The sequence below is a fragment of the uncultured Bradyrhizobium sp. genome (genome assembly GCF_947648125.1).
In the GTDB taxonomy this organism is placed as follows: domain Bacteria; phylum Pseudomonadota; class Alphaproteobacteria; order Rhizobiales; family Xanthobacteraceae; genus Bradyrhizobium.
In genome coordinates this window covers 110,593-166,103 of the sequence record NZ_CANSMR010000016.1, presented here as the reverse complement: position 1 = coordinate 166,103, position 55,511 = coordinate 110,593, and the positions used below count along the sequence as shown (strand labels likewise).

General features: G+C 63.5%; 52 protein-coding genes, 1 tRNA gene, 3 pseudogenes and 2 riboswitches (1 of these 58 running past the window's edge). Of the genes and pseudogenes, 27 read left to right on the top strand and 29 right to left on the bottom strand.

What is annotated here, in order from left to right; translation table 11 throughout:
* From Q0030_RS26010 to Q0030_RS25965, 10 genes are all read right to left on the bottom strand, one after another.
* Positions 1-607 carry the 5' portion of a crotonase/enoyl-CoA hydratase family protein gene (locus tag Q0030_RS26010; protein ID WP_298373370.1) on the bottom strand. The gene continues 284 nt to the left of window position 1, outside the view, so the window shows 607 of its 891 coding nt (coding positions 1-607); its start codon is at positions 605-607; the stop codon falls past the left edge of the window.
* Positions 608-742: 135 nt separating this feature from the next.
* Positions 743-2,161 (bottom strand): amidase, encoded by a 1,419-nt coding sequence (locus tag Q0030_RS26005; protein ID WP_298373368.1) that lies wholly within the window; start codon positions 2,159-2,161, stop codon positions 743-745.
* Positions 2,154-3,326, bottom strand: coding sequence for a M20 aminoacylase family protein (locus Q0030_RS26000; RefSeq protein WP_298373366.1), 1,173 nt, complete (start codon positions 3,324-3,326; stop codon positions 2,154-2,156). The genes Q0030_RS26005 and Q0030_RS26000 overlap by 8 nt, the downstream gene beginning before the upstream one ends.
* 7 nt (positions 3,327-3,333) lie before the next feature.
* Positions 3,334-4,854 (bottom strand): M81 family metallopeptidase, encoded by a 1,521-nt coding sequence (locus tag Q0030_RS25995; protein ID WP_298373364.1) that lies wholly within the window; start codon positions 4,852-4,854, stop codon positions 3,334-3,336.
* A 287-nt stretch (positions 4,855-5,141) separates the two neighbouring features.
* Positions 5,142-6,791: an ABC transporter ATP-binding protein gene (locus Q0030_RS25990; RefSeq protein ID WP_298373362.1), complete on the bottom strand. Its 1,650-nt coding sequence runs from the start codon at positions 6,789-6,791 to the stop codon at positions 5,142-5,144.
* Between the two features lie 150 nt (positions 6,792-6,941).
* Positions 6,942-7,829, bottom strand: coding sequence for an ABC transporter permease (locus tag Q0030_RS25985; RefSeq protein WP_298373360.1), 888 nt, complete (start codon positions 7,827-7,829; stop codon positions 6,942-6,944).
* A 3-nt stretch (positions 7,830-7,832) separates the two neighbouring features.
* Positions 7,833-8,774, bottom strand: a complete 942-nt coding sequence (locus Q0030_RS25980; RefSeq protein ID WP_298373358.1) for an ABC transporter permease — start codon at positions 8,772-8,774, stop codon at positions 7,833-7,835.
* A gap of 263 nt (positions 8,775-9,037) precedes the next feature.
* The gene (locus Q0030_RS25975; protein WP_298373357.1) at positions 9,038-10,354 is read right to left on the bottom strand and encodes an ArgE/DapE family deacylase; all 1,317 of its coding nucleotides are present in this window, start codon (positions 10,352-10,354) and stop codon (positions 9,038-9,040) included.
* A gap of 126 nt (positions 10,355-10,480) precedes the next feature.
* A complete protein-coding gene (locus tag Q0030_RS25970) occupies positions 10,481-11,788 on the bottom strand; it encodes a D-amino acid dehydrogenase (protein ID WP_298373356.1) in 1,308 nt (435 codons plus the stop codon).
* 68 nt (positions 11,789-11,856) lie between these two features.
* Positions 11,857-11,971, bottom strand: a riboswitch (glycine riboswitch).
* A 3-nt stretch (positions 11,972-11,974) separates the two neighbouring features.
* Positions 11,975-12,080, bottom strand: a riboswitch (glycine riboswitch).
* A 91-nt stretch (positions 12,081-12,171) separates the two neighbouring features.
* Entirely contained in the window at positions 12,172-13,302 is a 1,131-nt protein-coding gene (locus Q0030_RS25965; protein ID WP_298373354.1) for a M20/M25/M40 family metallo-hydrolase, read from the bottom strand.
* 269 nt (positions 13,303-13,571) lie between these two features.
* Between Q0030_RS25965 and Q0030_RS25960 the strand changes: the two genes are divergently transcribed.
* Positions 13,572-15,191, top strand: coding sequence for an ABC transporter substrate-binding protein (locus Q0030_RS25960; RefSeq protein ID WP_298373352.1), 1,620 nt, complete (start codon positions 13,572-13,574; stop codon positions 15,189-15,191).
* Positions 15,192-15,273: 82 nt separating this feature from the next.
* Here the strand turns inward: Q0030_RS25960 and Q0030_RS25955 are convergent, their stop codons facing one another.
* Entirely contained in the window at positions 15,274-15,594 is a 321-nt protein-coding gene (locus Q0030_RS25955) for a hypothetical protein (protein WP_298373350.1), read from the bottom strand.
* A 274-nt stretch (positions 15,595-15,868) separates the two neighbouring features.
* On the opposite strand from Q0030_RS25955, the gene Q0030_RS25950 reads away from it, so the two are divergent.
* Positions 15,869-16,156 carry a PilZ domain-containing protein gene (locus Q0030_RS25950; protein ID WP_298373348.1) on the top strand — a complete coding sequence of 96 codons (288 nt, stop codon included), beginning with the start codon at positions 15,869-15,871 and terminating at the stop codon, positions 16,154-16,156.
* A 124-nt stretch (positions 16,157-16,280) separates the two neighbouring features.
* Positions 16,281-18,179, top strand: a complete 1,899-nt coding sequence (locus tag Q0030_RS25945) for a phospholipase D-like domain-containing protein (protein ID WP_298373347.1) — start codon at positions 16,281-16,283, stop codon at positions 18,177-18,179.
* Positions 18,180-18,198: 19 nt separating this feature from the next.
* Here the strand turns inward: Q0030_RS25945 and Q0030_RS25940 are convergent.
* Positions 18,199-18,285, bottom strand: a tRNA-Leu gene (locus Q0030_RS25940).
* A gap of 165 nt (positions 18,286-18,450) precedes the next feature.
* Positions 18,451-18,897, bottom strand: a complete 447-nt coding sequence (locus tag Q0030_RS25935) for a MarR family transcriptional regulator (RefSeq protein ID WP_298373457.1) — start codon at positions 18,895-18,897, stop codon at positions 18,451-18,453.
* A 206-nt stretch (positions 18,898-19,103) separates the two neighbouring features.
* Here Q0030_RS25935 and Q0030_RS25930 point away from each other — a divergent pair, with 206 nt between their 5' ends.
* Together Q0030_RS25930 and Q0030_RS25925 are read left to right on the top strand one after the other, a co-directional pair.
* Entirely contained in the window at positions 19,104-19,826 is a 723-nt protein-coding gene (locus Q0030_RS25930; RefSeq protein WP_298373455.1) for an alpha/beta hydrolase, read from the top strand.
* Positions 19,827-20,412: 586 nt separating this feature from the next.
* On the top strand, positions 20,413-20,847 hold the full coding sequence (locus tag Q0030_RS25925) for a twin-arginine translocation pathway signal (RefSeq protein WP_298373346.1): 435 nt from the start codon (positions 20,413-20,415) through the stop codon (positions 20,845-20,847).
* Between the two features lie 52 nt (positions 20,848-20,899).
* Here the strand turns inward: Q0030_RS25925 and Q0030_RS25920 are convergent, their stop codons facing one another.
* Positions 20,900-22,102 (bottom strand): FAD-dependent monooxygenase, encoded by a 1,203-nt coding sequence (locus Q0030_RS25920; RefSeq protein WP_298373344.1) that lies wholly within the window; start codon positions 22,100-22,102, stop codon positions 20,900-20,902.
* Positions 22,103-22,109: 7 nt separating this feature from the next.
* Complete coding sequence (locus Q0030_RS25915; protein ID WP_298373342.1) at positions 22,110-22,355, bottom strand: zinc-finger domain-containing protein; 246 nt, start codon at positions 22,353-22,355, stop codon at positions 22,110-22,112.
* A gap of 248 nt (positions 22,356-22,603) precedes the next feature.
* Between Q0030_RS25915 and Q0030_RS25910 the strand changes: the two genes are divergently transcribed.
* Together Q0030_RS25910 and Q0030_RS25905 are read left to right on the top strand one after the other, a co-directional pair.
* Positions 22,604-23,737 (top strand): hypothetical protein, encoded by a 1,134-nt coding sequence (locus Q0030_RS25910; RefSeq protein ID WP_298373339.1) that lies wholly within the window; start codon positions 22,604-22,606, stop codon positions 23,735-23,737.
* Between the two features lie 71 nt (positions 23,738-23,808).
* Positions 23,809-24,561, top strand: a complete 753-nt coding sequence (locus Q0030_RS25905; protein ID WP_298373337.1) for an alpha/beta fold hydrolase — start codon at positions 23,809-23,811, stop codon at positions 24,559-24,561.
* Between the two features lie 39 nt (positions 24,562-24,600).
* On the opposite strand, the pseudogene Q0030_RS25900 reads toward Q0030_RS25905, so the two are convergent.
* Positions 24,601-25,923 (bottom strand): annotated as a pseudogene (locus Q0030_RS25900) (hypothetical protein); the annotation flags it as partial.
* 227 nt (positions 25,924-26,150) lie between these two features.
* On the opposite strand from Q0030_RS25900, the gene cysE reads away from it, so the two are divergent.
* Positions 26,151-26,978 carry a serine O-acetyltransferase gene (gene cysE / locus Q0030_RS25895; RefSeq protein WP_212309873.1) on the top strand — a complete coding sequence of 276 codons (828 nt, stop codon included), beginning with the start codon at positions 26,151-26,153 and terminating at the stop codon, positions 26,976-26,978.
* Positions 26,979-27,116: 138 nt separating this feature from the next.
* Positions 27,117-27,335, top strand: coding sequence for a DUF3126 family protein (locus tag Q0030_RS25890; protein WP_050406403.1), 219 nt, complete (start codon positions 27,117-27,119; stop codon positions 27,333-27,335).
* A gap of 64 nt (positions 27,336-27,399) precedes the next feature.
* On the opposite strand, the gene Q0030_RS25885 is transcribed toward Q0030_RS25890, so the two are convergent.
* Positions 27,400-28,110: a hypothetical protein gene (locus Q0030_RS25885; RefSeq protein WP_298373331.1), complete on the bottom strand. Its 711-nt coding sequence runs from the start codon at positions 28,108-28,110 to the stop codon at positions 27,400-27,402.
* Between the two features lie 219 nt (positions 28,111-28,329).
* Between Q0030_RS25885 and Q0030_RS25880 the strand changes: the two genes are divergently transcribed.
* Positions 28,330-28,659, top strand: a complete 330-nt coding sequence (locus tag Q0030_RS25880; protein WP_092115175.1) for a hypothetical protein — start codon at positions 28,330-28,332, stop codon at positions 28,657-28,659.
* A 154-nt stretch (positions 28,660-28,813) separates the two neighbouring features.
* A complete protein-coding gene (locus Q0030_RS25875) occupies positions 28,814-29,344 on the top strand; it encodes a gamma carbonic anhydrase family protein (protein ID WP_092115174.1) in 531 nt (176 codons plus the stop codon).
* Between the two features lie 4 nt (positions 29,345-29,348).
* Here the strand turns inward: Q0030_RS25875 and Q0030_RS25870 are convergent, their stop codons facing one another.
* Positions 29,349-29,603, bottom strand: a complete 255-nt coding sequence (locus Q0030_RS25870) for a hypothetical protein (protein WP_298373322.1) — start codon at positions 29,601-29,603, stop codon at positions 29,349-29,351.
* 87 nt (positions 29,604-29,690) lie between these two features.
* On the opposite strand from Q0030_RS25870, the gene Q0030_RS25865 reads away from it, so the two are divergent.
* From Q0030_RS25865 to Q0030_RS25855, 3 genes are all read left to right on the top strand, one after another.
* On the top strand, positions 29,691-29,981 hold the full coding sequence (locus Q0030_RS25865) for a hypothetical protein (RefSeq protein ID WP_298373319.1): 291 nt from the start codon (positions 29,691-29,693) through the stop codon (positions 29,979-29,981).
* 155 nt (positions 29,982-30,136) lie between these two features.
* Positions 30,137-30,637, top strand: a complete 501-nt coding sequence (locus tag Q0030_RS25860; protein WP_298373316.1) for a hypothetical protein — start codon at positions 30,137-30,139, stop codon at positions 30,635-30,637.
* Positions 30,638-30,839: 202 nt separating this feature from the next.
* Positions 30,840-30,989 (top strand): hypothetical protein, encoded by a 150-nt coding sequence (locus Q0030_RS25855; protein WP_298373313.1) that lies wholly within the window; start codon positions 30,840-30,842, stop codon positions 30,987-30,989.
* Between the two features lie 396 nt (positions 30,990-31,385).
* On the opposite strand, the gene Q0030_RS25850 is transcribed toward Q0030_RS25855, so the two are convergent.
* The 3 genes from Q0030_RS25850 to Q0030_RS25840 all read right to left on the bottom strand — a co-directional run bounded on the left by Q0030_RS25850 (position 31,386) and on the right by Q0030_RS25840 (position 33,231).
* Positions 31,386-31,877 (bottom strand): hypothetical protein, encoded by a 492-nt coding sequence (locus tag Q0030_RS25850; RefSeq protein WP_298373310.1) that lies wholly within the window; start codon positions 31,875-31,877, stop codon positions 31,386-31,388.
* Positions 31,878-32,037: 160 nt separating this feature from the next.
* Positions 32,038-32,568 (bottom strand): bifunctional 3-hydroxydecanoyl-ACP dehydratase/trans-2-decenoyl-ACP isomerase, encoded by a 531-nt coding sequence (gene fabA, locus Q0030_RS25845; protein WP_298373307.1) that lies wholly within the window; start codon positions 32,566-32,568, stop codon positions 32,038-32,040.
* 33 nt (positions 32,569-32,601) lie between these two features.
* On the bottom strand, positions 32,602-33,231 hold the full coding sequence (locus Q0030_RS25840) for a TetR/AcrR family transcriptional regulator (RefSeq protein ID WP_298373304.1): 630 nt from the start codon (positions 33,229-33,231) through the stop codon (positions 32,602-32,604).
* A 74-nt stretch (positions 33,232-33,305) separates the two neighbouring features.
* On the opposite strand from Q0030_RS25840, the gene Q0030_RS25835 reads away from it, so the two are divergent.
* Positions 33,306-33,746 carry a hypothetical protein gene (locus Q0030_RS25835; protein ID WP_298373302.1) on the top strand — a complete coding sequence of 147 codons (441 nt, stop codon included), beginning with the start codon at positions 33,306-33,308 and terminating at the stop codon, positions 33,744-33,746.
* 129 nt (positions 33,747-33,875) lie between these two features.
* On the opposite strand, the gene Q0030_RS25830 is transcribed toward Q0030_RS25835, so the two are convergent.
* From Q0030_RS25830 to Q0030_RS25820, 3 genes are all read right to left on the bottom strand, one after another.
* Positions 33,876-34,490 carry a transglutaminase-like cysteine peptidase gene (locus Q0030_RS25830; protein ID WP_298373299.1) on the bottom strand — a complete coding sequence of 205 codons (615 nt, stop codon included), beginning with the start codon at positions 34,488-34,490 and terminating at the stop codon, positions 33,876-33,878.
* Positions 34,491-34,822: 332 nt separating this feature from the next.
* Positions 34,823-35,440, bottom strand: coding sequence for a PilZ domain-containing protein (locus tag Q0030_RS25825; protein WP_028336124.1), 618 nt, complete (start codon positions 35,438-35,440; stop codon positions 34,823-34,825).
* Positions 35,441-35,694: 254 nt separating this feature from the next.
* Positions 35,695-36,630, bottom strand: a complete 936-nt coding sequence (locus Q0030_RS25820; RefSeq protein WP_298373288.1) for an acyl-CoA desaturase — start codon at positions 36,628-36,630, stop codon at positions 35,695-35,697.
* A 173-nt stretch (positions 36,631-36,803) separates the two neighbouring features.
* On the opposite strand from Q0030_RS25820, the gene Q0030_RS25815 reads away from it, so the two are divergent.
* Positions 36,804-37,766 (top strand): MBL fold metallo-hydrolase, encoded by a 963-nt coding sequence (locus Q0030_RS25815; RefSeq protein ID WP_298373285.1) that lies wholly within the window; start codon positions 36,804-36,806, stop codon positions 37,764-37,766.
* Between the two features lie 26 nt (positions 37,767-37,792).
* On the opposite strand, the gene Q0030_RS25810 is transcribed toward Q0030_RS25815, so the two are convergent.
* Positions 37,793-38,320: a hypothetical protein gene (locus Q0030_RS25810; RefSeq protein WP_298373283.1), complete on the bottom strand. Its 528-nt coding sequence runs from the start codon at positions 38,318-38,320 to the stop codon at positions 37,793-37,795.
* A gap of 212 nt (positions 38,321-38,532) precedes the next feature.
* Here Q0030_RS25810 and Q0030_RS25805 point away from each other — a divergent pair, with 212 nt between their 5' ends.
* The 6 genes and pseudogenes from Q0030_RS25805 to Q0030_RS25780 all read left to right on the top strand — a co-directional run.
* Positions 38,533-39,684: a zinc-binding dehydrogenase gene (locus Q0030_RS25805; RefSeq protein WP_298373281.1), complete on the top strand. Its 1,152-nt coding sequence runs from the start codon at positions 38,533-38,535 to the stop codon at positions 39,682-39,684.
* Positions 39,685-39,805: 121 nt separating this feature from the next.
* Positions 39,806-41,752, top strand: a complete 1,947-nt coding sequence (locus Q0030_RS25800; protein ID WP_298373278.1) for a cyclic nucleotide-binding and patatin-like phospholipase domain-containing protein — start codon at positions 39,806-39,808, stop codon at positions 41,750-41,752.
* A 59-nt stretch (positions 41,753-41,811) separates the two neighbouring features.
* On the top strand, positions 41,812-42,951 hold the full coding sequence (locus Q0030_RS25795; RefSeq protein WP_298373275.1) for an amidohydrolase/deacetylase family metallohydrolase: 1,140 nt from the start codon (positions 41,812-41,814) through the stop codon (positions 42,949-42,951).
* Positions 42,952-43,071: 120 nt separating this feature from the next.
* Positions 43,072-43,670 (top strand): annotated as a pseudogene (locus Q0030_RS25790) (SDR family NAD(P)-dependent oxidoreductase); the annotation flags it as partial.
* Between the two features lie 102 nt (positions 43,671-43,772).
* Positions 43,773-43,994, top strand: a complete 222-nt coding sequence (locus Q0030_RS25785; RefSeq protein WP_298373459.1) for a hypothetical protein — start codon at positions 43,773-43,775, stop codon at positions 43,992-43,994.
* Positions 43,994-44,231, top strand: a pseudogene (locus Q0030_RS25780) (amidohydrolase/deacetylase family metallohydrolase); the annotation flags it as partial. The gene Q0030_RS25785 and the pseudogene Q0030_RS25780, both read left to right, overlap by 1 nt.
* A gap of 94 nt (positions 44,232-44,325) precedes the next feature.
* On the opposite strand, the gene Q0030_RS25775 reads toward Q0030_RS25780, so the two are convergent.
* Positions 44,326-45,309 carry an ABC transporter substrate-binding protein gene (locus Q0030_RS25775; protein ID WP_298373269.1) on the bottom strand — a complete coding sequence of 328 codons (984 nt, stop codon included), beginning with the start codon at positions 45,307-45,309 and terminating at the stop codon, positions 44,326-44,328.
* Positions 45,310-45,766: 457 nt separating this feature from the next.
* On the opposite strand from Q0030_RS25775, the gene Q0030_RS25770 reads away from it, so the two are divergent.
* From Q0030_RS25770 to Q0030_RS25760, 3 genes are read left to right on the top strand one after another with little or no spacing between them, the layout of a single operon-like run.
* Positions 45,767-48,898, top strand: a complete 3,132-nt coding sequence (locus tag Q0030_RS25770; protein WP_298373266.1) for a GAF domain-containing protein — start codon at positions 45,767-45,769, stop codon at positions 48,896-48,898.
* Positions 48,895-49,284, top strand: a complete 390-nt coding sequence (locus Q0030_RS25765; RefSeq protein WP_298373263.1) for a response regulator — start codon at positions 48,895-48,897, stop codon at positions 49,282-49,284. Before Q0030_RS25770 ends, Q0030_RS25765 begins: the two co-directional genes overlap by 4 nt.
* Complete coding sequence (locus tag Q0030_RS25760) at positions 49,281-50,531, top strand: adenylate/guanylate cyclase domain-containing protein (RefSeq protein WP_298373260.1); 1,251 nt, start codon at positions 49,281-49,283, stop codon at positions 50,529-50,531. Before Q0030_RS25765 ends, Q0030_RS25760 begins: the two co-directional genes overlap by 4 nt.
* 170 nt (positions 50,532-50,701) lie before the next feature.
* Here the strand turns inward: Q0030_RS25760 and Q0030_RS25755 are convergent, their stop codons facing one another.
* The 3 genes from Q0030_RS25755 to bfr all read right to left on the bottom strand — a co-directional run bounded on the left by Q0030_RS25755 (position 50,702) and on the right by bfr (position 53,528).
* Positions 50,702-51,688 (bottom strand): ABC transporter substrate-binding protein, encoded by a 987-nt coding sequence (locus Q0030_RS25755; protein WP_298373257.1) that lies wholly within the window; start codon positions 51,686-51,688, stop codon positions 50,702-50,704.
* Positions 51,685-52,671, bottom strand: a complete 987-nt coding sequence (locus Q0030_RS25750; RefSeq protein WP_298373255.1) for an ABC transporter substrate-binding protein — start codon at positions 52,669-52,671, stop codon at positions 51,685-51,687. The genes Q0030_RS25755 and Q0030_RS25750 overlap by 4 nt, the downstream gene beginning before the upstream one ends.
* 374 nt (positions 52,672-53,045) lie before the next feature.
* Positions 53,046-53,528 (bottom strand): bacterioferritin, encoded by a 483-nt coding sequence (bfr, locus tag Q0030_RS25745; protein WP_298373253.1) that lies wholly within the window; start codon positions 53,526-53,528, stop codon positions 53,046-53,048.
* A 227-nt stretch (positions 53,529-53,755) separates the two neighbouring features.
* Here bfr and Q0030_RS25740 point away from each other — a divergent pair, with 227 nt between their 5' ends.
* Complete coding sequence (locus Q0030_RS25740) at positions 53,756-54,124, top strand: VOC family protein (RefSeq protein WP_298373250.1); 369 nt, start codon at positions 53,756-53,758, stop codon at positions 54,122-54,124.
* 122 nt (positions 54,125-54,246) lie between these two features.
* Entirely contained in the window at positions 54,247-55,167 is a 921-nt protein-coding gene (locus Q0030_RS25735) for a complex I NDUFA9 subunit family protein (protein WP_298373247.1), read from the top strand.
* The last annotated feature ends 344 nt before the right edge of the window (positions 55,168-55,511 follow it).

Genomic DNA, 55,511 nt, shown 5'->3' with positions numbered 1-55,511 from the left:
CCTGCGGCGGCACCACCTTGCTGACGAGCCGGCCGGCGAGCGCTTCCTGTGCCGGGAAGACGCGGCCTGAGTAGCACCATTCCAGCGCCTGCGAGATGCCGACGATGCGCGGCAGGAACCAGCTGGAGGCGGCTTCCGGCACGATGCCGCGCTGGGAGAACACGAAGCCGAAGCGCGCCGCTTCGGAGGCGATGCGGATATCCATCGCAAGCTGCATGGTGACGCCGATGCCGACCGCGGGACCGTTCACCGCGGCGATCACAGGCTTCAGGCACTTGAAGATGCGCAGCGTCACCTGACCGCCGCCGTCGCGCACCTGCGGATCGCTGTAGTCGACGCTGCCGTCGGCATTGCGCTTGACCGGACCGCGCCGCGCATCGCGGTCGAAAGTGTTGGCGCCGGAGGAGAGGTCGGCGCCGGCGCAGAAGCCGCGGCCTTCGCCGGTCACGATGATGGCCCTGACGTCGTCGTCCTTGTCGGCTTTGTCGAACGCGTCGATCAGCTCCTGCTGCATCGTGGCGTTGAAGGCGTTGAGCTTGTCGGGCCGGTTCAGCGTGATGGTCAGGATCTGCTCGGCGACCTCGTACTTGATTGTCTCATACGCCATGGGGATGATTTCCTCTCGGTTTTCTTGAATGAACGGCGCTGGCGCGCGTCTCCATTCAGTTAACCCGGCAATCATCCCTTGTGAAGAAGAGGGATGCGCGGTCTGGTTCCGCGCATCCTGACTTGTGTTGAGGCGCTACCTCTTCGGCGGCGTGGGCCACGGCTTCTGCGGGCCGCGCAGGCCTTCGAACGCCTTGCCCATGCCGAGCACGCCGATGTCGTCGAAGCGGCGGCCGATGATCTGGACGCCGATCGGAAAGCCCTTCTTGTCGTAGCCGCCGTTGATCGACAGCGCCGGGTTCTCCGACATATTCCACGGCACGGTAAAGCAGATGTGCTCGAACGGCTTTGCGGGGTCGTTGAGTGGTGCGGCGAACTCCGCCGGGAAGTTCACGACCGGCGACACCGGCGAGATCACATAGTCGACCTCGCAGAACAGCTTTGCCGCGGCCGCGCGGATGCCCATCGTCTGGTTGAAGCCGCGCACCACGTCGACGCCGGAGAGCTTCGCGCCGGCCTCGGCCCAGTTGAGGATGTAGGGCAGGGTCTTGCCGCGGTCGGCCTGCGACAGCTTCGACAGCTCGTCCCAGGTCCGCGCACGCCAGAAATCGTCGAGCCCCTCGAGCATCTCAGGCGTCAGGATGCCGTCGATCTCGGTGATAACGGCGCCGGCGGACTCGAACGCCTTCGCGGCCTTGACGACCACCTCGCGAACGTCCTTCTCGACCTTCTGGCCGGATCCGGCATCGAGCATCAGCCCGATGCGCAGCTTGCGCGGCGATTTCTCCAGCGCCTTCCAGTTCACCTCGAGCGCCGGCAGGCTCATGCCGTCGCGGCGATCGGGGCGCGACAATACGCTCATCATCAGCGCGGCATCGTCCACGGTGCGGGTCATCGGACCGGCGACGCGGCCGACATAGGGCGGGTCGATCGGCACGCGGCCGAGGCTTGGCTTGAGGGCGACGAGGCCGCACCAGGAGGCCGGCAGCCGCACCGAGCCGCCGATGTCGGTGCCGAGATGCAGCGGGCCGTAGCCGGCAGCACCGGCCGCACCCGCGCCTGCGCTCGAGCCGCCCGGGTTCTTGCTGACATCCCAGGGATTGCGGGTGAGGGGATGGAAAGACGACAGCCCCGACGACAGCATGCCGTAATCCGGCATCGTGGTCTTGGAGAAGATCACACAGCCGGCCTCGCGCAGCCGCGCAGCGGGCGGCGCGTCCTTTTCTGCGGGCACGAGCTTGACGCTCGCCGTACCCAGCGGCACCGGCTGGCCCTTGGTCGTGACGTTGTCCTTGATGGTGACGGGAACGCCGTCGAGCGTGCCGACCGGCTCGCTCTGCTGCCAACGCTCGGTCGCAGCCTTCGCGACCTTTCGCGCGCCTTCGGGGTCGTACAGATACAGTGCCTTGATGTGCGGCTCCCAGGTCGCGACCTGGGAGATGATTTCCTCGAGCACCTCGGACGGCGAGAACTGCTTTGCACGGTAGCCGGCGAGCAGGTCGACGGCCGAGAGATCGTGCAGCGACGTGATGGCGTCCCCTTTCGGCTTATGCATGCGCACCTGCCGGCATGCGTTTCTCGATGATGCGGGCGAACATGCTTGCGCCGATCGGCAGGATCTTGTCGTCGAGAACGTAACCGGGATTGTGCACGGGCACCGAACCGTCATGGCCGACCCAGAAATACGCGCCGGGAATGGCCTGCATCATGTCGGCGAAGTCTTCGCTGCCCATCTTGGGCGTCGAGCGGGTGATGACCTTGGCCGGATCGACCACGGTGCGCGCGACTTCCTCGACGACGCGGGACTGCTCTTCCTGATTCACCAATACGCTGAAGCCGTCGCGGATCTCGACCGAGATTTCGGCGCCATATGCCACCGCAAAGCCGGCGGCGATTTCGCGCATGCGCTTGCGGATCAGCTCACGGATCTCGTCGGAGAAGCAGCGCACCGTACCGCACATCCAGGCTTCGCCGGGAATGACGTTATACGCCGACCCGGAATGGATCTGCGTGATCGACAGCACCGCAGCCTGCAGCGGATCGACATTGCGGCTGACGATCGACTGCAACGCTTGTCCGAGCGTCATTGCGATCACGACCGCGTCCTTGGAGCGCTCCGGCATCGCGCCATGCGCGCCGTAGCCCTGGATCCTGATGTCGAAGAAGTCGGCTGCGGCCATTGCCGGGCCCGGCAGGATCGCGATCTCGCCATGGTTGAGGTCGGGCGCGTTGTGCAGGCCATAGACCTCGTCGCAGGGGAACTGCTTGAACAAGCCGTCCTTGATCATGGCGCGGGCGCCGCCGAGGCCTTCCTCGGCCGGCTGGAAGATGAAATGCACGGTGCCGTCGAAATTGCGGGTCTCGGCGAGATAGCGCGCCGAGCCGAGCAGCATCGTGGTGTGGCCGTCATGGCCGCAGCCGTGGAAGCGGCCGGGGATGGTGGAGCGCCACTTCAGATTGGTGTTCTCCTCCATCGGCAGCGCGTCCATGTCGGCGCGCAGGCCGATCTTCTTGGTGCTGTTGCCCTTGCCCTTGAGCACGCCGACCACGCCGGTGCCGCCGAGGCCGCGATGCACCTCGATGCCCCAGCTCGTGAGCTTGTCGGCGACGATGCCTGACGTGCGGACCTCCTCGAAGCCGATTTCGGGATGCGCATGCAGATCCCGTCTGATGGCGGTGAGTTCGTCGGCAAAACTGTCGATGCGCTCAATGGTCGGCATGGTCTCTCTATCCGTTTGTGCGTGATGGGGAGGAGGGGGTGAAAGTGGGGCCGTTAGGCTTGATACGAATGCCGGGGCGCAAATGTTTCCACGGCAGTGTGGCGGTATCGGCCGGCATTGCGCCGGGCGCGGCGCAGATCAGCAGTTTCTCGGCGATTGGCTCGAAATCGGCGCGGAAATGCACCGAGCTCTTGTTGACCAGGATCTTCTGCGCGGTCGGCTCGATGCCGACATAGCGGTACATCGACTGGTCGGCAAGCTGGGCCTTGTAGGAGCCGACGACGACGCGGACGTCGCCGACCCGCAGGCAGGCTGAGGGGCCCATATCCATGTCGCGGCCGCCGAAATACGGGCCGGGTGCCACGAACTTGCCGTCTGAGAGCTGTTCGACCACGAAAGTCTCCCGGTACGGCGCGTCGCCGGGAATGCCGGACTTGCCGCCGAGCTCGAGCGTGACGATGGCGCCGACGCCGGCCGTATGCGCGGCCTTCGCCGCCTGCGGGTCGTAGATCACGCCGGTTGCGGCACTCGCTCTGTTGCGCACCAGCGCACGCAGCATGCCTGTGGTGTCGGAATCGCCGCCGGCGCCGGGATTGTCCTGGGTGTCGGCGATGATGATCGGCTTGCTCGCCGACTTCGCCAGTTGCATCGCCAGCTGCACGCCTTCGTCGGGCGCATAGATCCGGCCGTCGAAATCGTCCTCATGGCTCTCGACCAGGGCGACGACCTTGTCGGCGGCCGCATCTGCATCGGCCTGCGTCCGGCCATAGGCGAACACGCTCGGCCCGCAATCCCTGAAATCAGCCGCCGGAAAGCCCGGTGCAAACGACAACGTCGGCACGGCGTCGCTCTCGAGGGCGGCGAGCTTTTGATAGATGCCCTTGGTGGGCTGGTCGTTGGTGCATTGCCAGCTGATCGGGATCAGGAACGGCAATTGCCGGAATGCCTTGGCAAACCGTTGCCCGGACTTGAGCATCAGCGCCAGATGCTTGGCGCAGGCGCGACCGGTGTCGGCCATGTCGACATGCGGATAGGTGCGGTAGGCGATCAGCGCATCGGCGTGCTCGATCATCTTGGGCGAGACGTTCGCATGCAAATCGAGGCTCACCACCAGCGGCACGTCGCTGCCGATAGCCTTGCGCACGCGGGCGAGGGTTTCGCCTTCACCGTCGTCATAATGCTCGGTGACCATGGCGCCATGCAGGTCGAGATAGACGGCATCGATCGGGCCGGCCGCGACAATGCCGTCGACCATTTCCGTCACGATCCGCTCGAACGCATCCTTGCTCACATGCGCCGACGGGCTCGCCGCGGCGAAAATCGTCGGCACCAGCTCCCAGCCGTTGGCTTCCGCGGCCTCGACAAACCCGGCGAGGCCGACATTGATCCTGCGCATGACCTTGAGCACCTCGGTGCCATGCGTCATCGACGGCCAGCCGCCGCCGTGCACGAAGTCGTCATAGGTTGCCTTCGTCGGTGCGAAGGTGTTGGTCTCGTGCAGGAAGCCGCCAACGGCAATGCGGGTCATCAAGTTGGTCTCGATACGTTTCTTCGATCATGATGCGATCGGAACGGTTCGCGCCACGATCTCGTTTCGTTGGTTTGAGCGCGATCTTTCGGGGAGGCCGGCGTCCACCTTCCGGGTCATGCTCTAGCGCGCGACGTTAAGCGTGTCGTCGCGCCAAGCGCAAGCCGTCGAGCACTTCCGGATTTGCATGCCCTATGGGCGTAAAGGCCCAAGGCAGACCAAAGCCTGCGATCAAGGCCGAGACCAAGGCAATAACCAAGTCAGAGGCTGAGACTACGGCTAAAGGCTTAGGCCGTTGCCACAATGCCTTCCGAAACAGGGCGGAAATTCGCAAAATCCCAGCCGCGCCCAGGCGCAGCCTCGAGCAGCGCGCGGGTGTAGGCCTGCTGCGGATTGGTCAGCACCTCGGCCGCCGGTCCCTGTTCCACGACGCGGCCATGTTGCATCACGGCGACGTCGTCGCAGATTTGTGCGGCGACGCGCAAATCATGCGTGATGAACAACAGCGCGATGCCCAGCCGCCGCTGGATTTCGTCGAGCAGATTGAGAACCTGCGCCTGCACCGAGACGTCGAGCGCGGACACCGCCTCATCCGCTACCAGCACGTCGGGATCGAGTGCAAGCGCGCGCGCGATCGCGATACGCTGGCGCTGACCGCCGGAGAACTGGTGCGGATAGCGCGAGATGGCGTCGGGCGGCAGATGGACGAGCTCGAGCAGCTCGCGAGCCCGCGCCAGCGCATCCTTGCGCGGCATGCCGTAATTGATCGGGCCTTCCGCGATGCTCTCGCCAACGGTGACGCGCGGATTGAGCGAGCGGTAGGGGTCCTGGAAGATGATCTGGATCTTCTGGCGATGCGGCTGCAACAGCCGGCGCGACAGGTCGGAGATCTCGCGGCCGGCGAGCCGCACCCCGCCCGAGGTCGGATCGATCAGGCGGACGATGCAGCGTGCCACCGTCGACTTGCCGGAGCCACTTTCGCCGACGATGCCGAGCGTGCGGCCCTTGCGCAGGGTGAGGGTGACGTTGCTGGCGGCGGCGACTTCGCGGGCTTTGCCGTATAGCGACCGCTCCCGGTAGATCTTGCTGAGCTCGTTGGCTTCCAGCACCACGGGCTCGGTGGTGTCCGGACGCGGCGCGCGCGGCACGAGGCTCGGCACCGCGGACAGCAGGTTGCGCGTGTACTCCATCGTCGGCTTGCGCAGCACGTCCTGCAGCGGGCCGGTTTCGACGAGGCGGCCGTGCCGCATCACCGCGACGCGGTCGGCGATCTCGGCCACCACGCCCATGTCGTGGGTGATGAACAGGACAGCGGTGCCGTGATCGCGTTGCAGGTCGCGGATCAGGGTAAGGATCTGCTTCTGGGTGGTGACGTCGAGCGCGGTGGTCGGCTCGTCCGCGATCAACAGCTTCGGTTCCAGCACCAGCGCCATCGCGATCATGATGCGCTGGCGCTGCCCACCCGAGAGGCGGTGCGGGTAGGAGGAGAAGATGCGCTCGACATCCGGCAGCCGCACATGCTGCATCATCGCCAGGATCTTCTGACGCCGCGCGCGGGAGTCGAGATCGGTATGGGCGCGCAGCACCTCGTCGATCTGGCGGCCGACCGGCACCACCGGATTGAGCGCGGTCATCGGCTCCTGGAAGATCATCGCCATCCGCGTCGCGCGCAATTGCCGCAGGCGCCGATCGGTCGCGGTGAGCAGTTCCTCGCCGACCAGTTTGACGCTGCCGCCGGACGGCACCAGCGTGCCCTTCTGCTGCAGGCCCATCACGGTCAAAGAGGTCACCGACTTGCCGGAGCCGCTTTCGCCGACGAGGCAGAGCGTCTCGCCCTCGCGCACCTGCAACGAGAGGTCGTCGATGATGCGGTGCGCGTCCGTCTTGCGGCCGAGACCGACGACGAGATTGTTGATGTCGAGGACGACGTTGGTCATGTCAGGGTCTTTCAGCGTCATTGCGAGATGTATCGCGGCAGAGACTATGCACTGTCATTCCGGGATGGTGCGCAAGCACCAGACCCGGAATCTCGAGATCCCGGGTTCGCTGCGCGCCCCGGGATGATGGCCTCGATTGCATCGAAGCCATCACTTGCCCTCACGCTGTTTCATGCGGGGATCGAGCGCGTCGCGCGCGGCGTCGCCGATCAGGTTGACGCTGAGAATGGCGATCGAGAGCAGCAGCCCCGGCCAGAAGATCAGCGACGGCTTGACCTGGAAATAGGCGCGGCCCTCGGCCATGATGTTGCCCCAGGTCGGGGTTTCCGGCGAGATGCCGGCGCCGAGGAACGACAGGATCGCCTCGGTCAGGATCGCGGACGCGCAGACGTAAGTACCTTGCACGATCAGCGGCGCGATCGTGTTCGGCATCAGATGCCGCCACATGATCTTCGGCAGGCTGGAGCCGAGCGAGATCGCGGCCTCGACATAGGGCTCCTCGCGCGCGGTCAGCACGACCGAGCGCACCAGCCGCGCCACGCGCGGGATCTCGGGGATGGTGATTGCGATCATCACGGTCCAGATGCTGGCGCCCGACAGCGACACCACGGCGATTGCGAGCAGGATGGCGGGGATCGCCATCAAGCCGTCCATCACGCGCATCATCACCGCATCGACCCAGCGGAAGAAGCCGGCGACGAGGCCGATCAAGAGCCCGATGGCGATCGAGCAGACGGCAGCGCCAAGCCCGATCAGCAGCGAGATCCGTGCGCCATAGATGACGCGCGACAGCAAGTCGCGTCCATAGGCGTCGGTGCCGAGCAGGCATTGCGCGCTTGACGGCTTCAGCCGCTGCGACGGCGTCAGCAGCAGCGGATCGTGCGGCGCCAGCAACGGCGCGAAGATCGCCATCAGGATGATCAGGACGAGGCAGATCGTCGCGACCGCGATGATCGGCGTCGAGGTGAGGAAGCCGAACTTGACGCGGAACGGCCGGGTGACGGGGATAGTGGATTCGGGAAGGGTTTCGATCGCCATTGCTCAGTACCGGATACGAGGATCGAGCAGGGTGTAGGCGAGGTCGATCAAGAGATTGACCGCGACATAGATACCCGATGTCAAAAGGATCATGGCCTGGATCACCGGATAATCGCGCGCCAGCACCGCATCGACGGTGAGGCGGCCGATGCCGGGCAGGTTGAACACGCTCTCGGTGACGACGACGCCCGAGATCAGCAGCGCGAAACCGGAACCGATCACGGTGATGACCGGAACCGCGGCATTGCGCAGCGCATGGCGCAGCAGCACGCCGGTCTCTCCGATGCCCTTGGCACGCGCCGTGCGCACGTAATCCTCACCCAGCACGTCGAGCATCGAGGCCCGCGTCATGCGCGCGATCAGCGCGACATAGATGAAAGAGAGCGTGCAGGTCGGCAGGATGATGCGTTCGAAGAAAGGACCGAAGCCGGCCGAGATGCTCTTGAAGCCCTGTACCGGCACCCAGCGCAGATCGATCGCAAACACCTGGATCAGCACATAGCCGATCACGAACACCGGCACCGAGAAGCCGAGCACCGAAAGCCCCATCACGCAGCGGTCGATCCAGGTGCCGTGCTTCCACGCCGCGATCACGCCGAGCGGCACCGCCACCAGGATCGAGAGGACGATGGTGGCCAGCGCGACCGAAATCGACGGCTCCAGGCGCGGGCCGATCATCTCGAGGATCGGCTTGTTCGAGATCAGGGAGACGCCGAGGTCGCCGTGCAGCAGCTTGGCGACCCAGGTATAGAACTGGATGTAGATCGGCTCGTTGAGACCAAGCGAAGTGCGGATGCGATCGAGCTGCTCGGGCGTCGCATTGTCGCCGGCGAGGATTGCGGCCGGGTCGCCCGGCGTCAGCCGCAGCAACAGGAACACGAACAGGGCCACCACGCCCATCACGGGAACGGCGGCGAGGATGCGGCGGAGGAGATAGCCGATCATCGTTGCTATCTCCTGCCGCCAGATGGTGTGAAGCGAAGGCTGGGCCGCATCATACTCATGGTGTCCCCGTGATGTGTCTCATGCGCTTCTGCGTCTTGTCTCAAAGCCAGAGCGAACGTGATGAATTTGCAGGCAAATACTGTGCCAATGGCGACGGTATATCAAGGCGCGGTTCAGGCCGTTGGACGCCTCCCTTGGTCTGAAGCTGCTATTTCGAATTGCACATGTTGCCATGTGCCACCGACCTGAAACGACAAGTCCATTCACGCTTTCATCACGCCGCACCAGTTGGCGACGAACAATGCGATGCTCTGCGTGGTCCTGCGAAGGCTGTCGAGCTCGACACGTTCGTTGAACGCATGCGGGCCGATACCGTACGGACCATAGCAAAGGGCAGGGATGCCGTAGTCGACGCAATAATAGCGGGTGTCGTTGACGGCCGTAGACAGGCGCTCCTGCATTGGCGCCTGGAAGATGGAATGATGGGCGGCCGACAAAGCTGCTTCCGCTTCGCTGCCGGGCTCGCACACCGCCGCGTCTGCCTGAAAACCACTCCACACCAGCTCGGCCGGATTGTCGGACAGGAAGTCGTCGGCCTTGTGCGCTTCGGTCAGGCATTCCTCGATGCCGCGCATCGCCTGCTGCGGTGTTTCGCCCGGCAAGAGACCAAGCCGGCAATCCAGCTCGCACCAGGCCGCGGTCGAACTGGCCCAATCGCCGCCCTTGATGATCCCGACGTTGAACTTGATCGGATTCTTGACGCTGCGGAACCAGCTGTTGTCGAGCGCCCGGGCATTGAGCGCCTTGGTATAATCCTGAAAGGCGCGCACCAGGTGCATCGCCGACAGGATGGCGCTGGTACCGGCCTCGGAATAGGCGACATGCACCGGCGTGCCGCGGACGCGCAGGCGAAACCAGACGGCGCCGACCTGGGCGCGCGTGAGCGTGTGTCCGGTCGGCTCGGGAATGAGGCAAGCGTCGGCGCGATAGCCGCGCATCAAAGTCGACAGTGCGCCGTTGCCGGTGCTCTCTTCCTCGGTCACGGTCTGCAGATGGACGCGGCCGCCCGGGGCATAGCCGGCATCGCGGATCGCATCGAGCGCGAAGATCATTGCCGAGACACCGGCCTTCATGTCCTGCGCGCCACGCCCGAACATCCAGCCGTCGTGCACGGCGCCCGAGAACGGCGGTTGGTCCCAAAGATCAGCGGGCCCCTCCGGCACCACGTCGATATGACCTTGCAGGATCAGGCTGCGTCCGCTGCCTTTGCTGTTGAGCGTCGCAACGACCTGTTGCGATCCAGCAAGATCGATGCCGTCCATTGGTGCAGCCTTCGGATGGCTCATCAGGTTGACGTCGGCAAGGCTGAACGTATCGACGTCGTAGCGGCGCTTTGCGAATTGCTCGGCCAGCCAATGTTGTTGCGGCGCTTCCTGTCCGCGTAAGCTGCGGAACTGCACCATGCGCGACAGGAACGCGACCTGATCGTCGAAGTTTCGATCGACGGCCGCGCACAGCTCTGCAGCAACCTGATCCGGCTTGGTCAGCGTCTCGCGCGTGCCCGCTACCCCAATGCGCATTGTCCCCTCCCGCGCTGAAGCGCTTTTCCCCATCGTGACGCTAGTCTTTGTCATGCGGTGTTTCTCAGCGAATTCCAACTTGGCCGCACGCAAATACGCACATATTCTTCCTCTTCGGCCGGATAATTAGGGGAAAGCTGCGCGGGCGGTCTCGGTCGCATCGACCTGCGACGGCACCATTGAAGGCGTGTCGAGGTCGCGCCAGTCATCGATCGCCCCTGCGACCATCTGCGCCGTCGCGGCCGACAACGTCCAGCCGAGATGACCGTGGCCGGTGTTGTAGAACACGCCCGGAATCCGTCCGGCGCGCACCACCGGCATCATGTTCGGCATCATCGGGCGCAGGCCCGCCCATGGCACGACTTTCGACGTGTCGACGCCGGGGAAATGCTGCCGCACCCAATCCACCAGCGGCTGGATGCGGTCGGCGCGAATGTCGCGGTTGAAGCCGTTGAACTCGGCCGTGCCGGCGACGCGGAAGCGGTCGGCGCCGAGCCGGCTGGTGACGATCTTCGCGGCTTCATCGAGCAGGCTGACGGTTGGCGCAGCGTCCCGACTTTGCGGCGCATCGAGCTGCACGGTGATCGAATAGCCCTTCACCGGATAGACGTTGACGCGGTCGTTGAGCAGGCCTGCGAAGTGGCGGCTCGCGACGCCTGCGCAAATCACGATGCCGTCCGCCTGCAACTCATGTCGCGTCGCGACCTCAGCATCGTGCGAAGCGGCTTGGTTCCAGGTGATGCGGAAACCGTCATCGCCGCGCGCGATCGCGTCGACGTCGGCTTCGTGGACGAAGCTCGCGCCGCGACGGACGCAGGCGTCGGCGAGGCCGCGCGTGAACTTATGGATATCGCCGGTCGCGTCCGACGGCGTGAAGAATCCGCCATAGCAGGCCGTCTGCAGCGCGGGTTCGATGCTGCGGATTTCGTCCGCCGTCACCGGCCGGCGGTCGAGCCCGCCTTGCTGCAGCAGCGTGTTGACGCGCAGGCCCGCCTCGAAGCCGGCCTTGTCGTGATAGACGTGCAGAATGCCGCGGCGTTCGAGATCGAAGGCGATGTTCTCGCGCTGGGCGATCGAGAACAGATGCTTGCGCGCTTCGATTGCGAGCCGCGTGGTCTCGATGGTGTTGGTGCTATAGCGGCCGATGTGGCCGACGAACTCGCCGATCCAAGAGTATTTGTGCCAGCTCGGCTTCGGATTCATCAGCAGCGGCGCGTCGCTTCTGAGCATCCAGCGCAGTCCCTTGAGAATGGTCGCCGCGCTGTTCCACACCTCCGCGTTGCTGGCGGAAAGCTGTCCGCCGTTGGCGAATGAGGTTTCCATCGCGGCGTAGCGATGTCTGTCGAGGACAGTCACCCGGTAGCCGCGTTCGAGCAGGGCATAGGCCGTCGTCACGCCGGTGATGCCGGCGCCAATGATTGCGATGTGAGGCATGGTGGTCTTCAGGCTCCCGTGGGTTAGAGTCGCCGAACCACCGGTGAAACCGGCAGCTTCGACGCCCCATCTGTCACGGTACCTGAGAGCTTGATCCGCATCGGGCCTCGGCCCAAAAGCAGACTATCCCCTTCGGTGGACGTCATGGCCGTTTCCATTTGGCCATGCCGTCTCTCTCCAGATCGTCCTGACGATACAGTCCTTTTGCCTGAGAGTTTCCGGGGCGGTTGCTCCGTCGGCGCCGAAGCAACAACACCAATGTTGTCGCTTCGATCTCTCCCGCATCGTCGCGTTGGACGGCCGGACCGTAGGCGAAGCCAAAAAATTGGACAAGGCTAAATTTCGATCCGGCAGTGCCAACGTGTTGTGCAGTGCAAATCGAGTTAATCGAGCGTCGCCAGCAGTGCGGCCATCAGGCGGCCGCGCTCGGCGAGGCTCTCGACTTCGATATGTTCGTTGAGCGTATGCGCATCGGCGCCGCGAACGCCGAGGCCGTCGAGGGTCGGGATGCCCATTGCACCGGTGAAGTTGCCGTCCGATCCGCCGCCGGCGCTGCCATGCGGCAGATCGAGGCCCATCGCAGCAGCGAGGCCCTTGGCCTTTTCATAGAGGGCCATCGTGCCGGCATCCGGCTCCCACACCGGGCGCGTGACGCCGCGCGTCACCTTGAAGGTGACGTCGTTGGCGGTGCCCGACAGCGCCAGCATGCGCTCGACGCCGCGGTCGAGATCGGCCTGCCGCTTGGCCATGCTGAGCGCTTCGCCGGTGCAGGTCGTTGCGACGCAATTGACCCATTGGCCGCCATGCACGATGCCGACCGAGAAGGTGCAGTCCTCGGTGGTCATGCCGTCGATGGCAATGATTTGCCGGGCCATTTCGCGGATCGCGGAACGGCCGGAGGACAGCGTCGCACCTGCATGGCTCGGCTTGCCGACAGCTTCCAGATTGAAGCGCGCGATCGCGTAGCGGCCGGTGACGACGCCGTTGTTCGGCCGGCCGGGCTCCGGCACCAGCACGTATTTGTTGCGTGCGGCTTCGGCCTCGATGATGTCGCGCGTCGACGGCGTGCCGACCTCTTCATCGGGCGTGAACAGCACGGTGATCGGCAGCGGTGTCGTGAAGGAGGCGCGCGCCAACTGACGGATCGCCTCGATCGACAGATAGTTTCCGCCCTTCATGTCGAAGATGCCGGGCCCGAAGCACTTGTTGCCTTCGCGCCGCCACGCCAGCTTTTCGATGGTGCCGACCGGGTGCACGGTGTCCAGATGGCCGGCGATGAGGATGCCGGGCTGGCCCTGTTTCGGATGGGGAAAACGGGCGCGGACGCAGCCGGCAAAGCCCTGGCGTCCCGCGATGCGTTCGATCGTCGCGCCCATGATCGCCATCTCGCGCGCGGCGAGGTCGAGCATGCGCTCCACCGCGGCCGCATCCCAGGTCGGGCTCTCGCATTCCACCCAGCTGCGCAGCCCCTGCAGCATCGCTTCGGAATCAAAAGGAAGATTGGCGGGGTTCATGTCTTTTCTCTCTTGTTGTTTGTTCGCGCCGATACGCGTTCGCGTGCCGTACGAAAAGCTCGGAAGACGAGTTTGTAAAGTCAAATGCGCTGAACCTGCCGCTCATTCGTTCGTATACGTTCGATCCTGCCGGAAACCGATTGACGCGCATTGCGCTTGATGCAAGTCTCGATTTCACAAGCCATACAGCATGTTAGTTCGCCTAAATAACGAACCGCATGCATAACGAATAAGCCGGCTTTGACCAGTTACACGTCAGGAGAGATTGCATGTTCCCTATCTCGCGTTGGAAGCACCGCACGCTAGCGGCTGCGTTGACGGCGCTCGCGCTGTCGTTCGCGCCGCAGGAATTGTCCTTTGCGCCGCCGGCCATGGCCGCGGGCAAAACCATCACCGCGGTGATGCATTCGGATCTGCGCGTCATCGATCCGATCCTGACCACCGCCTATATCACGCGAGATCATGGCTACATGGTCTACGACACGCTGGTGGCGACCGACTCCAACTTCAAGATCCAGCCGCAGATGGCGGACTGGAAGGTGTCCGACGACAAGCTCACTTACACGTTCACGCTGCGCGACGGCTTGAAGTGGCATGATGGAACGCCGGTGACCGCCGAAGATTGCGTCGCTTCGCTGAAGCGCTGGGCCAAGGTCGACGGCATGGGCCAGAAGCTGATGGACTTTACGGCGAGCCTAGAGGCGACCGATGCGAAGACGATCACGCTGAAGCTGAAGGAGCCCTACGGCCTGGTGCTGGATTCGATCGGCAAGCCGTCGTCGCGCGTTGCCTTCATGATGCCGAAGCGGCTGGCCGAGACGCCGCCGGACAAGCCGATCCCGGAGCAGATCGGCTCGGGCCCGTTCAAATTCGTTCAGGCCGAATTCCAGCCTGGCGTGAAGGCGGTCTATGTCAAGAACACGGACTACGTGCCGCGCAAGGAGCCGGCGAGCTGGACCGCGGGCGGCAAGGTCGTGAAGGTTGACCGCGTCGAGTGGGTCACGATGGCCGACGCGCAGACTGCGATGAATGCACTGCAGTCCGGCGACATCGATTTCCTGGAGAACCCGTCGTTCGACACGTTGTCGATCCTGGAAGGCGACAAGGACCTGAAGGTCGAGACGCTGAACAAGTTCGGCTTCCAGACGCTCGGCCGCATGAACTTCCTCTATCCGCCGTTCGACAACATCAAGGTTCGCCAAGCGGCGCTGATGGCGATCAACCAGAAGCAGGTGCTCGACGCGCTGGTCGGCAATCCCAAGTATTACAAGACCTGCGTCGCCTTCTTCATCTGCGACACGCCGTTCGCGTCCGAGGTCGGCGGTGAGACCTTGTTGAAGGGTGGCGACATGGCGGCGGCCAAGAAGGCGCTTGCCGAGTCGGGTTATGACGGCACGCCCGTCGTCATCATGGCGCCCGGCGACGTCACGACGCTCAAGGCGCAGCCGGTTGTTGTCGCCCAGCAACTGCGCGACGCCGGCTTCAAGGTCGACCTGCAGGCCACCGACTGGCAGACCGTGGTGACCCGCCGCGCCAGCCAGAAGGCGCCGAAGGATGGCGGCTGGAACATGTTCTTCACCAACTGGGTCAGTGCCGACGTCTCCAACCCGATCTCCAACCTCTCGATTGGCGGCCAGGGCAAGAATGGCGGATGGTTCGGTTGGGCCGACGATCCGAAGATCGAACAGCTGAAGGATGCCTTCGTCCGCGCGCCGTCGCTCGACGAGCAGAAGAAGATCGCGGCCGATATCCAGAAGGAAGCCTACGAGCAGGTCATCTACATTCCTCTCGGTCAGTATCAGGGTCCGAGCGCCTGGCGAAAGTCGCTGAGCGGTGTGCTCGACGGTCCCGCGACCCCGATCTTCTGGAATGTCGACAAGTCCGAGTAGGCTTTAGACTTCACGCGACACTAACGGCCGGGACTTGTCCCGGCCGTTTACGTTTCGCGCAGTCGCTCCGCGAGGGCGGTCGCTAGTTCGCATGGCCTGATTTCGCGTTGCTCGTGCTGGGCAGGCTCGAGAGCTGGGTCTGGCCGACACCGGCACCGTTGATCCAGACCATTGCTCCCGCGGCGAACGCCAGCAATCCGCACGCTACGATCGCGCTGCGAATCCATCGCCGGTAGATCGCGCGCTCGTCGGGCGTCGCATCGAAGAATTTCTGTGCATTGAGCCCGTTGCTGCAATGAGCCGCGTCGTCGCCGTGCTCGAGGACAGAGGCGCCATGATCAGGCGCGGTATTGCCGACAATCTGATTGCGACCGGCAATCCGATTGCGATCCGCAATCGTCATCGCCTATCTCCAACTCATTAATCTCGAAATGCGAGCGCCGCGAAATGTGCGGCCGGAATTTTCCAACGGGTCAAGATTACCACGGTCGGCGATCGCGGCCTGTGAACCGCACCACAGCCGGAAGACACGATGAGGTGATGCGAGCTTCGCGATACCGTGCGTACCTGACCAGCCGGTCGGCACGCCCTGGCATACCAATTCGGCCGTCTTAAGGTTCCCGTTAGTATTGCGTCGTAGTCTGGCCGCCAGTTTGTGTACCTACCGCGACGGGCCCATGGCCGACGACCATAGCAGGCCCGCACCGGCCAGCGCGCAACAGCCAATGCCGACCGAGAAGCGCCGTTCCGGCGCACGCCGCCGCGTCCTCAAGTCGGGAGCGATCGAGTTCGGCAATGAAGTGATCGCCTGCACGGTCCGGAATCTCTCGCCTCAGGGCGCCTGCATCGAAGTCAACTCACCGCTGTGGTTTCCCGACCGCTTCACCCTCGGCGTTGACGGCCAGCGGTGGCCGTCCCGCATCGTATGGAAGAAGCAGAAGCGGCTAGGACTGGCGTTCGATTAGGGCTCGATGCCCGGCGCGCCGCGCCGCGCCGATTTGCAGGAATAGTTGTCGTCTATTTCACAAACTACCCAAGGTTAGCGGAGTATTGTCCGACGGGCCGATACCCAGCCTCGGGGAAATTGCGATGACAATCAATGTCAAGGCTTACGCGAACGCCGATGATATCCTGATCGCCTGGCAGCCCGACACCTGGTCCAACGACTGGGTCGGTTTCCAGCTCGAGCGGCGCAACAACATCACGCAGCAGACGACAGTGCTGTCCAACCGCATTCCGCCGAAGCCCGGCGAGAAGCCGGTGGCGGACGCCGGCATCTCCTCGACGCAATCGCCGTTCCGGCGCTGCATCTGGACCGATCACAGCGTCGTCGACACCGACAATGTCTCGTATCGCGTCACCGCGATGAAGAGCGGCGCGAACGGGACGTTCACGCCGGATGCCGCCTCGGTGTCGGCCTGGACGACGCCGGCCGTCGCTTCGGGCGATGCGGGCGGCGGCTTGTCGGCCTATTTCAACCGCGGCACCCTGATGTCCCAGATCGTCAGTCGCTTCGTGCAGGGGGATACGTCCGACGACTCGCTGCGCAATTTCGTCAAGGGCCTATCCGACCCGGCCAACCAGGCGCGGCGCTACCTTTCAGGCGACGCCCTGCACGAGATCCTGGCCTTCCTGCACGATGCCGATCTCCGCGGCAGCCAGATCCATGCTGCGATCTACGAGATGAATGACGAGGAGCTGGTCGGCGCGCTGAAGCCGTTCGGCAGCCGCGGCAACGTCCTGCTCGGCAATGGCAGTGCGACCAAGCCGAACATCGCGGGCGAACTCAGCAGCGCCGGCCTGACCGTCAAGCATCGCGATCTGTCGAATGCGGGCAGGTCGTCGCCCAGCGTCCACAACAAGTTCGTTGTCGAGAGCGACGCGCATGGCAACGCCATCCGCGTGCTGACCGGCAGCACCAACTGGACCACCACGGGGCTGTGCACGCAGCTCAACAACGTGCTGATCATCGAGAATGCGGTGATCGCCAAGCGCTATCTCGATCAGTGGGGCAAGCTGGTCGCCGCGGGCAACGCCATGCCGCCCGCGCTGAAGACGTCGAATTCCACTCCGACCAGCGACAGCAACATTTCGGTCTACTTCGCTGCGACCAACGGCGAGGCGGAGTTCAAGCCGGTGCTGGACCTGATCAAGAACGCCAAGGACGGCGCGCTGTTTCTGATGTTCATGCCGGGTCAATCGCCGCTGCTGGATGCGCTGCTGGACCGCGCACAGCAGAACGACATCTATGTCCGCGGCGTGGTGTCGACCATGATGCCCAGCAAGAACGGCGACATTGTTTCGGTCGGCGGGCAGGTCGTCAAATCGGGCGCGCCGCAGCAATCCTTTCATGACGACGTCCAGCTGCCGCATGGCGTGAGCGCGACCAATGAGCCCTCATGGGCCGACGTCGAATTCAGCGTCCAGCAGATCCGCAACGCGGGGATGATCGCGATCGTTCACTCCAAGACCATCGTGGTCGATCCGTTCTCCGACAATTGCGCCGTTATCACCGGGTCGCACAATTTCTCGGTCGCCGCCTCGCAGAAGAACGACGAGAATCTCGTGATCGTCAGCGGCAACAAGCAGCTTGCCCAGGCCTATGCGCTGCACATCAACGGCGTCTACGACCACTATTCCTGGCGCGGATATCTCGGCAGCGGCGGCAATCCGGATCAGATCTATTCGCTCGACGGCTGGAAGCCCGGCGGCGGCAAGGAGCAGGAGCTGGATTTCTGGATGGAAGAGCCGGTGCCGCCGCGTCCGACGCGCGGTGGAGGCGGTGGCGGCGCGGCGCAACAGCCCAGCGCGGCTGGTGGGGCTTCGAAGAAGAAAGCGGTCAAGAAGGCGCCCGAGAAAGCTGCGAAGAAATCGGCCAAGAAGTCAGCCAAGAAATCAGCGAAGAAGGCAAAGGCCGCAAAGGCAAAGAAAGCCAAGGCCAGGACGACGAAGAAGGCCAAGGCAAAGAAGGCGAAGGCCAAGAAGTAGCAGCGGTGCGCAACAGGCTTGGTGCGGGCGGTGGGACTCGAACCCACATGACGTTGCCGTCGAGGGATTTTAAGTCCCTTGCGTCTACCAGTTCCGCCACGTCCGCATGATTCTATTGAATTTTCGCAATCTAGACCGAGAAGTTTTCCAAAATCCCTCGGCGGTTTTCCAAATCTGGTTTCGTTCTGTTCCGGACAAAACCCGGCGGGCGCATCTTCTAGCTCTTCGTCGTCAGCCGGGCAAACGCCGGGATAATAGCGCGGCTTGTCCGCTAGCCCCTTCCTGAATTCGTCAACGCGTTGCGAAGCGCCTGGACGCGCTTGTTGAGTGAGATGAGTTCGTCGACCGTCAGGCCGGACCGCTCGAGCAAGGTATCGGTCAGACAGCCGGTGCGCGATTGCATCGCCTTGCCGCTGTCGGTCAGGTGGACTCCGACCTGCCGTTCGTCCTGTTCGCTGCGTCGGCGTACGACAAAGCCGGCGCTTTCGAGTCGCTTGACCAGCGGCGTGATGGTGCTGGGTTCGAGGGCGAGCCGGTCGGCGATTGCGGAAATCATCTGTCCGTCCTTTTCCCAGAGCACGCTGAGAACGAGGTATTGCGGATAGGTGATGCCGAGGCCGTCGAGCAGGGGCTTGTAGGCACGGTTGATCGCAATGGTCGTGCCGTAAAGCGAGAAGCAAAGCTGGCTATCCAGCGGAATTGGTCCCGGATCTGGCATGGGAGGGGCCCTTTCGATGTGATTTGCCCAACATATCACAAAAATAATTATCGCGATAAAAAATATCTGGACAAGCAAATCGAGGTCGACTATACGATAATTATCGCGATAAAGATTATCGCGAAATAAACATCCAGGAGAACTACAATGTCTGTTGTCACTAAATTGCTCGCCGCCGCGCGTCGCTGGGCCTCGCCACCGCCACGATCCCCGCGGCCCAGGCTCAGTCCGTCCCGGTCAAGTCGATCGTCCTCGTCCACGGCGGTTTCGTCGACGGTTCGGGATGGGAAGGCGTCTACAAGATCCTGAAGAGGGACGGCTACAAGGTCAGCATCGTCCAGAACCCGACCGCCTCCCTGGCCGACGACGTTGCCGTCACCAAGCGCGCCATCGCCGCCGCCGACGGCAATGTCATTCTGGTCGGTCATTCCTATGGTGGCGTCGTCGTCACCGAAGCGGGCACCGATCCGAAGGTCGCGGGGCTGGTCTACATCACAGCGTTCGCGCCCGACCAGGGTGAATCGGTCGGCAAGCTGATCGCCAATCCTGCTCCCGGCGCGCCGGTGCCGCCGATCCTGCCGCCGAAGGACGGCTTCCTGTCGCTCGATCACGCGAAGTTCGCCGCCGCGTTCGCGGCCGATGTGAAGCCCGATGTCGCGGCATTCATGGCTGACTCGCAGGTCCCCTGGGGTGTCGCCGCCTTGAATGGCGAGGCGTCCGTGCCGGCCTGGAAGAGCAAGCCGAGCTGGTATCTGGTGGCGACCAACGACAAGATGATCCCGGTCGACGCGCAGCGGATGATGGCCAAGCGCGCCGGTGCCAAGACCGTCGATCAGGCCGGCAGCCACGCCGTGTACGTCTCGAAGCCGGAGGCCGTGGCAAAGGTCATCGAGCAGGCCGCCAAGGGCGTCGGCGACAAGCAGAAGTAACGCAGCCGTCCGTGATCGAGCTCCCCGATCGGGCTCAAGCGATGCCTGTTCAGCGCGTCAAGACCGCGATGAACGCCGAGCGGGAATGATGAGGCCGGCCTGATGGCTGGCCGACCTCAAGCCGCTATTTTCCGTGTGCGTGGATCAGGCTCCCGGTCGCAGTACGACGCAGTTGCGCGATGATCCGATCACGGCGGCGTAGGCCGCCTTCGTCTCAGCGAGCGGGTAGATCGAGGACGGGATGATCGGATAGAGGCGCAGGAAGCCTCCGGCGAAACCTGGCAGCACGCTGCGCAGCAGCTCTGCGCTTTCGATCGTCGAAAACGCAATCGTGTCGATGCCGAGATAAGTGTGCCGTCCGCGATAGAATTCCGCGACCCATCTCGTCGGCGCCTTGGCTTAGCCCCGCGCTGCGCTATCCGCTGCTACCAGGCGCGCTTTTCAAGGGCTTAACCTGCGGCATTCAATTCCATTTGCTTCGGCGGCCGAGCATTGGGATAAGCGGCGCGCCGCCGCGATTGAGCCTCAATCCGGACACCGGCGGCTGCTTTAGGCAATCTCAACCCTGTCGGACTAAGAAAGCTGAATGTCTGTTCGTCTTCCACGCCGCCCAAATCTGTCGCGCGCGGCAGCCATCGTTGCGCTGCTCGCCTCGGCTGCGGGCGTTTCCGGCTGCGCGCAGATCGGCGACAGCGTGCCGTCGGCCTTCGCCGATCCCGCCAAATACGATTTGTATGATTGCAAGCAGCTCGAGACCGAGCGCAAGAATCTCGCAACCCGCGCGACGGATCAGGAAAAGTTGATGGCCAAGGCGGAGACCGGCGTCGGTGGTACCGTGGTCTCCGAGATGGTCTATCGCAATGAGCTGATCTCGATCCACGCCCAGCAGAGGCTGGCGGATCAGGCCTGGCGCGCCAACAAGTGCCATGAGAGCCCGCCGGACACTCCTGCGGCGGCCGCACCTGCGGCGCCTGCGCCGGGTGCAAAGGGCCCGCGCGCGCCGCGAGGCCTCGTTCACTAGGTCAACGTTTCCAGAACAACCGTTGCTGTGTGCGCGCGCCGGCGCGCTCGGCTCAGGCGCGCCAGTCGTAGATCCAGTCCTGCCGCGCCAGCATGCGCTGCGGACCGATGGTGCGGATCGCGAGGTCGCGCGCGATCGCCAGGGGGCCGCTCAAATGATAGATGCGGCCCTGCTGCCGCGCCATCCGCTGCACCTTCAGGACGCGCCCGCGCCGCATCTTGGCGTAGCGCTTCAACGCGGTGGGAATGCCTGCGGTGTTTTCGCCGGTGCAGTCGGCCAGGGCCTTGGCGAGCACGGCCGCATCCTCGATCGCCATGCCGGCGCCTTGCGCGGCAAACGGCAGCATCGCATGCGCGGCGTCGCCGAGCAGCGTCACCGCGCCTTCGCTCCAGCGGCCGATGTCGGGCAGGGTGAACAGCGCCCATTTGCGCCAGCCGTCGACCGCGCCGATCAGCATCCGCGCCGTGGCGGGCCAGCGCGCGGTGGCGAACGCGCCCTTGATCTCGTTGACGTCGCCGGGCGCGCTCCAGCCCGGCCGGTTCCAGGTGCCCGACACGATCGCGACCACGTTGACCTGCCGTCCGGCCGAGATCGGATAGGCCACGAGGTGTGCGTCCGGCCCCATCCACAGCTGTACGCGCGGCGCGGTGTATTCACGCGGCAGGGCGGTCGCGTCCAGCGTGCCGCGCCAGGCGATCAGGCCGGAGAATTGCGGTTGTACATCCGGAAACAAATGTCCGCGGACCGACGACCAGATGCCGTCCGCGCCGATCAGCGCAACCGCCAATTCCTCCTGCCGTGCGTTGCCGCGGCGCTGCACCACCGTCAGCCCCTTGGCGTGCTTGGTCACGTCCTCGAACTGGCAGCCGAGCCGCAGATCGATATCGGGATGGTCGTTGACGGCGGCCTGCAACGCGGCCTGCAGATCGGCGCGGTGGATCACCCAATAGGGGGCACCGGCGCGGAACTCGGCGGCCTGCCCGAGCGGCATCCGCGCGATCTCGCCACCGGCCCGCGCGCTCAGGATGTTGACGGATTCCGGCGTGACCGCACGCCGCGCCAGCGGTTCCTTGAGTCCGAGTCCGACCAGGATGCGGCTGGCATTGGGAGAGAGCTGGATGCCGGCGCCGGCTTCCTCGAGCCGCTCGGCCTTTTCCAGCACGACGACGCGAAAGCCCTGTGCCGCCAGGGTCAGCGACGCCGTCAGTCCTCCGATCCCGGCGCCGGCAACGATGACGGTTCGCGTCAGCGCCACGGAGCGGTCAGGCGACCTTGTCTTTCAGCACGCATTCCGGCGGCCGCGCTTCGCCGGCAGCGAGGTCGGACGCGAAGCGATAGAGCGTCGAGCAATACGGGCAGATGATCTCGCTGTCGTTGCCGAGGTCGAGGAACACGTGCGGATGGTCGAACGGAGGGTTGGCGCCCACGCACATGAACTCCTGCGACCCGATCTCGATCACCGTGACACCGGCATCGTTATGGAAGTGCGGGACGACGTGGTCGGACATATTCTCACCTTGGTGGCAACGATGGGCAGACGCAATCAACAGCATGCGGCATCGCGAAATGCCGCGCACCATACTGGCGGGAACAGTTGATTCCTAGAGCCCCGATGGCTCATTTGCTCATGCAAATTCGACACAATCTTGTCGTCCCAGAGAAGCCCTTCTTTGGTCGGAGCCGTTGTGTCGCAAAAACGGCACACCATTTCCAAGCGAACTGAACAAGGCGAATAAAACTAGAGGTTTTTAGCGGAATGAACGGGGTGCGCCTCAGTTTTGCGGTGGCCGGCCTGGCAGCGAGCGCTGCCGTGGGCGCGGCCATTTGGCCACACGCCCGGGACGCCGGAACGGTGCTGTCAGCGCGGAACGATCCGGCTGCACTCGCCGACCTCAGGCTCAATTCCGTCCTGCGCAACAACCCGGCGTTGATATCGGACAATATCGAGGCGGCACTCGCCTCCGGCGATGCCGATCTTGCGACCAGCTTTGTCGCGCTCGCAAGCGAGAAGAACATCGCGCTCGGTGATGAACTCACAAAGCGTGTCGACGATGCGCGTGCCGAGCAGTCGTCCACCACGCATTTCGCCAAGGGATTTGCCACCGGCCTCGTGACCGGCAATGCCGACGATGTCGCGAGCCTGTCCGGCACCGTCGCGGGCGATCTGTTCGTGTTCGGTGACGTCAGGGACGTCGTGCGCGAGGGTAAGCACCTCGTGATGGGCGAGGACACTGACCGACTGGTGCTTGGCCTTGCCGCCGCCGGGCTCGCCGTGACTGCGGCCACCTATGTGTCGGTCGGCGGCGCCGCGCCGCTGCGCGCCGGACTGACGCTGGTCAAGGATACGCGCAAGGCCGGACGGCTGAGCGAGGGGATGATCGAATGGGCCGGGCGCTCGACCCGCGAGGTGGTCGATCAGCCGGCGCTCCGTGATGCGGTCGCATCCGGCTCGGTGCTGCGGCCGGCGGAAACCGCAACCGCGATCCGCGCGGCGTTCCGCGCCGAGAAGGCCGGTGCGCTGGTGCGCGTCGCCAAGGACGTCGGGCGCATCGGCGAGGCGGCCGGGGTTCGTGCCGCGCGGGACACGCTGAAGGTCGCGGAGAACCCGCAGGAGATCGCGCGCGCGGCCCGCATCGCCGAGGTGAAGGGCGGCCAGACCCGCGCGATCATCAAGCTGCTCGGCCGCGGCGCGCTGCTGCTCGTGGCCGGCACATTCAATCTCACGATGTGGCTGTTCGGCGCGCTGCTCGCGCTGTTCGGCTTCCTGTCGTCGATCAAGGCCACCACCGAGCGAGCCACGGCATGGTGGCTCAGACGCAGCAAGGCGCTGCGCCTGAAGCGGCAGATGACCGCGCAGGCCGCGCTGGCGAGTATGCCCGCCCAAGGCTAGGTTTCACGCTAAGCTTGCGGTCGCCGGTCGATCGCAAATCCCAAATCCAAATCCAAAAAACGGAATCGAAGATGCCGAGTTTCCACCACGGCGATGTTGAGATTGCCTATATCGACGAAGGCGCGGGCGAGCCGATCGTGCTCGTGCACGGCTTCGCGTCGAGCAAGAACGTCAACTGGATCTATCCGACCTGGGTGTCGGAGCTCGTCAAGGCCGGCCGGCGCGTCATCGCGCTCGACAATCGCGGCCACGGTGAATCCGCCAAGCTCTACGATGCCGCGCAGTACGAGATCGCGACCATGGCAAGCGACGTGATCGCGCTGATGGATCATCTCGGAATCGCGCGCGCCGACATCATGGGCTATTCGCTGGGCTCGCGGATGACGGCGATCCTGGCGCGTGAGAATTCCGAGCGGGTGCGTTCGGCGATCCTCGGTGGCATCGGCATCGGGCTGATCGAGGGCGGCGGCCCCGGCGAGGCCGTCGCCCTGGCGCTGGAGGCGCCGTCGCTCGACGATGTCACCGATCCGGTCGGCCGCACCTTCCGCGCCTTCGCCGATCAGACCCGTTCCGACCGCCGCGCGCTCGCCGCCTGCCTGCGTGGCTCGCGCCGCCTGATGACGCGCGAGGAGGCCGCCGGCATCGGTGTGCCGGTCCTGATCGCGGTCGGCACCAACGATGAGATCGCAGGCTCGGCGTCAGCGCTCGGCCGGATCATTCCGGGTTCGCAGGTGCTCGACATTCCGAACCGCGACCACATGCGGGCGGTCGGTGACAAGGTCTACAAGACCGGCGTCATCGACTTCCTGTCGCAACGACAATAGCTCGTCGGCATCATCATCGGCATCGTCCTTGGCGAAGGCGCGCGCCGCCGCGATCAACACCACGAAGGTCGCGACCCACACCATGCGTGCGCCATAGCGGTCGTGCGGTCCCGAGATCACGCCACAGACGGCGGCATTGCCGAGCAGAGCGAGAGTCACCGTGCCCGCCAGCAGCGTCAAATCGTCGAGCCGCCGCTGCCACAGTCCGCGGCCGAACAGGATCACGACCAGCAGCATCGAGGCCAGCGCGACCGGCACGTGGATGCGATTGATCGCGGTGAAGTCGAGGGCCCATTGTTGTTGCCGCGCGGCGCGCATCGGCGCGACCTGCTTGGGAATATAGCGCTCGATGATGCCGTAGGTATGCGGGATCCAGCCCGATGAGCCTTCGCCGGTCGCGACATCCATCAGCTGGTCGGCGGTCGCTTTCAGCGCCGCCCTGGCCTGCCATGTCGGATATTCGGCGAGCGAGCGCACCACGATGCGGCCCATCTCGTCATTCAGTCCCTGAAAGCGGCCGAGCGTGTTGAACATGCTGTGACCCCACAGGAAGTCGTCGGCGGTCGGCGGCAACTCGTCGCGATAAGGGCAGAGCTTCAGGTTCTCCTTGGCGCAATGATCGCGCAGATATTGCGCGACGATGCCATCCTGCAGCATGCGGCCGAAGGCGACGCCATAGCCGCCGGGTGTCCAGGCAAGTTGTCCCGACAGCGCGAAGTTGGCCGCCAGCAGCATCACGGCGGCGGTGACGATGGTCAGGCTGCCTTGCATGAGCCCCGCGACCGGGACGCGGCGGCCGAGCCACGGACGCAGCATCCAGCCGGCGCAGCATAGACCGAGCAGCACCGCGAGCGTCGCGCTGTGCGTGGCGGCGGAAAACGCGATGAACCCGAACAGCACCGCCTTCTCGAGCGTCGAAATCCGCTCGCCGTGCAGGACGAGGATGTAGAGCGCGAGCACCGCAAGGCCGGCAAAGATGTCCGTCAGCAGCATGCTGGCGAGCCAGGGCAGGGCGGTGGTGGCGATCAGTGCGAGGCTGATCGCGATCAGCCGGACCGGCCGGGCGAGCTCGAGCATGCGAAGGGTCAGCTGTAGGATCCACAGCGTTGCCAGGGTCTGGATGCCGAGGTTGAGCCAGAAGCCCGATGTCTCGCCGATATGCAGGTAGATGCCGAATACCGTCGACCGGCTCGGCACCAGATAGCCCTCGTACCAGCGCGCCAGATAGCCGCCGGTATCCCATTGGAGCAGCGGATAGCCGTTCCAGAAGGCAGGCGCGAGCAGCAGGAGGGGAATGGCAATGGTGGCGATCCAGACCGACCGTGCATCGGTCAGGCGCCCACGTAACGTCCGGGTATTGATGGTATTTCCCCCTTTTATTGGGGCCGACCATGCCCAAAACCACACTCGGGACGAAATCCGCCAATAGTTGCAGAAGCGCGGCTTGATTTCGGCAAAATCCCGACCAATTCCCCTAGACATCGGCGCGGGGGCGTTCGGCTGGGGTTTACCGTACCGAGCCGTCCCGGGACGCGCTGGGGTCACCGTGCTATAACGCACATCAGAACAACCGAATTGCGAGAGCAGCTATGGCAGTTCATCAGGTCAATCCGCAGGGGAGCAAGCTCGCGGCACTCGATCCGATCTGGGATCGAATCCGCGGCGAGGCGGAAGACATCCTGCGCCGCGAGCCGGAGCTCGCATCCTTCATCTATGCGACCGTGTTGCATCATGAGCGCCTGGAAGATTCCGTGGTCCATCGCATTGCCGATCGGCTCGACCACGCCGCGCTGTCGGGCGACCTGATCCGCCAGACCTATGGCGAGGCATTGCGCGATGAGCCCGATATCGGCAACGCCTTCCGCGCCGATCTCGTCGCCGTCTATGACCGTGATCCGGCGACCTCGCGCTTCATCGATCCCTTGCTCTACTTCAAGGGCTTCCACGCGCTGCAGACCCATCGTCTCGCGCATTGGCTCTATCAGAAGGGCCGCAAGGATTTTGCCTTCTACCTGCAGAGCCGCTCGTCGGCGGTGTTCCAGACCGACATCAATCCGGCGGCGAGGATCGGCCGCGGCATCTTCCTCGATCACGCCACCGGTTTCGTCTGCGGCGAGACCGCTGTCATCGACGACGATGTCTCGATCCTGCATGGCGTCACGCTCGGCGGCACCGGCAAGGAGAATGAGGATCGCCATCCGAAGATCCGCCACGGCGTGCTGATCGGCGCCGGCGCCAAGATCCTCGGCAATATCGAGATCGGTCATTGCGCGCGGATCGCGGCGGGCTCCGTCGTGGTCAAGCCCGTGCCGCACAACGTCACGGTCGCGGGCGTGCCGGCGAAAATCGTCGGCGAGGCCGGCTGTGCCGAGCCGTCGCGCACCATGGATCAGATGCTCAACGCGATCGGGCTTTGATTTCACTCGCTTTCTGATCGGTACCGCGCTTTAGCGTGTGCGCAACATCACGTCGCCAAAGCCTGAAAAGGCTCTGGCGATCTTTGCCGTCTCGTCCTAAAACTCCCCCGAAAATCATCGACCCGATTGGAGACGGCTGTGGACGTTCAGGAAGTCAGGAAGCTCGACGCGTATCTCAAACGCGTGTTCAGCAATCCCAAGATCCGCGTGGTGCCGCGGCCCAAGAAGGACGACTCGGCCGAGGTTTATATCGGTGAGGAGTTCATCGGCGTGCTGTTCGTCGACGACGAGGACGATGATCGCTCGTTCCAGTTCCAGATGGCCATCCTGGAAGAAGATCTGGGCGAGCAGGGCTGAACGGCTTAAGGCCGTCATTGCGAGGAACCCGCGGAGCGCGCGTCGCTCCGGCGCAATGACGGCGTTACCCCTTCGCGCTGTGCATCTGCGCGGAGAGGCGGTTCATCGCGGTGGCGATGTCGCGCCATTGCGCCAACCAGCTGCGTGGAAAGCGGAAGGTCAGGTCGGCGCCCTCGATGCGCTGCTCACTCAGGCACATGCCGGGCGTCGAGGTATCGCGCGTACAGCGCGCGATCAGCTGCGGCTCGGTCGCGGTGAACAGGTCCTCGCCGCCATAGGGCGTGCCGTCGCGGAACGCGCGCGCCGTCAGGCCGTCATCGGTGTTCGTACGCTCGTCGAGATAGCGCGGATAGATCGTGCGCAGCCGCATGTCCGGCGCCAGTGAATCGTGATGTGCCGCGATCGACACGAAGATCCTGTCGATCGGCTGCACCTTGTCCTCGACCGTATCGGCGCTGTAGTGCTTCGGCGCGGCAGGCGCCTCCAGTGACGGATAGAGGAAGCTCAGATCGACGCGCTCCTGCGGCCCGGAGTGGCGCTGGATCTTCATGCGCACCGCCATGGTCGGCACGTTGAACAGCGTGCCGCCGACGCTCACCGGCAGCCGCGACGGATCGCTCGGCGGGACGGTCGTATAGGTCGGCCACAGCAGATAGGCGACGAGCGCAATCGCACCGGCCGCGATGACTGCCGAGGCGATGATCGGAGCGAGATGCGCGCGCGGATTGCGGCGGGTGTCGCGGGCGAGATGCTGGGCGGTCGAGAGTAGCGTCATGAGCGAGGCAAAGAGCAGGTCGGGAGTGGCCGAATCACCTGCCGAATATGCCACGTGACGCGGAATTTCCGTACGATTCCAATGGAATCCCGCAGCGAATGGCCATGCGCAAACGCCGCGCCGGGCGCCCCCGGTTAACCTTTCCTTAAGGATGATGTGGCGGCCCGCCGCCAATTCTGCGAAGCAGGGTGAGTGGCCTGTTGCGTAGCGGAAGTCCCGATGTCGCCCGATACCTTGAATTCCCTGTTCTCGCTCTTCATCGGCTTCGCGCTCGCCGGCGCGCTGGCCAGCGGTTATCAGGCGATGGCGGAGCGTCCGGCCGGCTTCGGCCTGCTGCAGGAGGGCGTGGCGCCGAGGACCTTCGCCGCGGTCCCGTTTCTCGTCTTCGCCGCACCGTTCATCATCATGCGCAACACGCTGCGTGGTGCGCGCATCGAGCGCCGCCGTTTCGAGTTCGTGATGATGGCAACCGTCATTTCCGGCTTCTGGAGCCTGATGTCCGGCACCTTCTTCGTGATGACGCTGCGCGCTGCGGGCGTGATCGGGTGATCCGCGCCGGATCCTGATCCGTGTCCGGATCATGGCGTGCTTGCTTGAAACGGTATCGTCCGCTGTGCCAAGGTCACCCTGATCTGAGCTTCGACGCGTTTTCTTCACGCGAACCGGTGTCCACTTCGCTCGAAAACGCTCCAGGGAGACCTCCATGGCGATCTACGAACTCGACGGGCAGGGGCCCGATCTTCCCGCCGACGGCAGCTACTTCATCGCCGACAATGCCGTCGTGATCGGCAAGGTGCGCCTCAAATCCGCGGCGAGCGTCTGGTTCGGCGCCGTGCTGCGCGGCGACAATGAGTGGATCGAGATCGGCGAAGGCTCCAACGTCCAGGACAATTCGACCCTGCATGTCGATCCCGGCTTTCCCCTGACCATCGGCAACAACGTCACGATCGGCCACAATGCGATCGTGCACGGCTGCACGCTGGAAGACGGCGTGCTGATCGGGATGGGATCGATCGTGATGAACGGTGCGCGCATCAGGCGCGGCAGTGTCGTCGGCGCCGGCTCCGTCATCACCGAGGGCAAGGAGTTTCCGGAAAATTCCCTGATCATCGGCGCGCCCGCACGCGTGGTGCGCACGCTGGACGCCGCACAGGCGGAGGCGTTGTCGCGGCCGGCGAAGTCCTACGCGATCAGAGGCCCGCAGTACAAAGCCGGGCTGAAGAAGATCGGCTGAAGGCTCATCGCTTCCGGCCCTGGCTGCGTGCGCCCTTCGCTGTCGCGGGGGCTTGCCTTGCCGCCTCCCGCGGTTTCGCTGCTTCCTGAAGTCTTGCGCTCTTGCGCAGCGCATCCTTCAGGTCGATCGGAATACCGTGCTTCTTGAGCAGGTCGGCGAAGGCCTCGTCCGCGAGCTCCTGCAACGTCGCCATCCGGTCGCGCCCAAGCTGCTTCAGCTTGTCGGCAGTATCGTCGTCAAACTCGATCAGCTTGCGCAAATTGCATTGCTCCCAAACTGTATTGCCCCAACGCCTGTGGGAACCGGCGTTTTGCGGACCCGTTGATATCCGCAAGGGAGAATTGCCATGCGCAAATTATCCGTCACCGTCGCGTCAGCGACAATCGCGATTCTGCTGGCACCCACCATTACCGTTGCTCAAGGCACCGGCACCAGGAGCGGCAGCCCTTCGTCAGCCGGCCCGACGTCGCCGCAACTCGCATCACCGCCGCCCAGCACCGCTCAACCGTCCAGCCGGCTGAACTCCGGTGAGGGCGTCACCACCGGCTCGGCGTCGAGCGAAAGCTTCGACAAGGCGATCGCCGACGAGAACAGGACGGTCGATCGCCGGGTCAACGGCATCTGCCGCGGCTGCTAACTTTTGACGGCTGCGCCTTGATGAACGCGGGTCGCGCAGAAGTGAGCGCGACATGAGCGCGCGGTCGAAGCCACGGTCCTACATTGAGTTAGCATGCGCGGGACGCGGCGGAGGAGGCTTGCAAGGAAAAGCCTTGGAAAGAGGAGTGACGGGTGATGTTGCGTAAAACGATGATTGCCTTGCTGGCGACGGCCACGGTCGGCCTGTTCACGGTCGATGCCGCGTCGGCTCGAGGTGGTTTTGGTGGTGGCGGTTTCCACGGCGGTGGTGGCTTCCACGGTGGTGGCGGCTTTGGCGGCTTCCACGGTGGCGGCGGCGCCTTCCGCGCCATGGGCGCGGGCGGTGGCTTCCGGTCGGCCGCGATCGGTGGCGGTTGGCACGGCGGCGGCTGGCATGGTGGAGGCTGGCACGGCGGAGGCTGGCATCGGCGCGGCTGGGGCTATCCGTTCGCCGCGGCCGCGATCGGCTTCGGCCTGGGCTACGGCGCCTACGATTACTATGACGGCTACTACGGCAACCCGTACTACGCCGGTTACGGCTACGACGACGGGTATGGCTACGGCGATGGTTACGGTGACGGCGGCTGTTATGTCGTGCGTCGTCGCATGCTGACGCCGTATGGCTGGCAGGTGCGACCGGTGCAGGTTTGCAACTGAGACATCTGCTGATGCATGGCCGGTCCATCGGATCGCCATGCTGATGGTGTTGGAATGATCGGCACGGCCTCGGCGTCTTGATGTCGGGGCCGTCGCGCATTGGTACGCGGCTTGCAGCGCATTGCAGCAGTCTGTGTGTGAACGCGTCGCGAAAACAAACGGTCCGGCTACGATTGGAGCCGGGCCTCAGAGGATATCAGAGATGCTGACCATTCCTGATCTGACATTGCTGTTCATGGTTGTTGTTTCGGGCCTCGCAGTCGCATTCGTCTACATGCTCCACGAGCTCGAGCCGAAGCTTGCACGGCTGCGGCAGCGAAGCGATCGCGTCCTGCGCGACCGCACCAAGTAGGCGGCAACGCGGATCGCTGCGGCTTCAGCCGCAGCGACATTGCGCGTGCGGAGCTGTGGCTCAGCACGGCGCGTTTTCGGGGTCAGCAATCCAGAGATCGGGAATTCACGGTCACAAAAAACAAGGCCGTCGACGTAGTATACCGTCAACGACCTTGCCAGCCCCGGATATTGAAATCGGCTCACGCCATCCGGTGATTAAAGATGACTCGGATTCGAAGTCGGATATGTGAACCAGTTCACAAAGTCCGGATTAATTCACGGTAACGGGCACTCATGCGAGGCTGCCATCGGCAGGCCTGGAGCTGGAAGTTCCACCTTAGGTCCTGATGTTGTTCGGGATTTGGCGCTTTTTGATGGCCGGGCCGGTGACGGGGCGCTCGGCTGTCATCGGTCCTCAACCGCGCGATCCGCGGCGCTTCCGGTTGGCGCTCCGGGCGGCCTTCGACCGCTTGCGCGGCTCGGGCTCGGCGGCCGGCTCATTAGCCTGCGCGCTCGCGAGCGATTGGCGCAGGCCCTCGACCTGTTCGGTCAGCGCGGCGACCTGGTCAGAGAGCTTCTTGGCGTCGGCCTGCTGTGCGGCGAACTGCTTACGCATGGCCAGCAGCTGGTCCTGCACCTCCTGCAACTGGTCGATGGATTCCTGCTGGGTCGCCTCCATGCCCTTGGTCTTTTCCACCAGGGCCTCGGAGACCTGTGCGGTCCGCGCCTGCAATTGACGGACGGCGACCATCCGGTCGGTCTCCGGCACGTTGCCGCTGAAGGCGCGCCACAGCGCGATCGAGCCGATCCCGAACAGCACGAGCACCAGCGCCACGGCGCCGATCGCGATCGGCTGCACGCCGATCAGGCTGCTGGCTTGTGCATTCCGGGGGGCAAGTTCGACCATGCGACCAGAACCGGACATCAATTGAAAGGTTTCGAATAGCACAACCGCGATGCGGGCAAAACCCCCGGGGATTCAAGCAGGTGGCGGGGGGAGTGCAAAACTCGCCGCAAACTCCGGGGCTTCTGCCTCAAAACGGGACTGTCCGGCACGCGTCCGTGGCTCAGCCCGTCGGCGCGATCAGGCCGACCCTCATGTCCTTCGCCAGATAGACGCAGGCGCCGTCGGCGAGCACACGGCCGTCGGCGATGCCCAGCACCAGCCGGCCGCGCCTGACCTGACGCATGTCGACCTCATAGCGCACGAGCCTGACGTCCGGCGTGATGTGGCCCCTGAACTTGACCTCGCCGACCCCAAGCGCGCGGCCTTTGCCCGGCGAGCCCGACCAGCCGAGCCAGAAGCCGATGATCTGCCACATCGCGTCGAGACCGAGGCAGCCGGGCATCACGGGGTCGCCGGCAAAGTGACAGGCGAAGAACCAATGGTCCGGTGCAATGTCCAGCTCGGCGGCGACATGGCCCTTGCCGAAGGCGCCACCGTCGATGCCGATGTCGGTGATGCGGTCCATCATCAGCATCGGTGGCGCCGGCAGCTGCGCATTGCCGGGGCCGAAATAGCCGCCCGTGCTCGAGCGCAGCAGATCCGGCTTGCTGTAGGATGATTGCGGCGTGTGAAAATCATGCGGGTTGAACAAGATGGCCACCGACCTTGGGGTTATAGTTGAACATTAGAAGCGGCCGCGCCGCGTGGCTTTTGACTTCACCGGCGGGGACTTGGCAGTCAGGCGCAGCGCCGCGGCCATGAAGGCCCAGATGTCGCCGGTCAGCCTTGCCGGATCCGGTCGCCGGTCGGCCGTAAGCGCACCGATCAACGCCTGGCGGATGCCGCCGATCATCAGCGCGATGGTGAGGTGAGGGTCGAGGTTGCCGGGTACGATCCCGTCGCGCTGCGCGGCCTCCAGCATGCGCGCACCGCCTGCTAGCTGGCGGCTGGTGAAGCCGGTCTCGACATCAAGCACTTCGGGCGCCCGGCTCAGCGGTCCGATCACCAGCGGCGCAAACGGGTGCTCATAGTGAAACGCGACATAGGCGCCGATCCGCGCCTTCTCCCTGTCCGCCCAGTTGCTGGCGGACAGCTTGGCGCCGCCGAATGCGGCCTCATCCAGATGTTCATAGAAGTCCTCGACCACGGCGGCGATCAGGCCGGCCTTCGATCCGAAATGGTGATAGGCGAGCCCGACCGAGACCTGCGCCCGTCGCGCGACGGCCTGCATCTCGAGATGCCCTTGGCCTTCGATCAGCTCCTCTTGGGCTGCCGATAGCAGCCGCTCGCGTGTCCCCTGGCTCGTTGCACTCATCGTCAGTTCGTCCGCTAGTTGAATTGAATTCAATTCAATCGGGCGGATGCTAGGATGTCAAGCCTGGGCGCCGGATGGCCGAGCGTGCCGGTGCAGGGCATGCGATGGCGTTTGCGATCAAGACCGAGATCTCCGAACCGCGTGCGAAGGCGTTCGTCTTCACTGCGCAGAAGACCATGCATGGCGGCAAGCACATCGCGGCCGACGACATCGTGTTCGTGTTCGCGAGCGAGAACGAGGGCGGCACGGGCCTGATCGCCCGCGCGGTCGTGACCTCAGCCGAACCGGTGCCGCGCAAGCCTCGCATCGCCAGGCAGACGCCGCGGGTCAGCATCGCGGTCAGGCGTGTGGCGTTGGCGAAGCGGCCGCTCGGACGCGACGCGCTCAGGCGCTTCAAGGATTGGGACGACGGCCGGCCCGAGACCGAGCTCAATTTCAAATTCTATCGCCAGGCTACCAACAAGATCGTCGGCATCACGGACAAGACGGCGGCGTTCCTCGATCGCTTCTTCTGATCGGCCGCCGCCGTACCCCGCAAAAGGTTGCGGCCAGGCTTTGGGGGAAGCCTGGCCGCGCGCGAACCGGTCTGGGACGGGGAGGGGTGGGGATGTGACCGGGTCGCGAACTCGATTCCTTGTTGCCGCTCAGCGCGAGCTTGCGGTTGAAACTGCCGGGCGGTTGTCGCCGAGCGAGACCCACACATTGGGATCGCTCTGCGATTGCCGCTTGACGAAGCGGTAGCCGGTCTCCGTCCAGGCGACGATGCTCTCGTTCTGATTATCGAGCACGAACTCGCCCTTGTCGGTCTTCACCGTCAGCACCGCGTGGCCTTCGCCCTTCTTGTCGCGGACGACCGTGATCAACAGCGCCTCGCGCGGCCAGCCGGCGTCCATCAGCATCTTGCGCTTCAGGAGCACGTAGTCCTCGCAGTCGCCGTAGCCGTCTGATGGCAACGACCATTTCTCGATCACGCCCCAATGATCCATGTCGGTCATCGGCTTGATGGATTCGTTGACCCACTTGTTGACCCGCACGAGGTCGCGCCAGGCGGTCTGCGACAACACGATGTCGCGTGGTTGCGTCTTGCCGCCGCGGCACTCGGCGGGATTGTCGGCGCAGAATTCGACCCAGCCGATCGGCGAACGCGCAACGTCACCCAGGCTGGCGTAGACCACGTCGCCGGCCTTGGCCGACACGCACGTCGCTAACAGAATGGCGGCAACCGCCAAACCTTTCCCCTGTCCCCTGAACCCAAACATCGTGGCCCCCGTTCTTCTTGTTGGGACCACGTTTCGCACAAAGCTTTTGCGCCGCCGCTAAGTACGCAAAGTAGATTTGACGCGAATACTGGTAAAAGCTGCGGAAAATTCGATCTTTACTTGAATCGAATTCGCGTAAAATTTGAAACAACTGCAATTGATTCAAATTTTATGCATTAACTCGGCGAGCGTTGTGCCAGCGCGGTTTGTTGCGCGAAACGTTCGCGCCGTTAACCGCCGATTTCGCCGGGCCGAACGCGTCGAAGGCGGCCACCGGTGCACCGGAGGCCGCCTTCGCAGGCTGAAAACGGGGTCTTGAGCGGTTTTTCGCTTTACCTCGCGGTAACGCTCTCTTCGAGCGTTTCCGCCGACTGCTCGTGGACGAACTCGAGCGCGAAGCCTTCCTCGAGATTTCGCACCACGCGGGCCTGCACCCGGCCGAGCATCACGAGCGACTTCAGCGGCGGGCGGTTCTCCGCCGCAATGGCAGCACCGGACAGCGAGAGGTCGATGATGCGGCAGGTCATCCGCGTGCCGTCTTCCTGGGTGAGCAGGGCGATCGGGTTGCGCGGCACGATACGGTCGTGGCGGCGATCCTCGGGCAGATTGAGGATGTCGCGGTTGGCGAGCCAGGTGAGCTGGGCGGCGAGCTTGTCGCGCTTGCGCGCGGTGGCGCCGATCGTCATCGCAAAGCCGTTGTCGATGATGCGGGTGATGCGGCCCTCGACCCGGCCGATATGGTCGAGATAGGCGATCACGCGGTCGCCGACATTGCCGATGCCGGGCGCCAGCAAGGCGAGGCCGCCCGGGGACATGTTGATAATCTGGCAGGGAAACTCGCGCCGGTCGGGCAGCATGTAGCGGCCGAGCAGGTGCACCTTGACGCGCTGGAAGCGCCGCCGCTCCTCGGCTACGGGGACGACGGTAGTTTTCTTTTGTGCAAACGACATCACAACAACCCGGCCACCGTCCATTCGGAGCCCCGACGACCGTAAGGCTGATAGGGTTAACAGGGCGTTACGGTTGTGAAGGGGAACCCGGACACGGAGCGAGAGTGACAAGTGAAGTTCGCGTGCGCCGTGGCCAGGGGTGTTAGGCTCATTCAGATGCCGCATGAGGTTCTCCGAACCATCGCGCTGCGGCTTGGATAGTCTCCTCCAGATCCGGTTCGATGTCTGTGGCCCAACCCACAAACCCACCGTCGCTATGTCCCGGCGACCGCATCAGCGTTACCCGCGTTGTCGACGCGGCGCGAGCCCGGGCGGGGCGCAAGCTTGTCCGGCGTCTTGATGTTGCTCGCGAGCCCGGTTACCTCGAAGGCCTTGATCAGCCACCAGCCGAGATCGATCTGACCCGGCAACAGCCCGAGCTTGGCGGAGCCGGGATAGGCGTGGTGATTGTTGTGCCAGCTCTCGCCCATACTGATCAGCCCGGCGATGCCGACGTTGTAGCCCTGGGCGGCAACGCCTTCGATGATCCAGGTCTGTCCGCCCTTGCGATGCGAGTAGTGACCGATCAGCCAATGACCGGTGACGCAGACGGCGACCCGGACGCAGATGCCCCAGACCAGCCAGCTCCACGAACCGATCGCAAAAAACAGCAAGGCCCAGGGCAATTGCTGCCACATCCAGGTTCGCTCGACGAAGGCATAGAAGCGGTCGTTTGCAAGCCGCGGTTCGAGGTGGAAGACCGGCGGGTGTTTCAGCACGAGCGTGCAATGCAGTTGCCACCAGGCATCGCGCCAGAAGCCGGCGGCGTGGCGGGAGTAGGCGTGGCACGCCGCCTGGCGTTGCGCCCAGTCGCGGAAATCGTGCAACCGCACCATGCCGTAGGGGCCGGCCATTCCGACCAGCGTGCCGAGATAGACGCAGAAGCGTTCGAGCCACGACGGGCAGTCGAAGCTCGTATGGATCAGGCGGCGGTGCATGCCGACCGAATGGCCGAAGCACAGCGTGATCGCGCTGGTCACGATGAACAGCGCGAATGCGCTCCACGAGAACAGCAGTGGCCCGAACACGATCGCAACCGCGGTCATGCTGCCGAGCCACAGCGACTTTGCCGGCGCCCATCGCACGCGCCCGTCGAGCGGGTCGGTGCTGTCGTCCGCGAAGATGCGTTCGGACCCGGGTTGCAGCTTCATTCCATAACCTGAAATTGTGCCGCAGGTTTGGATGGAGCGGCCGTTGCTGTCAATCCGCCGCGCGCGTCCGTCATGTCGCAGCCGACATTGGCATCTCCGGCCACTTCACCTAGCCTGTCGTGGTTTAACAAGCTCATCGGCTTAGTACGCGCTTGGGGCGGAGACGTTCGATCATGCGACTGAAATTCTGGTTTGCTCTCGTTGCGGCAATCCTCGCCGGCGGCGGCATGGCACGCGCCGCCGAGATGCGGGTCACCTTGCTCGGCACGGGCACGCCGACGCCGCGGCTCTCGAGCTTCAGCGCCGCGACGCTGGTGGAAGCGGGGCCCGAGAAGCTGATGTTCGATTTCGGGCGCGGCTCGACCATCCGCCTGTTCCAGAAGAAGATCCCGATCGGCGCGATCACCGCGCACTTCATCACCCATCTGCATTCCGACCATGTCGTGGGCCTTCCCGACATGTGGCTGACCGGATGGATCGGCACGCCGTTCGGATCGCGCAAGACGCCGATGGTGATCTTCGGCCCGAAGGGCACGGTGGCGATGACCGAGAATCTCACCAAGGCGTTCGCCGAGGACATCCGCATCCGGATCGATGATGAGAACTATCCGCCGTCCGGCGTCGCGTTCGCGGCAAAGGACATCGTGCCGGGCCCGGTCTACGAGAGCAACGGCGTCAAGGTCACCGCGATCGAGGTCAATCACGGCGAGAAGATCAAGCCGTCGTTCGGATACGTCGTCGAGTATGATGGCAAGAAGGTGGTGCTGTCGGGCGACACCAAGCCGGACGAGCGGGTGGCGAAGGCGGCCGAGGGCGCCGATCTCCTGATCCACGAGGTCGCGGTCATCGATCCCGACCTGTTCAAGGCCTATCCGAATTATCGGGCGATCGAGAACCATCACACCTCGCCGGAAGAGGCCGGTAGGATCTTCGCGCAGGCCAGGCCGAAGCTTGCGGTCTACTCGCACATCGTGTTCGCGAGCCAGCCGCCGACGCAGGACGTGCCGGAAGACGTGCTGCTGAAGCGGACGCGCACGACCTATCAGGGACCGCTGGTGATCGGGCACGACCTGATGTCGTTCGTGATCTCGGACAAGGTCGAGGGCTTTGCGCCCGACGGCACCGCGATGAAATGACGATCCGTGCGAAGCCGCGCGGCGGGCTACTCGGCTTCGGCGTCCATGGCCGGTTCGGCCGTCACCGCCGGCGGTTCAACAGTCACGGCCTTTAGCACTTTACGTTTCGCCGCGCGGATCTCGAGCTGCAAAGGCGGCTGATAGGACCCGGCTGGCGGCTCGAACATGAAGGCGTGGTGCCCATCGCCCTTGTTGAGCTTGAGAAGATCCTTGCGGAACTGATCGGCGACGACTTCGGCGACGTGATCGCCGTTGAAATAGATATCGATCGTGACCCGTTTGTCGGGGTGCTGGTCGTACAGGGCCCAGCCGGCGATCCGGTTCTCGTTGAAGACGTCGACATGGCCGGTGACCTCGCCTGAGAGGCTCTCGATGCCGGCCTCGATCACCTCGAGGTCGCTCTTGTAGATCGATCGGGTCACGTCGAAGCTGAAATGCGCGGTATCGACACATTGGTCGAGCAGGTTCTGCCGATGCTCCTTCATTCGTTGCAGCGTGTCCAGTTCGCCCAGCTTGACGTACATGCCGACGATACCTTCGATACCAGGATTCATGGTGTCGTTCCCCGCAATGCTACAAGCCTGTTTGCCCTCAGTGGCGTTCACAAATCGATGCTTCGTTGCGGAAAAATACTCCCGTCAAGACTTGAAGCGCGTCGTCCCGCCAAGGTCTGTACATGACAGGCGTTCATGACATCCCGATCGTCCTGACCTAAAGTCGGTGCGGCCGAACCCGGCCCAATGACAAGGACAGGGAGAGCGAACCGATGGAGCAGATCCGCGTCTGCACGCATGACGGACCTGGAGCCAAGCCTGTAATCCGGACCGTGCCATGGCCGGATGTCGGCAAAAAGGCGGCCTTGATCAAGGTCGGCGCCTGCGGCGTTTGCGGAACCGACCTGCACATCCTGAAGGGACACTGGCCGAAGCCGCTGCCATGGCCGTTCACGCTCGGCCACGAGCTCGGCGGCGTGATCGTCGAATGCGGCGAGGCGTTCACCGAAGACTTCATGAGCAAGCCGCTGCAGGTTGGATCGAAGGTGATGATCCCGCCCTTGATGCCGTGCGGCCGCTGCTATTACTGCATCCATTATCCGGAGAGTGCCAACAAGTGCCTGACGCCGGTGTATTACGGCCGCTATCTCGGCTTCGACAAGGCGCCGCACATGTGGGGCGGCTGGGCCGAATATGTCTATGTCGATCTCGACATGCTGCCCGGCACCAAGATCTACAAATTGCCTGACGATATGTCGCTGCGGCTGGGTGCGCTCTCGGAGCCGTTGACCTCCTGCATTCGCGCCTTCAACCGCGCCACCCGCGCCGGCGGCTTCAGCTGGGGCGACTCGGTGGTGATCCAGGGCTCCGGGCCGATCGGCATCCTCGCGGTCGCGGCCGCGCAGGAGATGGGAGCAGGGCGCGTGATCTGCGTCGGCGCGCCGGAGGTGCCGCGGCTGGCGCTGGCGCGCAAGTTCGGCGCCGAGGCGACGGTCGATATCGAGCAGCTGAAGACGCCGGAGGAGCGCATCAAGGCGGTCCGCGACATCGTCGGCGGTTTCGGCGCCGATCTCGTGATGGATTGCTCCGGCCATCCGACCGCCGGCCCCGAAGGCATCGAGATGCTGCGCGACGGCGGCACCTATGTCGAGATGGGGCAGTTCACCGATGCCGGCTCGATCAATACGTCATGGCACCGGATCTGCACCAAGGACCTCAATGTGCTTGGCTCCTGGGGCTTTACCGGCAACGACCTGCCGCTCGGCGTCGACATGCTCTACCGCACGCGCAACAAATATCCGTGGCTCGACATGCAGACGATCTATCCGTTTAGCGAGGACGGCGTCGCGCAGGCGGTCGCGGACGCGATGGCGATGAAGACGGTGAAGTCGACCATCGTGCCGTGGCCGGAGCTGGTCGGGTGATGCAGGAAATGGAAGCATCGCTATTCCTGTTGCAGTGCTCCCAAGGAATGCCGGCCGGGGCGCCGCGGGGATCGCCGTGATATCGCTCGCCGGGACGGCGGTGCGGCGCTAACATCGGCCCATGCAATCGAACCGTGTGCCGCCGAGCGCAACGTTTGCGTGGGGAAACCTGTCCGAGGACTTCGCGCTGTTCCGAACGCTCAGCGCCGAGCAGCGGCTGATCGCCTTTGGCGCGATGACCCGGCGCGATCTCGTCCGTGGCGAGCTCCTGGTCGAGCAGGGCGGCGCCTCGGACGCATTGTTCCTGGTGCTGCACGGCGCGCTCGCCGTGCACCGGACCGATCATCCCGAGCCGATTGCGGAGCTTCGCGCCGGCGAGCTGGTCGGCGAGATCGGTTTCTTCGCCAACATCCCGCGCACGGCCAACGTGATCGCGATCCGCGATACCAGCGTGCTGGTGCTGACGCGCGCAGCCTATGCGAGGCTGGTCCAGGAAGCGCCCGGCATCGTCGAGGCACTGCTTGCCGCGCTCGCGCAGCGGTTTGCTGTCCAGACCGCACGCCTGCTGCCCGTCCGGGCGTCACCGAAGGCGCGCACCGTTGCGCTGATTGCGGGCGGACGGGAGCCGGTGCCGCCTGCCTTTGAACAGCGGTTGCGCGAAGGCCTTGCTGGCGCAGGTGCCGAGATCGTCGATCTCGCGCGCATTCAAGCGATGTTTCCCGGCCGCGCGCTGGATTCATCGGAGGTCGCCGACTGGCTGAACCGGATCGAGTACGACGCGCCGCTGGTGGCTTATTTCGGTGGTGCTGAAGCATCCGACTGGGCGCGCAAGGCCATTCGCCAGGCCGACCTCGTCGTGTTCGCCTGCCGCGGCGATGTCCCGCCGCCGGTTCTCACCGAGATCGAGAGCTTCGCCTGCGCCGTGCATCCGGCGTCGGCGCGACGCCTGGTTCGCGTTCATGATTTCAGGCAACACGAGGTCAGCGGCACCGCGGCCTGGCTGGCGCGGCTGCCTTGCTTCATGCATCACCATGTCGCGCTCGAGGACCAGATCGATATCGAGAGCCTGGTGCGCTTCCTGTGCGGCCGCGCCGTCGGGTTTGTCGCGGGGGGCGGCGGCAGTCTCGGCACCGCGCATGTCGGCGTCTACAAGGCGTTTCGCGAGCGCGGCGCCATGTTCGACATCTTTGTCGGCACCAGCGTCGGTTCGGCGATGGCGGCGGGCTTTGCCAAGAATTACGACGCCGAGCATCTCGAGCGCGGTACGCACGAGATCTTCGTCTCCAGCCGCAGCTTCCGCCGCCCGACCTGGCCGCGCTACGCGCTGCTGGACCACAAGGCCTTCGATCGGGCGCTTGCCGATCAGTACGGCCACAACTGCCGGATCGAGGATTGCTGGCGGCCGTTCGCGGCGGTCGCGACCAACCTTTCGACGCACAGTCTCGAATTGATCCGCACCGGCCTGCTCTGGCAGGCGGTGCGGGCATCGAGCGCCATCCCCGGCCTGCTGCCGCCGTTCTACACGCGGGACGGCCTGATGCTGGTCGATGGATGCCTCGTCGACAACGTCCCGCTGGCGCAGATGCATCAGCTGAAGAGCGGGCCGAATCTGGTGGTCCATTTCGGCGAGCCGGCAACCGAGATGTTCGACGTCGACTATGCCGCGCTGCCGGGGCGGCTGGAGCTGCTCGCGTCGCTGCTGACGCCGTTCCGGAGGAAAGCGCTTCCGGCGGCGCCGAGCGCCGTCAACGTGCTGTGGCGGAGCCTCGTCGCGCATCAGCGTTACGATACGCTGCCGACCACGCCGCTCGACCTGGTGATGCGCCCGCCGACGCCGGATGGCGTCGACGTAACCGATTTCGACCGCCATCAGGAAATCTTCGAATCCTCATACCGCTGGGCGCAAGAAACCATTGCGGCCTCGGAGGCGGCGCATCATCCGGCCATTGCGGCCATCGTCGCGTCGGCCGAGGCGACGGACAAGGCTGCGGACACAGGTACAGACAACAGCGCGGATCAGACGACGACAATGACCGCGCCCGTCTCCCATCAGGCCCGCGTCGGTTGAACGCCTTGCAGGCGGCGCCGAACTCGACCATCGTGCCGGACGGAAATCCGGAGATGACGATGCCTTTCGATTTGATTCTGCGCGGCGGACGGGTGGTCGACCCGTCGCAAAAGCTCGATGCGGTGACTGACGTCGCCTTTGCCGGCGGCAAGGTCGCCGCGGTCGGCCAGGAGCTGAAGGCCGATCCCGCGACCGAGGTCCGCGACGTCTCGGGGCTGATCGTCTCGCCGGGGATCATCGACCTGCACACCCATGTTTATTGGGGTGGCACTTCGCTCGGCATCGACGCGGAGGAATTCTGCCGCAACTCCGGCGTCACCACCTCGGTCGACACCGGCAGCGCCGGTCCCGGCAATTTTGCTGGTTTCCGCAAGCACGTGATCGAGCCGAGCCAGGTCCGCATCCTCGCCTATCTGCATGTCTCGCACGCCGGCATCTTCGGTTTCTCGGACCGCGTGATGGTCGGCGAGAGCGAGGAATTGCGGCTGATGAATCCGGTCGACGCGGCGCGCGTGGCGGACGAGAACCGCGACCTCATCGTCGGCATCAAGGTGCGGGTCGGCCTGTTCGCCTCGGGCACCTCGGGGCTGGTGCCGCTCGAGATCGCGCTCGAGGTAGCGGAGCAGGTCGGCATGCCGCTGATGGCGCATATCGACCATCCGCCGCCAAGCTATGAGGAGGTGCTCGCGCGCCTGCGCCCGGGCGACGTGCTGACCCATGCATTCCGTCCGTTCCCCAACACGCCCGCGACCGCGCAGGGCACGGTGAAGAAGGTGGTGCTGGAGGCGCGCGAGCGCGGCGTGCTGTTCGACATCGGCCATGGCAAGGGCTCGTTCGCGTTCAAGACCGCTCGCGCGATGCTCGCCAACGGCTTCTATCCCGACACCATTTCCTCCGACATCCATCAGCTCTGCATCGACGGTCCGGCGTTCGACCAGGTGACGACGATGTCGAAATTCCTCTGCATGGGAATGTCGCTGCCGGACGTGATCGCGGCGTCCACCGTCGATGCCGCGATGGCCTTGCGGCGGCCGGAGCTCGGCAGCCTCAAGCCGGGCAGCGTCGGCGATGCCACGCTGCTCTCGATCAGGGAAGGGCAGTTCGACTATGTCGACGTGGTCGGCGAACACCTGACCGGCGATCGCAAGATCGTCTCCGAAGGCGTCGTGATCGACGGACGCTGGTGGCATCCGAGATAGGGCGCGTACTCACAAGACCCGCGTCCGCTTTGCCTTCATAAAGGCGACATCGAAGCCGGTTTGGATGAATGTCGGCCTAGGGCCAGGAGCGTATATCCCGCACACTTCCCAATCGCTTAAATGTGCGGTCATATGGCGTCCGGTGACACTTGTCGTCTTGGGACGACGGAGTCCGCTTGCACGGGGAGAATGCGCGTGAAGGAACTCGCTGGAAAGACCGCGTTCGTCACCGGTGCGGCGTCAGGCATTGGATTGGGGATCGCGACCGCTCTCGCCCAAGCGGGGGTGAAAGTCATGCTTTGCGATATCGAAGAAGCGGCTCTGTCCGCGGCGCTCGAGCAACTGAGGCTCACCAACGTCGATGTCGACGGCGTGAAAGCGGACGTCTCGCTCAAAGCCGAACTTGCCGCCGCCGCCGAAACCACGACTGCCCGCTACGGCAAGGTGCATATCCTCGTCAATAACGCGGGCGTCGGCGGCGGTGGGCCGTATGGCACCTGGACCGAGGCGTCGTGGAATTGGACCCTGGGCGTCAACCTGATGGCGACCATTTGGGGGATCGAGATTTTCGGGCCATTGATCGAGCAGCATGGCGAGGGTGGACACATCGTCTCCACAGCCTCGCTCGCTGGCCTTATTTCAGGGGGAGCACTGCATACAACGTTTCAAAGTATGGCGTAGTCGCGCTGTCCGAAGGCCTGCGGCCTGAACTCGCGCCGCGCGGGATTGGCGTATCGGTGCTGTGTCCCGGGTTCATCCGCACTCAAATCGTGAACTCAGGGCGCAACCTGCCCAAGCGCTTCGAGGGGGCGGTCCGCGCCATGCCGACTTCGGGCCCGCTTGCCGAGCGGATCAATCTGATCCGCGAACGCGTCTCTCAGGGCATCGATCCCATGTATGTCGGTGAACTCGTCCGCGAAGGCGTCGAAAACGACTGGCCCTATATCTTCACCGACCTCGAATTCGAGCCGATGGTCGACGCGCGCTTCGCCGCAATCAAGCAAGGCTTTGACCACATCCGCGGGCGCAACCCGAAACGTTAAGCGCGCAGGGCGCGGTGAAGAAGGTGGTGCTGGAGGCGCGAGAGCGCGGCGTGCTGTTCGACATTGGCCATGGCAAGGGCTCGTTCGCCTTCAAGACCGCGCGCGATGCTCAGGGAAGGGCAGTTCGACTATGTCGACGTGGTCGGCGAACACCTGACCGGCGATCGCAAGATCGTATCCGAAGGCGTCGTGATCGGTGGACGCTGGTGGCATCCGCGAAAGGGCGCATTCTCATAAGATCCGCGTCCGCTCCGCCTTCATAAAGGCGACATGGAAGCCGGTCTGGATGAATGTCGGCTAAGGGACCATTACTGGACAGGTCGTGCCGTCCTCATTCGATCAGCTCGTCGGCGGCAATGAGAATGGGTTGTGGTACGGCAAGGCCAAGCGTCCTTGCGGTCCGCATATTGATGACCAGTTCGAACTTCGTCGGCCGCAGGACTGGAAGGTCGTCCGGCTTAGCGCCGCGCAGAATCTTGCCGGCATACACGCCGACCTGGCGGTAAGTATCGGCGAGGCTCGCGCCATAGCTCATTAGCCCGCCATTCGCCGGGAACTCCCGGATGTGAAAAATGCCGGGCAGCCGGTGACGAGACGACAGCGCCACGATCTGGCTACGCCGAGAGTCGAAGAATGGATCGTTCTGCACCAACAGTGCGGTGACGCCCGCTTTAACCAGCAGCGTAAATCCGGCGTCGATCTCGGCATCTGTGGCCGCTTCCTGCACGACCAGCTCGCGGCCAAGCAGCTGGGCTGCGCTGGCTACCGACCGCCGAAATTGATCGACCGCTTGGGCTCCGAAACTCGGATTGAGCAGCAGCCCCACAAGGCGCGCTGACGGAACCATCGCGCAGAGAAACTCCAGCCGCTTGCCGCCCAGATCACCCGTGAAGAAGTTGACGCCCGTGGCCATACCCGGCCGGTTCATGCTCGCGACTAGACCCGATTGCACCGGGTCCTGGCCAACGACAAAGACGAGCGGGACCGCGACGTCCGCCGCCTTGGCTGCGTGTGCTGCCGGATCGCCTGTCGCAACTATCAGCGAAAGCGGTCGGCTGAGCAGGTCGGCGGCAAAAGCCGGTAGTTGGCTATAATCGCCCCTTGCCCAGCGGTACTCAACGGCAACGGTACGCCCCTCGGCAAAACCCATTTCTTCGAGGCCGCGACGAAAGGCACCGGTGTGAATCGCGGCTTCCTCGGGCGAGCGCGTGCTGAGGAATCCGATCGACGGTTGCGCGGTCGGCTGCTGCGCTCTCGCCGCGAGTGGCCACGCTGCTACGCTGCCGAGCATCGCAATGAACTGGCGCCGCTTCATCGTGTTAACCCCAACCCTAGGATGATGCGAGGTATGGCAGTTTAGGGCCGCATAGCAGCAAGAGCAGCCCGCTCATGTCTCTGTTGGGTCAAACCCGCTCCTACGAGACCGCCCGAGCTTTAGTCCGATCTCCCTCCTGGATTGAAGCGGACAAGACGGCGGGAAACAAGGACACTGTTGCCGAGTTGGTCAAAGCACTGCTTTGGCCACGTGTCAGTCAATTCCGGGCTACTCCTTTAAAACCGGCCTGAGTGGGTGGGGCTATTATTGGAATTGGATGCCTTGCATATCGCGGGCGAATGCTGCGCAGCCGGTCAGAAATGCTTCACGCTGTTTACCGGAGCAGGTGATGCGATTGCTGATGCGCTTCAGCTTTCGGGCCAGCCCGTGCAATTCTGTCCTCCCGCACTGCACAGCAAGAGACAAGATGAGGCCTTCTTGCTAAAAAAGGGCGGAGATGACCATTTGCTCGCGCTCCGATACGCCGCAGGCCCCAGTGCTGGCGCCGTTGCCAGCCGGAGATGTAGCGCAGCCCTCGACCGCATCGGGACGGAGGACCCGTAGCCGGCTCTTCATCAAATATGTCGCGCTCTTTGTCGCGGTCGTTGGTGTGGCGCTGCTGTCGAACGGGATTTTCGAGGTCGTCTTCTACTATCGGGAGCACAAGGCGGCGTTGATCCGTCTCCAGCATGAGCAAGCCGTGGCGGCGGCCGGCAAGATCAGTCAGTTCATCAAGGAAATCGAGAGCCAGCTCGGCTGGACCACGCAATTGCCCTGGTCGGACGGCTCGATCGAGCAACGCCGGTTCGACGCGTTGCGGCTATTGCACCAGGTACCCGCCGTCGCAGAGCTAGCTCAGGTCGATTCCAGCGGCAAGGAGCGACTGAGGGTCTCGCGCCTTGCCATGAATGTGTTCGACAGCGGCGTTGATCTTTCGAACGAGCCGAAATTCACCGAGGCCCTTGCGCACAAGGTCTATTACGGGCCGGTGTACTTCCACAGGGAATCCGAGCCGTACATGACGCTCGCTGTCGCCGGTACACGCAAGGACGCCGGCGTCAGCATTGCGGAGGTCAATCTGAAGCTGATCCGGGAGGTGGTCTCCCAAATCAGGGTCGGCGAGCACGGCCGCGCCTATGTCGTCGGCGCGCAAGGAAAGCTGATTGCGCATCCCGACATCAGTCTGGTCCTGCGCAACACCGACATGTCCAAGCTAGCCCAGGTGCAGGCTGCACTGGCTAACGGCGGCGTCATCGATGACGTTGCGGGGGCCAGGAATATCCAGGGCCAGGAGGTATTGACGGCTTCCGCCCCGATCAGCCCGCTACGCTGGACCATGTTCGTCGAACTGCCGGTCGATGAGGCCTATGCGTCGCTTTACGCGGCGCTGCAACGCCTCGCGATCGTATTGCTGGCGGCATCGATCTTCGCGGTGCTCGCCGGAATCTTCCTGGCGCGCCGCATGGTCGGCCCGATCCAGGCATTGCGCGTCGGCGCCGAGCGTATCGGCGGCGGTGACTTCACCCAGCGCATCTCGATTAGGACCGGCGACGAACTCGAGGGGCTTGCCAACCAGTTCAACGACATGGGCGCGCGCTTGCAGGAGTCCTACACCGACCTGGAGCACAAGGTCGAGCAGCGCACAGCGGAACTGCAGGAGACGCTGCAGGTGCAGACCGCGACCTCCGACGTGCTCAAGGTCATCAGCCGCTCGGCGTTCGACTTGACTGCCGTGCTTGACACGCTGGTTTCCTCCGCTGCCCGTCTGTGCAACGCCGACAAGGGCTTGATCTTCCAGAGCGATGGCGATGCATATCGGATAGCCGCCAATAGCGGGTTCACGGCAGATTTCGTGGAATATGCCCGGCAGCATCCCATCACGCCCGACCCAAGCACCATAACGGGCCGGGCGATTTTGGAGAGGCGGGCAGTTCACGCCCCGGACGTGCTTGCCGATCAGGACTACAGTGCACTGGAGTACCAGGAATTGGGCGGCTATCGCACGACGCTGGGGGTGCCCCTGCTTCGGCAGGGGACTCCGATCGGCGCGTTTTCGCTCGTGCGCTCGCAAGTCCAGCCGTTTACCTCCCGCCAGATCGACCTGGTGCAGACCTTCGCCGACCAAGCCGTCATCGCGATCGAAAACGCGCGTCTGTTCGAAGAGGTTCAGGCTCGAACCTCCGCCCTGCAGGAATCGCTTGAACAACAGACGGCAACATCGGAAGTGCTGGAGACCATCAGTTCGTCCGCAGGCGAGCTCGAGCCGGTGTTCCGCAAGGTGCTGGAGAACGCGGTGCGCATCTGTGGCGCCAGCTTTGGCGCCATGACGCTTTACGAGGACGGCGCCTTTCGGACTGTCGCGCTTTGCAATGCGCCACGGACCTATGTAGACGCCCAGCTCCACAAGCTGTTTCGTCCGCATCCGGAGAGTGGGCTCAGCGCGCTGGAGCGGACGCGCCAGACCGTTCACATCGACGATCTCAGGATGCAGCCACCCTACATCGAAGGCCACGCCGCCGTTCGTGCGCTGGCCGATCTCGGCGGGGCGCGTACCCTTGCCATCGTGCCGATGCTGAAGGAGGACGTACTGATCGGCTCGATCACGATTTTCCGTCAGGAGGTGAAGACCTTCACAGACAAGCAGACGGATCTCGTAGCGAACTTCGCCAATCAGGCTGTGATCGCCATCGAGAACGCGCGTCTGCTGAGCGAATTGCGCAAACGCACCAAAGAGCTGTCGAAATCGCTCGACGAATTGCGCACCGCGCAGGGGCGCTTGATCCAGACCGAGAAACTGGCGTCGCTCGGCCAGCTTACCGCCGGCATCGCCCATGAGATCAAGAACCCGCTCAACTTCGTCAACAACTTCTCGGCACTGTCAGGAGAATTGGTCGACGAGTTGAACGAATTGCTCAAGGACATCACCCTGGACGCGAAGGCGCGCGGGGAGATCGATGAACTCACGCGGATGCTCAAGCGTAACCTGGAGAAGGTCGTGCAGCACGGCAAGCGGGCCGACTCGATCGTGAAGAACATGCTGCTGCATTCACGCGAGGGATCAGGCGAGCATCGTCTTGCCGACATCAATGCGCTCGTGGAAGAGAGCCTCAACCTCGCCTATCACGGCGTGCGTGCCGAAAAGCCGGGATTCAACGTCAAGATCCAGCGCGACCTCGATGCGACGGCCGGCATGATCGACCTCTATCCGCAGGAGATTACCCGCGTCCTCCTCAACCTGATCTCGAACGGTTTCTACGCCGCGGCCAAGCGCAAGGGGAGCGCCGGCGAAACATTCGAGCCGACACTGACGGCGGCCACGAAGAATCTCGGCGACAAGGTGGAAATCCGGATTCGCGACAACGGTGCGGGCATCCCGCCGGACGTGAAGGAGAAAATGTTCAATCCCTTCTTCACCACCAAGCCTCCGGGGGAGGGCACCGGGCTTGGGCTATCGATCAGCCACGACATCGTGGTGAAACAGCACAATGGCAGGATCGAAGTCGATACCGCACTGAACATGTTCACCGAACTCATTATTACGCTGCCGCGAGATGCGGCGGCGCAAGATATTGCCGGAGGCACGAATTGAGCATGTACATTCTTGTCGTGGACGACGAACCCGACGTCGAATTTCTGTTCCGTCAGCAGTTCCGGCGCGATCTGCGTGCAGGGCGCTTTCAGATGGAGTTCGTGCCATCCGCAGTTGCAGCGCTGCAACGAGCCGTGGAGGTTCGCGAACCCCCGCTGATCCTGATCCTGTCCGATATCAACATGCCCGGCATGAGCGGGCTCGAGATGCTGCCAAAATTGCGCGCCGAGCGGCCCGACGTGCCGGTGATCATGATCACCGCCTATAGCGACGCTGAAACCCGGCGGAAGGCGATCGAGCGCGGAGCGGTCGGACTTTTGACCAAACCGATCGATTTCGTGCTGCTGCGCGAGGAGATCGATACCAGGCTTGGACAGGCTGCATGACGGCAACGATACTCTTCGTGGATGACGAACCCGACCTCGAGGATCTGGTCTTGCAGAAATTCCGCAAGCGGATCGGCGAGGGCGAGGTGAGCTTTGTCTTCGCTCACGACGGACTGGAGGCGCTGCAATCGCTCGAGCTGAATCCGAATGTCGACATGGTGATCTCCGATATCAACATGCCACGGATGGACGGGCTATCGCTGCTCGAAAGGCTGCAGGCGACGGAAGACAAGAAATCGACGATCATCGTCTCGGCCTATGGCAACATGAGCAATATCCGCACCGCAATGAATCGCGGCGCGTTCGATTTCGTGACCAAGCCGATCGATTTTTCCGATCTCGAGATCACGATCGACAAGACCCTCCGCCACGTCGAGACGCTGCGCGAGGCCCGTCGCCGTCAGGCGGAAGCCGAGCGGGCGCATGCCTCGCTCTCACGCTATTTCTCGCCGCAGATCGCGAGCCGGCTTGCGTGCGCCGGCGAGGCTGATGGGATGGAAGTGCAGTGGCGCGACGTTGCGGTGATTTTCACCGACATCACTGGCTTCACCTCGCTGGTCGAGGCTGCCGAACCCGAGGTGCTCGGTCTCCTTCTCAATGAATATGTCGCTGGCATGACCGACGCGGTGTTCGCACACGAGGGCACGGTCGCCAAGGTGATCGGCGATGCGATCGAGGTGCTGTTCAACGCACCTTCCGACCAGGCCGACTACGCCACACGCGCCATTGCCTGTGCGCATGATCTCGATTCCTGGGCGGAGGAATTTCGCCGACGCTGGAAGAGCAAGGGCGTCTGTTTCGGCGCTACCCGGATCGGCGTTCACGCCGGACCGGCGCTGGTCGGCAATTTCGGTGGTAGCCGCTTTTTCGACTACACCGCCTATGGCGATACCATCAACACCGCGGCGCGCCTGGAGGCTGCGAACAAGTCCTTGGGCACGCGAATCTGCGCCAGTGCGACGGTCGCAAATGCCGCCGGGAACTTCCGGGGAAGACCGGTGGGTGACCTCATCCTGCGTGGGCGAAGCGAGCCGCTGCGCGCCTACGAGCCGCTGGGGCCCGAGGCGTTCGCAGAACCGGGCAGGTTGCAATATTCCCAGGCGTTCGCGAAGCTCGAGGCCGGCGATATTGCCGCGCTGCCGGCCTTCGCGGCGCTGGTCGGTACGAATGCGGATGATCCACTGGCGGGTTTTCACCTGCGACGCTTGCTCAATGGCAATAAGGGCGTGCGGATGGAATTGGGGTGACGTCATCCCGAACGCGACGTCTTCCGGACGCCGGAGTTGGGTCAAACTGAGAAGAACTCAGCATGAGCAACATGCCTTCCGGATTGCCCCTGAATGCGGACACAGCTCGGTGCAGTTGGCATGTCTCGAATGGGCCAACTTGAGACTCATGCACCGCAGCATTACCAGCCCTATTCAATCACCTCGTCGGCGGCGACCAGCAGGCCTGGCGACACAGTGAGGCCAAGCGCCTTTGCTGTCTTAAGGTTGATGACGAGGCGAAACTGGGTCGGCTGCTCGAGCGGTAGATCGGCGGGTTTCTCGCCTTTCAGGACGCGCAGAACAAGATTTGCGCCGCGCCCAGCGGCTTCGTTCTCGTCCGGGCCATAGGACATGAGGCCGCCATCGTGTGCAAAGACACTCGTCTCATAGATCACGGGCAGGCGGTGCTCTGCGGCGAAGTCGAAGACGCGCTTGCGATTAAGAAATGTGAGGGCATCGGCGACCATCAACAGGCCGTCGGGCTTGTCGCGTTCCATCGCCTCGAACGCGCCGCCGAAATCGTCCGGCTCGCGCACGCCGAAGGACATGACGGTGACGCCCAATTTATTGGCCGCCGCCGCCGAAGCCTCGTAACGCGTCGTCATCCCGAGATCATTGGCGTTCCAAAGCATCGCCACGCGAAGCAGTTTGGGGGCTGCCTCCTTCAACAATTCAAGGCGCTTTGGCGCGAGCTCGGCAGCTACGTCGGAAATGCCGGTGACGTTGCCACCCGGTCGGTTGAGGCTCGCGACAAGATGCGTCTTTACCGGATCGCCGGCACTGAAGATCACGGTGGGGATCGTGCTCGTGCCTTCCTTCGCCGCCTCCGCGACTGGATAGCCGAAGGTGACGATGACATCGACCTTCGCCGCCACCAGTTCCGCAACTAACGCCGGCAGGCGTTCAAGGTGCCCCTCCGCCCCGCGTTTGACTAGCTCGAGATTGGCGCCGGCCGTGAGGCCACTTTGCGCAAGTTGGCGAGAGATTTCTTCCGTCAGCCTGCCGGAGTTCGTGCCCGGCGCAAAGTCTCCCGGGCTTAGGAAACCGATGCGGTAAACCTTGGCGATCTGCGCGTGGGAGGGCGACGCGAGAAAGAGCGCGGCGGCGATGACGAGGAGAAGATGATGCATCTTCATTCGATTACCTCGTCGGCGCGAGCAACCACTGAAGCGGGCACTGTAATGCCGAGCGACTTAGCTGTCTTGAGATTGATGGTGAGGTGAAAACGCGTCGGTTGCTCGAATGGTAAGTCCGCCGGGTTGGCTCCCTTAAAAATGCGATCAATCAAAGAGGTCGCTCGATCGTAGATTTCATCCAAGTCTGGGCTATAGGACGACAGGCCGCCTTCGCGCACATAGTTTGCCCGCTCGTAGGTGGCCGGCAGCCGATGTGCATCGGCAAATTCGTAGACCCGTCGGCGATTCAGGCGAGTGAGTGCATCCGAGACCAAGAGAATTGCATCTGGCGGATCGCGCACCATGCTTGCGAAAGCTTCGTCAAAATCATCCGGCTCACGCACCGCGAGGGGTTGCACTCGTGCCCCAATTGCCCGCGCGGCGTCGGCCGCCCCCTGGTATCGCAGCGTCATGCCCAGATCGCGAGCGTTCCAGAGCATTGCGACGGAGCGCACCAAAGGCACCATGTCTTTGATCAGTTCGAGACGCTTGGGAGCAAGTTCGATGGCCATATCAGAGACGCCGGTTACGTTGCCGCCTGGCCGCGACAGACTTTTGACCAAGCCCGTCGCAACGGGATCTCCCCCCGCTTCGGTCGACACGATTGGAATCGTTGCCGTGGCGTTCTTGGCGGCCATGGCTGCGGGAAAGCTGAAGGCAAGGATCATATCCACGTTGCTCGCGACAAGATCCTTGGCAAGCTGTGGCAGCTGTTCAGTGTGGATCCCGCTGGCACGGATTTCGAGCGCAATATTGCGCTCGGGTATGTAACCGTGACTCGCTAAGGCATGCAACATTGCGTCAAAAATGCTCTTAGCGTCGGCGGGTCCATCGGTACTGAGGATCCCGATGCGGTACACCTTTGACGCAGTCTGAGCGGGGGCCGCGAACGGCCATACGGCGATCGTGCTCACAAGGGACGCAATGAATTCCCGCCGCCTCATGGGATTTCCTCCCAACCAAGGGCTACACGCTACCACATTATAGTTGTGTTGTGCATTGCGCAGCCGATGTCGCCTTGGGTCATTCGCGTTATTTTGTAGTTGGCCATCTACTTCCGATCTACCCCCAGTTTCAGACATGCCGCTGCACTGCGCCAACTGAAGCGATGGGCCAGTTTCAGATTATGCATCGCAGCAGATGGAGCCCTCATTCGGTCCCTCGTCGGCGAGGGTAGCCTTGCCGGCTCTTCAACCCAGAGCGCTTTTGCGGTCTTGAGATTGATCACAACTCTAACGAGGCGGAGAGCCTTGCCGGAGCGGACCTTCGTCAACCAGCGCGGCATGACCGACAAAGGCCAAAAGCAGTTGTTGGCACTTTAGTCCTTGTCGAGCTCTCCGATATGGCGCTGGGCATATAGCTCAAGACCGATCCTCACGACGAGTTCGATCTGGGTTTCCAGAAAATCGATATGCTCTTCCTCATCGTGCATGAGTTGCTCAAACAGATCCCGTGTCACGTAGTCTTCGACCTGATGGCAATGGGTCGCGGCTTCAGCGTAGAGGGAGCGCGCCGACAATTCGGCTTGTAAGTCGCTATCGAGCACGGCCTTCACGGTCTTCCCGATATGAAGGGATTCCAGCGTCTGCATATTGGGAGATCCATCGAGGAAGATAATGCGTTCGATGAGCTTGTCTGCATGTTGCATCTCTTCAATCGATTCCTTGCGCCACGTCTTGGCCAGCACCTTGTAGCCCCAATTGTCGAGCAGGCGGTAGTGCAGCCAGTACTGGTTCACCGCGGTGAGCTCGTGGCGCAGCGCTTTGTTGAGGTATTCGATAACGTCTTTATCGCCCTTCATGCTCTGCTCCTTTTCGCGTGTGCTGTTCGGATCGACTGGTTAGAGTTTAGAGCCTCTCCATGTTCGGTTCGAACTTTTTGGGACGTCTACCGTTCGCCGTGAGCGGTGACGCATGGAAAGCGTTGCTCGACGTTGACTTGCTCGCCGTTCGTCACACATGAGGTGGAGGTTAATCCCGCTGCCGCGACAACAAAAGGCGCAGCGAAATCGAACAGGAGAGTTTGGCCATGATCGAGGGGGTCAGCGCGGTCACACTCGGCACGCATGAAATGCGACGGGCTGTCCAATTCTACCGAGCGCTGGGATTTGAGGTGCTGCATGGCGGCGAATGGTCGTCGTTCACTAGCTTTCGAGCAGGTACGAGCTACCTCAACCTCACCGACCAACCAGCCGAACGACGCTGGTCCTGGTGGGGTCGGGTCATCTTCTACGTCACCGATGTTGACGCACTTTACGAACGCGCGCTCGCGGCAGGTTACAAGCCGGCGACTGTGCCCCGCGATGCCAAATGGGGTGAGCGCTTCTTCCACCTGGTTGATCCCGACGGCCAGGAACTCAGTTTCGCTCGACCTTTGCTTCCGGCTTCCGTCCAATAGCGGATCGAAGCAGCCTGCATTCCAACAGTCGCTGAGAGAGGGTATTGTTCCGACAGACGGCAGCGCCCTGACGTCAGCTTCGGCTCGGACTATGGCGCGGTCTCTCGAGCAAAGATCAAAGGATGGCAACGAACGGTCGCACCGTCACCGTATTCGGCGGAACCGGTTTTCTCGGCCGCCGCATCGTTCAGCGTCTGCGCGATCGCGAGTTTCCCGTCCGGATCGCGTCAAGGCATCCAGATCGCGGGCGCAGTCAGTCTGGCCCTCATGATCCGCAACTCCAATTGGTCCAGGCCGATATTCACGACGTACGGTCTGTCGCGGATGCACTTGCCGGGGCTTACGCCGCCGTAAATGCGGTCAGCCTTTACGTCGAGCACGGTCGGGAGACGTTTCATTCCGTTCATGTCGAAGCCGCCCAACGGGTAGCAGCCCAAGCGCGCCGGACCGGAGTCAAAAGGCTCGTTCACATTTCAGGCATCGGCGCCGATGCCGCGTCTCAATCGCGGTACATCCGAGCGCGCGGCGAAGGCGAATTGGTGGTCGGGGCTGCCTTCGCCGACGCACATATCATCCGACCCGCCGTCATGTTCGGACCGGACGATGCGTTCGTCACGACCATCCTCAAGCTTCTCCGTCGGCTCCCAATCTACCCGATGTTCGGCCGTGGCTTGATGAGTCTGCAGCCTGCCTATGTGGAAGATGTGGCGGAAGCGACGGTTCGGACCATCCAGCGAGCCGAGACGCGACCAACGATCTTCGAGTGCGGCGGCCCTCGCGTTTATTCCTACAAGGAATTGGTCGGAATCGTCGCGCGCCAAGCTGACCTCGCGCCCATCCTGGTCCCCATCCCGTTCGCCGTTTGGCACGCGCTGGCATGGGCTTCCGAAATACTCCCGGAGCCACTTCTCACGCGCAATCAGGTGGAGCTCATGCAGATCGACACCGTGTCATCGCCGGAGATGCCTGGCTTTGTCGAACTTGGGATTTCGCCGTACTCGGTTGAGGCGATACTCCAGGAGATGCTGTCGAAGCGCGGATGAAGAGGGCTCATCGGTTAAATCCGCTTCAGACGGCGGGTTCGCGCTACTGTTACCGGACGCTATGGTGTATCCGACGTTCGACGGCGGCAATATGACTGTGCGCCGTCGGCAGCTGCAGATGACGCGATGGGTCAAAAGCAGTCGACGACGATCGACCCCAGCAACTACCGATTCACCCTCGGAAGCGGACCTTTATGAGTCCACGCCCCGGTCATCGCGCAAGACCGGTCTGCTGCGAATGATGTGCAATCGCAGCAAATTGTTCGCGCCGATCGATGTCGCGCCGCCAGTGCTGCGGTTCATGCTGTCATCAAAAAAAGATTGGCAGTGCGAATAATGTTCAC

Excerpts from the sequence above, each read along its gene's own strand:
- Q0030_RS26005 (WP_298373368.1), bottom strand. The coding sequence starts at position 2,161 with ATGCATAAGCCGAAAGGGGACGCCATCACGTCGCTGCACGATCTCTCG.
- Q0030_RS26000 (WP_298373366.1), bottom strand. The coding sequence starts at position 3,326 with ATGCCGACCATTGAGCGCATCGACAGTTTTGCCGACGAACTCACCGCC.
- Q0030_RS25995 (WP_298373364.1), bottom strand. The coding sequence starts at position 4,854 with ATGACCCGCATTGCCGTTGGCGGCTTCCTGCACGAGACCAACACCTTC.
- Q0030_RS25990 (WP_298373362.1), bottom strand. The coding sequence starts at position 6,791 with ATGACCAACGTCGTCCTCGACATCAACAATCTCGTCGTCGGTCTCGGC.
- Q0030_RS25985 (WP_298373360.1), bottom strand. The coding sequence starts at position 7,829 with ATGGCGATCGAAACCCTTCCCGAATCCACTATCCCCGTCACCCGGCCG.
- Q0030_RS25980 (WP_298373358.1), bottom strand. The coding sequence starts at position 8,774 with ATGATCGGCTATCTCCTCCGCCGCATCCTCGCCGCCGTTCCCGTGATG.
- Q0030_RS25975 (WP_298373357.1), bottom strand. The coding sequence starts at position 10,354 with ATGCGCATTGGGGTAGCGGGCACGCGCGAGACGCTGACCAAGCCGGAT.
- Q0030_RS25970 (WP_298373356.1), bottom strand. The coding sequence starts at position 11,788 with ATGCCTCACATCGCAATCATTGGCGCCGGCATCACCGGCGTGACGACG.
- Q0030_RS25965 (WP_298373354.1), bottom strand. The coding sequence starts at position 13,302 with ATGAACCCCGCCAATCTTCCTTTTGATTCCGAAGCGATGCTGCAGGGG.
- Q0030_RS25960 (WP_298373352.1), top strand. The coding sequence starts at position 13,572 with ATGTTCCCTATCTCGCGTTGGAAGCACCGCACGCTAGCGGCTGCGTTG.
- Q0030_RS25955 (WP_298373350.1), bottom strand. The coding sequence starts at position 15,594 with ATGACGATTGCGGATCGCAATCGGATTGCCGGTCGCAATCAGATTGTC.
- Q0030_RS25950 (WP_298373348.1), top strand. The coding sequence starts at position 15,869 with ATGGCCGACGACCATAGCAGGCCCGCACCGGCCAGCGCGCAACAGCCA.
- Q0030_RS25945 (WP_298373347.1), top strand. The coding sequence starts at position 16,281 with ATGACAATCAATGTCAAGGCTTACGCGAACGCCGATGATATCCTGATC.
- Q0030_RS25935 (WP_298373457.1), bottom strand. The coding sequence starts at position 18,897 with ATGCCAGATCCGGGACCAATTCCGCTGGATAGCCAGCTTTGCTTCTCG.
- Q0030_RS25925 (WP_298373346.1), top strand. The coding sequence starts at position 20,413 with ATGTCTGTTCGTCTTCCACGCCGCCCAAATCTGTCGCGCGCGGCAGCC.
- Q0030_RS25915 (WP_298373342.1), bottom strand. The coding sequence starts at position 22,355 with ATGTCCGACCACGTCGTCCCGCACTTCCATAACGATGCCGGTGTCACG.
- Q0030_RS25910 (WP_298373339.1), top strand. The coding sequence starts at position 22,604 with ATGAACGGGGTGCGCCTCAGTTTTGCGGTGGCCGGCCTGGCAGCGAGC.
- Q0030_RS25905 (WP_298373337.1), top strand. The coding sequence starts at position 23,809 with ATGCCGAGTTTCCACCACGGCGATGTTGAGATTGCCTATATCGACGAA.
- cysE (WP_212309873.1), top strand. The coding sequence starts at position 26,151 with ATGGCAGTTCATCAGGTCAATCCGCAGGGGAGCAAGCTCGCGGCACTC.
- Q0030_RS25885 (WP_298373331.1), bottom strand. The coding sequence starts at position 28,110 with ATGACGCTACTCTCGACCGCCCAGCATCTCGCCCGCGACACCCGCCGC.
- Q0030_RS25880 (WP_092115175.1), top strand. The coding sequence starts at position 28,330 with ATGTCGCCCGATACCTTGAATTCCCTGTTCTCGCTCTTCATCGGCTTC.
- Q0030_RS25875 (WP_092115174.1), top strand. The coding sequence starts at position 28,814 with ATGGCGATCTACGAACTCGACGGGCAGGGGCCCGATCTTCCCGCCGAC.
- Q0030_RS25865 (WP_298373319.1), top strand. The coding sequence starts at position 29,691 with ATGCGCAAATTATCCGTCACCGTCGCGTCAGCGACAATCGCGATTCTG.
- Q0030_RS25860 (WP_298373316.1), top strand. The coding sequence starts at position 30,137 with ATGTTGCGTAAAACGATGATTGCCTTGCTGGCGACGGCCACGGTCGGC.
- Q0030_RS25855 (WP_298373313.1), top strand. The coding sequence starts at position 30,840 with ATGCTGACCATTCCTGATCTGACATTGCTGTTCATGGTTGTTGTTTCG.
- Q0030_RS25850 (WP_298373310.1), bottom strand. The coding sequence starts at position 31,877 with ATGGTCGAACTTGCCCCCCGGAATGCACAAGCCAGCAGCCTGATCGGC.
- Q0030_RS25840 (WP_298373304.1), bottom strand. The coding sequence starts at position 33,231 with ATGAGTGCAACGAGCCAGGGGACACGCGAGCGGCTGCTATCGGCAGCC.
- Q0030_RS25835 (WP_298373302.1), top strand. The coding sequence starts at position 33,306 with ATGGCCGAGCGTGCCGGTGCAGGGCATGCGATGGCGTTTGCGATCAAG.
- Q0030_RS25830 (WP_298373299.1), bottom strand. The coding sequence starts at position 34,490 with ATGTTTGGGTTCAGGGGACAGGGGAAAGGTTTGGCGGTTGCCGCCATT.
- Q0030_RS25825 (WP_028336124.1), bottom strand. The coding sequence starts at position 35,440 with ATGTCGTTTGCACAAAAGAAAACTACCGTCGTCCCCGTAGCCGAGGAG.
- Q0030_RS25820 (WP_298373288.1), bottom strand. The coding sequence starts at position 36,630 with ATGAAGCTGCAACCCGGGTCCGAACGCATCTTCGCGGACGACAGCACC.
- Q0030_RS25815 (WP_298373285.1), top strand. The coding sequence starts at position 36,804 with ATGCGACTGAAATTCTGGTTTGCTCTCGTTGCGGCAATCCTCGCCGGC.
- Q0030_RS25810 (WP_298373283.1), bottom strand. The coding sequence starts at position 38,320 with ATGAATCCTGGTATCGAAGGTATCGTCGGCATGTACGTCAAGCTGGGC.
- Q0030_RS25805 (WP_298373281.1), top strand. The coding sequence starts at position 38,533 with ATGGAGCAGATCCGCGTCTGCACGCATGACGGACCTGGAGCCAAGCCT.
- Q0030_RS25800 (WP_298373278.1), top strand. The coding sequence starts at position 39,806 with ATGCAATCGAACCGTGTGCCGCCGAGCGCAACGTTTGCGTGGGGAAAC.
- Q0030_RS25795 (WP_298373275.1), top strand. The coding sequence starts at position 41,812 with ATGCCTTTCGATTTGATTCTGCGCGGCGGACGGGTGGTCGACCCGTCG.
- Q0030_RS25785 (WP_298373459.1), top strand. The coding sequence starts at position 43,773 with ATGCCGACTTCGGGCCCGCTTGCCGAGCGGATCAATCTGATCCGCGAA.
- Q0030_RS25775 (WP_298373269.1), bottom strand. The coding sequence starts at position 45,309 with ATGAAGCGGCGCCAGTTCATTGCGATGCTCGGCAGCGTAGCAGCGTGG.
- Q0030_RS25770 (WP_298373266.1), top strand. The coding sequence starts at position 45,767 with ATGACCATTTGCTCGCGCTCCGATACGCCGCAGGCCCCAGTGCTGGCG.
- Q0030_RS25760 (WP_298373260.1), top strand. The coding sequence starts at position 49,281 with ATGACGGCAACGATACTCTTCGTGGATGACGAACCCGACCTCGAGGAT.
- Q0030_RS25755 (WP_298373257.1), bottom strand. The coding sequence starts at position 51,688 with ATGAAGATGCATCATCTTCTCCTCGTCATCGCCGCCGCGCTCTTTCTC.
- Q0030_RS25750 (WP_298373255.1), bottom strand. The coding sequence starts at position 52,671 with ATGAGGCGGCGGGAATTCATTGCGTCCCTTGTGAGCACGATCGCCGTA.
- bfr (WP_298373253.1), bottom strand. The coding sequence starts at position 53,528 with ATGAAGGGCGATAAAGACGTTATCGAATACCTCAACAAAGCGCTGCGC.
- Q0030_RS25740 (WP_298373250.1), top strand. The coding sequence starts at position 53,756 with ATGATCGAGGGGGTCAGCGCGGTCACACTCGGCACGCATGAAATGCGA.
- Q0030_RS25735 (WP_298373247.1), top strand. The coding sequence starts at position 54,247 with ATGGCAACGAACGGTCGCACCGTCACCGTATTCGGCGGAACCGGTTTT.